At 73.7% G+C, this 56,020-nt stretch carries 49 protein-coding genes, 5 tRNA genes and 1 pseudogene (2 of these 55 only partly in view); 28 read left to right on the top strand and 27 right to left on the bottom strand.

From position 1 onward, the window contains the following. The 3 genes from ACTWLT_RS04205 to ACTWLT_RS04215 form a co-directional block, all read left to right on the top strand. Window positions 1-818, top strand: the 3' portion of a protein-coding gene (locus ACTWLT_RS04205; RefSeq protein ID WP_252416452.1) for a universal stress protein. The gene continues 28 nt to the left of window position 1, outside the view; 818 of the gene's 846 nt are visible here — the last part of the coding sequence; its start codon lies beyond the left edge, outside the window; its stop codon occupies window positions 816-818. Window positions 819-956: 138 nt separating this feature from the next. Then, window positions 957-1,952, top strand: coding sequence for an Acg family FMN-binding oxidoreductase (locus ACTWLT_RS04210; RefSeq protein WP_445317395.1), 996 nt, complete (start codon window positions 957-959; stop codon window positions 1,950-1,952). Between the two features lie 95 nt (window positions 1,953-2,047). Continuing rightward, window positions 2,048-3,724, top strand: coding sequence for a sensor histidine kinase (locus ACTWLT_RS04215; RefSeq protein ID WP_445317396.1), 1,677 nt, complete (start codon window positions 2,048-2,050; stop codon window positions 3,722-3,724). Between the two features lie 9 nt (window positions 3,725-3,733). Here the strand turns inward: ACTWLT_RS04215 and ACTWLT_RS04220 are convergent, their stop codons facing one another. Beyond that, window positions 3,734-4,372 carry a response regulator gene (locus tag ACTWLT_RS04220; protein ID WP_445317215.1) on the bottom strand — a complete coding sequence of 213 codons (639 nt, stop codon included), beginning with the start codon at window positions 4,370-4,372 and terminating at the stop codon, window positions 3,734-3,736. A gap of 221 nt (window positions 4,373-4,593) precedes the next feature. Between ACTWLT_RS04220 and ACTWLT_RS04225 the strand changes: the two genes are divergently transcribed. Next, window positions 4,594-5,568 carry an Acg family FMN-binding oxidoreductase gene (locus ACTWLT_RS04225; RefSeq protein WP_445317216.1) on the top strand — a complete coding sequence of 325 codons (975 nt, stop codon included), beginning with the start codon at window positions 4,594-4,596 and terminating at the stop codon, window positions 5,566-5,568. Between the two features lie 32 nt (window positions 5,569-5,600). On the opposite strand, the gene ACTWLT_RS04230 is transcribed toward ACTWLT_RS04225, so the two are convergent. The 4 genes from ACTWLT_RS04230 to ACTWLT_RS04245 form a co-directional block, all read right to left on the bottom strand. Continuing rightward, on the bottom strand, window positions 5,601-6,593 hold the full coding sequence (locus ACTWLT_RS04230; RefSeq protein WP_445317217.1) for an NAD-dependent epimerase/dehydratase family protein: 993 nt from the start codon (window positions 6,591-6,593) through the stop codon (window positions 5,601-5,603). Between the two features lie 79 nt (window positions 6,594-6,672). Continuing rightward, window positions 6,673-7,329: a TOPRIM nucleotidyl transferase/hydrolase domain-containing protein gene (locus ACTWLT_RS04235; RefSeq protein WP_445317218.1), complete on the bottom strand. Its 657-nt coding sequence runs from the start codon at window positions 7,327-7,329 to the stop codon at window positions 6,673-6,675. Between the two features lie 129 nt (window positions 7,330-7,458). After that, a tRNA-Val gene (locus ACTWLT_RS04240) sits at window positions 7,459-7,533 on the bottom strand. A 46-nt stretch (window positions 7,534-7,579) separates the two neighbouring features. Continuing rightward, window positions 7,580-7,652, bottom strand: a tRNA-Gly gene (locus tag ACTWLT_RS04245). A 147-nt stretch (window positions 7,653-7,799) separates the two neighbouring features. On the opposite strand from ACTWLT_RS04245, the gene ACTWLT_RS04250 reads away from it, so the two are divergent. Continuing rightward, complete coding sequence (locus ACTWLT_RS04250; RefSeq protein WP_445317219.1) at window positions 7,800-8,069, top strand: DUF6458 family protein; 270 nt, start codon at window positions 7,800-7,802, stop codon at window positions 8,067-8,069. Window positions 8,070-8,153: 84 nt separating this feature from the next. On the opposite strand, the gene ACTWLT_RS04255 is transcribed toward ACTWLT_RS04250, so the two are convergent. Beyond that, window positions 8,154-8,969, bottom strand: a complete 816-nt coding sequence (locus ACTWLT_RS04255) for an isocitrate lyase/PEP mutase family protein (protein WP_445317220.1) — start codon at window positions 8,967-8,969, stop codon at window positions 8,154-8,156. 70 nt (window positions 8,970-9,039) lie between these two features. Here ACTWLT_RS04255 and ACTWLT_RS04260 point away from each other — a divergent pair, with 70 nt between their 5' ends. Further along, window positions 9,040-10,020, top strand: a complete 981-nt coding sequence (locus ACTWLT_RS04260) for an ArsR/SmtB family transcription factor (RefSeq protein WP_445317221.1) — start codon at window positions 9,040-9,042, stop codon at window positions 10,018-10,020. Window positions 10,021-10,071: 51 nt separating this feature from the next. Here the strand turns inward: ACTWLT_RS04260 and ACTWLT_RS04265 are convergent, their stop codons facing one another. The 3 genes from ACTWLT_RS04265 to ACTWLT_RS04275 are packed head-to-tail and all read right to left on the bottom strand — an operon-like array spanning window position 10,072 to window position 12,776. Next, window positions 10,072-11,028, bottom strand: coding sequence for an NADP-dependent oxidoreductase (locus tag ACTWLT_RS04265; RefSeq protein ID WP_445317222.1), 957 nt, complete (start codon window positions 11,026-11,028; stop codon window positions 10,072-10,074). 23 nt (window positions 11,029-11,051) lie between these two features. Further along, a complete protein-coding gene (locus ACTWLT_RS04270) occupies window positions 11,052-12,149 on the bottom strand; it encodes a Gfo/Idh/MocA family protein (RefSeq protein WP_445317223.1) in 1,098 nt (365 codons plus the stop codon). Window positions 12,150-12,194: 45 nt separating this feature from the next. Continuing rightward, a complete protein-coding gene (locus ACTWLT_RS04275; protein ID WP_445317224.1) occupies window positions 12,195-12,776 on the bottom strand; it encodes a TetR/AcrR family transcriptional regulator in 582 nt (193 codons plus the stop codon). A gap of 198 nt (window positions 12,777-12,974) precedes the next feature. Here ACTWLT_RS04275 and ACTWLT_RS04280 point away from each other — a divergent pair, with 198 nt between their 5' ends. Then, window positions 12,975-13,709, top strand: coding sequence for a GNAT family N-acetyltransferase (locus ACTWLT_RS04280; RefSeq protein WP_445317225.1), 735 nt, complete (start codon window positions 12,975-12,977; stop codon window positions 13,707-13,709). A gap of 86 nt (window positions 13,710-13,795) precedes the next feature. Here ACTWLT_RS04280 and ACTWLT_RS04285 read toward each other — a convergent pair. The 3 genes from ACTWLT_RS04285 to ACTWLT_RS04295 all read right to left on the bottom strand — a co-directional run bounded on the left by ACTWLT_RS04285 (window position 13,796) and on the right by ACTWLT_RS04295 (window position 14,061). Beyond that, a tRNA-Val gene (locus ACTWLT_RS04285) sits at window positions 13,796-13,870 on the bottom strand. 13 nt (window positions 13,871-13,883) lie between these two features. Then, window positions 13,884-13,954: transfer RNA gene (locus ACTWLT_RS04290), tRNA-Cys, on the bottom strand. Window positions 13,955-13,988: 34 nt separating this feature from the next. Further along, window positions 13,989-14,061 (bottom strand) — tRNA-Gly (locus ACTWLT_RS04295). A 400-nt stretch (window positions 14,062-14,461) separates the two neighbouring features. Between ACTWLT_RS04295 and ACTWLT_RS04300 the strand changes: the two genes are divergently transcribed. The 3 genes from ACTWLT_RS04300 (at window position 14,462) to ACTWLT_RS04310 (ending at window position 18,816) form a co-directional block, all read left to right on the top strand. Then, entirely contained in the window at window positions 14,462-15,064 is a 603-nt protein-coding gene (locus ACTWLT_RS04300; RefSeq protein WP_252416459.1) for a TetR/AcrR family transcriptional regulator, read from the top strand. An 84-nt stretch (window positions 15,065-15,148) separates the two neighbouring features. Further along, complete coding sequence (locus tag ACTWLT_RS04305; RefSeq protein WP_445317226.1) at window positions 15,149-15,730, top strand: TIGR03086 family metal-binding protein; 582 nt, start codon at window positions 15,149-15,151, stop codon at window positions 15,728-15,730. 155 nt (window positions 15,731-15,885) lie between these two features. Then, window positions 15,886-18,816 (top strand): M36 family metallopeptidase, encoded by a 2,931-nt coding sequence (locus ACTWLT_RS04310; RefSeq protein ID WP_445317227.1) that lies wholly within the window; start codon window positions 15,886-15,888, stop codon window positions 18,814-18,816. A gap of 63 nt (window positions 18,817-18,879) precedes the next feature. Here the strand turns inward: ACTWLT_RS04310 and ACTWLT_RS04315 are convergent, their stop codons facing one another. Further along, window positions 18,880-19,722, bottom strand: a complete 843-nt coding sequence (locus ACTWLT_RS04315; RefSeq protein WP_445317397.1) for a hypothetical protein — start codon at window positions 19,720-19,722, stop codon at window positions 18,880-18,882. 180 nt (window positions 19,723-19,902) lie between these two features. Here ACTWLT_RS04315 and ACTWLT_RS04320 point away from each other — a divergent pair, with 180 nt between their 5' ends. From ACTWLT_RS04320 to ACTWLT_RS04335, 4 genes are all read left to right on the top strand, one after another. After that, on the top strand, window positions 19,903-20,571 hold the full coding sequence (locus tag ACTWLT_RS04320) for a class I SAM-dependent methyltransferase (protein WP_252416462.1): 669 nt from the start codon (window positions 19,903-19,905) through the stop codon (window positions 20,569-20,571). Between the two features lie 9 nt (window positions 20,572-20,580). Continuing rightward, a complete protein-coding gene (locus tag ACTWLT_RS04325) occupies window positions 20,581-21,744 on the top strand; it encodes a cytochrome P450 (protein ID WP_445317228.1) in 1,164 nt (387 codons plus the stop codon). Between the two features lie 100 nt (window positions 21,745-21,844). Next, window positions 21,845-22,777, top strand: a complete 933-nt coding sequence (locus ACTWLT_RS04330; RefSeq protein WP_252416463.1) for an ABC transporter ATP-binding protein — start codon at window positions 21,845-21,847, stop codon at window positions 22,775-22,777. Next, a complete protein-coding gene (locus tag ACTWLT_RS04335) occupies window positions 22,774-23,592 on the top strand; it encodes an ABC transporter permease (RefSeq protein WP_445317229.1) in 819 nt (272 codons plus the stop codon). Before ACTWLT_RS04330 ends, ACTWLT_RS04335 begins: the two co-directional genes overlap by 4 nt. A 29-nt stretch (window positions 23,593-23,621) precedes the next feature. Here the strand turns inward: ACTWLT_RS04335 and ACTWLT_RS04340 are convergent, their stop codons facing one another. From ACTWLT_RS04340 to ACTWLT_RS04355, 4 genes are read right to left on the bottom strand one after another with little or no spacing between them, the layout of a single operon-like run. Next, on the bottom strand, window positions 23,622-24,239 hold the full coding sequence (locus ACTWLT_RS04340; RefSeq protein WP_445317398.1) for a response regulator: 618 nt from the start codon (window positions 24,237-24,239) through the stop codon (window positions 23,622-23,624). 56 nt (window positions 24,240-24,295) lie between these two features. After that, window positions 24,296-25,897: a sensor histidine kinase gene (locus tag ACTWLT_RS04345; RefSeq protein ID WP_445317230.1), complete on the bottom strand. Its 1,602-nt coding sequence runs from the start codon at window positions 25,895-25,897 to the stop codon at window positions 24,296-24,298. Between the two features lie 54 nt (window positions 25,898-25,951). Then, on the bottom strand, window positions 25,952-26,698 hold the full coding sequence (bioD, locus tag ACTWLT_RS04350) for a dethiobiotin synthase (RefSeq protein ID WP_252416466.1): 747 nt from the start codon (window positions 26,696-26,698) through the stop codon (window positions 25,952-25,954). After that, complete coding sequence (locus tag ACTWLT_RS04355; protein WP_445317399.1) at window positions 26,686-27,822, bottom strand: 8-amino-7-oxononanoate synthase; 1,137 nt, start codon at window positions 27,820-27,822, stop codon at window positions 26,686-26,688. Before ACTWLT_RS04355 ends, bioD begins: the two co-directional genes overlap by 13 nt. A 186-nt stretch (window positions 27,823-28,008) precedes the next feature. Between ACTWLT_RS04355 and bioB the strand changes: the two genes are divergently transcribed. Genes bioB through ACTWLT_RS04370 form a run of 3 tightly spaced genes read left to right on the top strand, consistent with a single transcriptional unit; the run spans window position 28,009 to window position 29,715 of the window. Continuing rightward, window positions 28,009-29,004 carry a biotin synthase BioB gene (gene bioB / locus ACTWLT_RS04360; protein WP_252416467.1) on the top strand — a complete coding sequence of 332 codons (996 nt, stop codon included), beginning with the start codon at window positions 28,009-28,011 and terminating at the stop codon, window positions 29,002-29,004. A 5-nt stretch (window positions 29,005-29,009) separates the two neighbouring features. After that, window positions 29,010-29,204 (top strand): biotin synthase auxiliary protein BsaP, encoded by a 195-nt coding sequence (gene bsaP, locus ACTWLT_RS04365; protein WP_252416468.1) that lies wholly within the window; start codon window positions 29,010-29,012, stop codon window positions 29,202-29,204. A 4-nt stretch (window positions 29,205-29,208) separates the two neighbouring features. Beyond that, window positions 29,209-29,715 carry a GNAT family N-acetyltransferase gene (locus ACTWLT_RS04370; protein WP_252416469.1) on the top strand — a complete coding sequence of 169 codons (507 nt, stop codon included), beginning with the start codon at window positions 29,209-29,211 and terminating at the stop codon, window positions 29,713-29,715. Between the two features lie 36 nt (window positions 29,716-29,751). Here ACTWLT_RS04370 and ACTWLT_RS04375 read toward each other — a convergent pair whose 3' ends face one another. Further along, window positions 29,752-30,279 carry a DUF488 domain-containing protein gene (locus tag ACTWLT_RS04375; protein WP_445317231.1) on the bottom strand — a complete coding sequence of 176 codons (528 nt, stop codon included), beginning with the start codon at window positions 30,277-30,279 and terminating at the stop codon, window positions 29,752-29,754. Between the two features lie 110 nt (window positions 30,280-30,389). Next, window positions 30,390-33,278 (bottom strand): annotated as a pseudogene (locus ACTWLT_RS04380) (glycoside hydrolase family 9 protein). 286 nt (window positions 33,279-33,564) lie between these two features. Between ACTWLT_RS04380 and ACTWLT_RS04385 the strand changes: the two are divergent. Together ACTWLT_RS04385 and ACTWLT_RS04390 are read left to right on the top strand one after the other, a co-directional pair. Next, on the top strand, window positions 33,565-34,359 hold the full coding sequence (locus ACTWLT_RS04385) for an LPXTG cell wall anchor domain-containing protein (RefSeq protein ID WP_445317232.1): 795 nt from the start codon (window positions 33,565-33,567) through the stop codon (window positions 34,357-34,359). Between the two features lie 279 nt (window positions 34,360-34,638). After that, the gene (locus ACTWLT_RS04390) at window positions 34,639-36,204 is read left to right on the top strand and encodes an aldehyde dehydrogenase family protein (protein WP_445317233.1); all 1,566 of its coding nucleotides are present in this window, start codon (window positions 34,639-34,641) and stop codon (window positions 36,202-36,204) included. A gap of 61 nt (window positions 36,205-36,265) precedes the next feature. Here the strand turns inward: ACTWLT_RS04390 and ACTWLT_RS04395 are convergent, their stop codons facing one another. Together ACTWLT_RS04395 and ACTWLT_RS04400 are read right to left on the bottom strand one after the other, a co-directional pair. Then, window positions 36,266-37,324: a GNAT family N-acetyltransferase gene (locus tag ACTWLT_RS04395; RefSeq protein ID WP_445317234.1), complete on the bottom strand. Its 1,059-nt coding sequence runs from the start codon at window positions 37,322-37,324 to the stop codon at window positions 36,266-36,268. 91 nt (window positions 37,325-37,415) lie between these two features. Then, a complete protein-coding gene (locus tag ACTWLT_RS04400) occupies window positions 37,416-38,120 on the bottom strand; it encodes an ACT domain-containing protein (RefSeq protein WP_445317235.1) in 705 nt (234 codons plus the stop codon). Window positions 38,121-38,269: 149 nt separating this feature from the next. Here ACTWLT_RS04400 and ACTWLT_RS04405 point away from each other — a divergent pair, with 149 nt between their 5' ends. Continuing rightward, window positions 38,270-39,349 carry a phosphotransferase family protein gene (locus tag ACTWLT_RS04405; protein ID WP_445317236.1) on the top strand — a complete coding sequence of 360 codons (1,080 nt, stop codon included), beginning with the start codon at window positions 38,270-38,272 and terminating at the stop codon, window positions 39,347-39,349. After that, on the top strand, window positions 39,349-40,569 hold the full coding sequence (locus tag ACTWLT_RS04410; protein ID WP_445317237.1) for an acyl-CoA dehydrogenase family protein: 1,221 nt from the start codon (window positions 39,349-39,351) through the stop codon (window positions 40,567-40,569). The genes ACTWLT_RS04405 and ACTWLT_RS04410 overlap by 1 nt, the downstream gene beginning before the upstream one ends. Window positions 40,570-40,721: 152 nt before the next feature. Here the strand turns inward: ACTWLT_RS04410 and ACTWLT_RS04415 are convergent, their stop codons facing one another. The 6 genes from ACTWLT_RS04415 to ACTWLT_RS04440 form a co-directional block, all read right to left on the bottom strand. After that, a complete protein-coding gene (locus tag ACTWLT_RS04415) occupies window positions 40,722-41,768 on the bottom strand; it encodes a LacI family DNA-binding transcriptional regulator (protein ID WP_445317238.1) in 1,047 nt (348 codons plus the stop codon). A gap of 82 nt (window positions 41,769-41,850) precedes the next feature. Next, entirely contained in the window at window positions 41,851-43,284 is a 1,434-nt protein-coding gene (locus ACTWLT_RS04420; RefSeq protein ID WP_445317239.1) for a GH1 family beta-glucosidase, read from the bottom strand. After that, entirely contained in the window at window positions 43,281-44,123 is an 843-nt protein-coding gene (locus ACTWLT_RS04425) for a carbohydrate ABC transporter permease (protein WP_445317240.1), read from the bottom strand. The genes ACTWLT_RS04420 and ACTWLT_RS04425 overlap by 4 nt, the downstream gene beginning before the upstream one ends. 10 nt (window positions 44,124-44,133) lie before the next feature. Then, window positions 44,134-45,105 carry a carbohydrate ABC transporter permease gene (locus tag ACTWLT_RS04430; RefSeq protein ID WP_445317241.1) on the bottom strand — a complete coding sequence of 324 codons (972 nt, stop codon included), beginning with the start codon at window positions 45,103-45,105 and terminating at the stop codon, window positions 44,134-44,136. Window positions 45,106-45,214: 109 nt separating this feature from the next. After that, window positions 45,215-46,501: an ABC transporter substrate-binding protein gene (locus ACTWLT_RS04435; protein WP_445317242.1), complete on the bottom strand. Its 1,287-nt coding sequence runs from the start codon at window positions 46,499-46,501 to the stop codon at window positions 45,215-45,217. Window positions 46,502-46,758: 257 nt separating this feature from the next. After that, window positions 46,759-47,313, bottom strand: coding sequence for a plasmid pRiA4b ORF-3 family protein (locus tag ACTWLT_RS04440; RefSeq protein WP_445317243.1), 555 nt, complete (start codon window positions 47,311-47,313; stop codon window positions 46,759-46,761). Window positions 47,314-47,464: 151 nt separating this feature from the next. Between ACTWLT_RS04440 and ACTWLT_RS04445 the strand changes: the two genes are divergently transcribed. The 7 genes from ACTWLT_RS04445 to ACTWLT_RS04475 form a co-directional block, all read left to right on the top strand. Next, window positions 47,465-48,211: a pyrimidine reductase family protein gene (locus ACTWLT_RS04445; RefSeq protein WP_445317244.1), complete on the top strand. Its 747-nt coding sequence runs from the start codon at window positions 47,465-47,467 to the stop codon at window positions 48,209-48,211. A 155-nt stretch (window positions 48,212-48,366) separates the two neighbouring features. Next, on the top strand, window positions 48,367-50,118 hold the full coding sequence (locus tag ACTWLT_RS04450) for an ATP-binding protein (RefSeq protein ID WP_252416485.1): 1,752 nt from the start codon (window positions 48,367-48,369) through the stop codon (window positions 50,116-50,118). A 15-nt stretch (window positions 50,119-50,133) separates the two neighbouring features. After that, complete coding sequence (locus ACTWLT_RS04455; protein WP_445317245.1) at window positions 50,134-51,282, top strand: exonuclease SbcCD subunit D; 1,149 nt, start codon at window positions 50,134-50,136, stop codon at window positions 51,280-51,282. Continuing rightward, entirely contained in the window at window positions 51,282-53,756 is a 2,475-nt protein-coding gene (locus tag ACTWLT_RS04460) for an AAA family ATPase (RefSeq protein WP_445317246.1), read from the top strand. The genes ACTWLT_RS04455 and ACTWLT_RS04460 overlap by 1 nt, the downstream gene beginning before the upstream one ends. After that, window positions 53,753-54,712, top strand: coding sequence for a hypothetical protein (locus tag ACTWLT_RS04465; RefSeq protein ID WP_445317247.1), 960 nt, complete (start codon window positions 53,753-53,755; stop codon window positions 54,710-54,712). Before ACTWLT_RS04460 ends, ACTWLT_RS04465 begins: the two co-directional genes overlap by 4 nt. Window positions 54,713-54,730: 18 nt before the next feature. Further along, a complete protein-coding gene (locus tag ACTWLT_RS04470; RefSeq protein ID WP_445317248.1) occupies window positions 54,731-55,588 on the top strand; it encodes a spermidine synthase in 858 nt (285 codons plus the stop codon). Window positions 55,589-55,714: 126 nt separating this feature from the next. Next, a protein-coding gene (locus ACTWLT_RS04475) for a sigma-70 family RNA polymerase sigma factor (protein WP_252416490.1) crosses the window boundary here: on the top strand, window positions 55,715-56,020 show its 5' portion. It continues 387 nt past the right edge of the window; 306 of the gene's 693 nt are visible here — the first part of the coding sequence; its start codon is at window positions 55,715-55,717; its stop codon lies beyond the right edge, outside the window.

Consider the following 56,020-nt stretch of genomic DNA (forward strand, 5'->3'; position numbering starts at 1 on the left):
ACGACGGCTCCACCGACGCGTCCGTGGCCCTGGACTGGGCGCTGGACGAGGCCGAGCGCAGCGGCCAGCCGGTGCGGCTGGCGTACGTCTTCGAATGGCTGACCGTGGCCAGCTGGGTCGGCCCGGGTGTGGCGCCCGGCATCTGGCCCGACGACACCGCCCGGCGGCAGGTGGAGGAGCTGGTCCGCGACGCGGCGGCGCAGGCCGGCGCCGCGCACCCCGGGCTCACCGTCACCGGCGAGGTGTACGACGGGCCCCCGGCCCTGATCCTGCAGGAACGCTCGGCCGAGGCCGGGCTGCTGGTGCTCGGCAGCCGCGGCCACGGCGGGTTCGGTGGGCTTCTGGCCGGGTCGACGGCCGTGGCGGTCGCCGCGCACGCGCACTGCCCGGTCGTGGTGGTCCGGGACGGCGCGGGCAGCGCACCGGGCGGGCCGGTGGCGGTCGGGGTGGACGGGTCGGAGCCGTCGCTGGTGGCGCTCGGCTTCGCGGCGGAACGAGCGGCCCAGCGGCGGGTGCCGCTGCGCGTGCTGCACGCGTGGACCCAGGGTCCCGGCGGGGCGGCCGGTGTGCCGGACGAGCGGGCGGCGGTGGAGCAGGCGCTGGAGCCGTGGCGGCGGACGTTCCCGGAGCTGGCGGTGACCGTCGACCTGGTGGCGGGCAGCCCGGCGGCGACACTCGTCGACGCCAGCCAGCAGGCGGCACTGGTGGTGGTCGGCAGCCGGGGTCGGGGCGGGCTCGCGGGGATGCTGCTCGGCTCGGTCAGCCAGCAGGTCATCCAGCACGCGCACTGTCCGGTCGCCGTGGTCCGGGAACGCTGACCCCGGGCGTGACGTCCCGGTCGCCCGGGACCTACGACCCGTGCGGCACCGCCACGGATGCCACAGGATGGAGGCGGCACCAACGCGGAGCGCCGCCGCCCGGAGGCACGGGTGGGCAGAGACGGAGAGGTCGTGACCATGAGTCAGGAGAGCCAGCTGACCACCGCGCTGGCGGAGGCCGCCGCGACCGCAGGGCACGCCCCCTCGGTGCACAACACCCAGCCGTGGCGCTGGCGGGTGCTGCCCGACGCCCTGGAGCTGCGCACCGTCGCCGACCGGCAGCTCGCGGCCACCGACCCGGAGGGCCGGCTGCTCGCGATCAGCTGCGGCACCGCCCTGCACCACGCCCGGCTGGCTCTGGCCGCCGAGGGGTGGCGCGCCGTGGTGGAGCGGCTGCCCGACCCGAGCGACCGCGAACTGCTGGCCCGGCTGACCACCTCGGGCCGCGTGGCGCCCGAGCCGGACGCCATGCGGATGGTGCAGTGCATGCAGGTCCGACACACCGACCGGCGGCCGGTCAGCGACGAGCCGGTGCCCACCGCCGCGGTCGGCGAGATCACCCGGGCGGTCGCCGCCGAGGGCGCCCGGCTGCAGATCCTCGACGGCGAGCAGGTGCTGGAGCTGGCCGCCGCGGCCGGTCACGCCGACACGGTCGAGGCCGAGGACCCACGGCTGCGCGCCGAGCTGGCGTACTGGACCAGCCGTGCCGGCACGGGCACCGGGCTACCGCCGGAGGTGCTGCCCCAGCAGCGTCCGCAGACCACCGTGCCGGCCCGTGACTTCGGCCAACCGGGCGGCCTGCCGGTCGGGCCCGGCCACGACCGTGCCGCCGTGTACGCGCTGCTCTACGGCGACGAGGACGAGCGGGACAGCTGGCTGCGCGCCGGCGAGGCGCTCTCCGCCGCCTGGCTGACCGCCACCCGGCTCGGTGTCTCGGTGGTCCCGCTCAGCTCGGCCGTCGAGGTGGAGGGCACCCGGCAGACCCTGCGGCAGCTGCTCGCCGGGCTCGGCTTCCCGTACCTCGTGCTGCGCCTGGGTATCGCGGACCCGGAGCACGCGGGCCCGCCGCACACCCCACGGCTGACCACCGAGCAGGTGGTCGACACCACGGCGGTACGCGGCGAGCGGAGCTGACCGGTCCGGCCAGCGGCGGCCGGCGCTACCATCGCGCGGTGACCAGCAGCGTCCCACCACCTCGCCAGGAAACGCCGGTGACGCCGTCACTCGGGCTGAGCCCGCTGTCCCGCGTCCACCTCGACGAGTTGCTCCAGGAGATGCTGGACCGGGTCGGGGAGGTCGTCACCAGCCGGGAGCGGCTGCGTGCCCTGCTCGACGCGGTGGTCGGCATCGGCACCAACCTGGATCTGCGCAGCACCCTGCAACGGATCGTGCAGGCCGCGTGCGAGCTGGTCGGCGCCCGGTACGGCGCCCTGGGCGTGGTCGGCCCGGACCGGCTGCTGCACGACTTCATCGTCCACGGCATCTCCCCCGAGCTGCGCGCGCAGATCGGTGACCTGCCGCACGGGCGGGGGGTGCTCGGCCTGCTCATCGACGATCCCCGGCCGCTGCGGATGCCGGACATCACCCAGCACCCCCGCTCCTACGGCTTCCCCGCCAACCACCCGCCGATGCACAGCTTCCTGGGTGTGCCGGTGCGCATCCGCGACCAGGTGTTCGGCAATCTCTACCTGGCAGAGAAGCAGGGCGGGGCGCAGTTCACCGAGGACGACGAGGAGATCGTGGTCGCGCTCGCCGCCGCGGCCGGCGTGGCCATCGAGAACGCCCGACTGTACGCCCTGGCGCACCGGCGGGAACGCTGGCTCGCCGCGACCGCCGAGATCACCTCGGTGCTGCTCGGCGAGGTACGCCGCACGGACGCGCTGGCGCTGGTCGCCCGCCGCGCCCGGGAGGTCGCCGAGGCGGAACTGGCGCTGGTGCTGCTCTACGACCCCGACACCGCGCAGTTCACCGTCGAGGTGGTCGACGGCACCGACGAGCAGTCGCGGGCGCTGGTCGGCACGGTCGTGCCGGCCGCCGACACCAGCTTCGGCGCGGCGGTCGCGCAGGGCCGGCACGACGAGGTGGACGACCTCGCGCACGCCGCACCGTGGCCGGCGCTGCTGCACACCGGGCCGGCGGTGATCTCACCACTGGCCACCGCCGAGACCCTGCACGGCGTGCTGGTCGTGGCACACCGCCCGGAGCGCGGCGGGGGCGCCAGCGAGGACGACGTGGCCCTGCTGGGCAGCTTCGCCGGCCAGGCCGCGCTGGCCATGGAGCGGGCCCGCGGCCAGGAGGAGCGGGAGCTGCTCGTGGTCCTGGAGGACCGCGAGCGGATCGCCCGCGACCTGCACGACGTGGTGATCCAGCGACTCTTCGCCACCGGCCTGCAACTGCAGAGCGCCGCGCCGATGATGACCCGCCCGGAGGTGGCCAGGCGGATCAACGCGGCCGTCGACGATCTGGACGCCACCATCCGGGACATCCGCCGGACCATCTTCGAGCTGCGCACGCCGATGACCGCGGCGCTGCGGACCGAGATCCGCGAGGCGATCGAGGTGGCTGCCGAGTCACTGGGCCACAAGCCCCGCCTGGAGCTGACCGGGCCGGTGGACAGCGCCGTCCCGGACGCGGTGCGCCCGGACCTCACCGCCGTGCTGCGCGAGGCGCTGTCCAACACGGTCCGCCACGCGCAGGCCGACCACGTCGACGTCGCCGTACGCGTCGAGGCCGGCCACGTCACCGTCACGGTCGCCGACGACGGGGTGGGCTGCGACCCGGGTGCCGCCCGGGGCGGGCTGGTCAACCTCCGTGAACGCGCCGAACGCCACGGGGGTGGCTTCACGATCCGCCCGGTCGAGCCGCACGGCACCGAGGTGAGCTGGTCGGTGCCGCTGCGCGACTGACCGGCCGGGTCAGGGCGTCTTGCCGAGCAGCCGGGTGGCCAGCACCGCCGCCTGCGTGCGGCGCTCCAGGCCCAGCTTGGCCAGCACGCTGGAGACGTAGTTCTTCACCGTCTTCTCGGCCAGGAACATCTTCCCGGCGATCTCCCGGTTGGTCATCCCCTCCGCGACGTACTCCAGGATCCGCCGCTCCTGCTCGGTGAGCGACTTCAACTCGCGGGGCTGCTCGACGCCGTTGCGGATGCGTTCCAGCACCCGGGTGGTGATCGCCGGGTCGAGCAGCGACTGCCCGGCCGCCACCCGGCGCACCGCGTCGACGAGGTCGGTGCCGCGGATCTGCTTGAGCACGTACCCGGCGGCACCCGCCATGATTGCCGCGAACAGCGCCTCGTCGTCCTCGTACGAGGTGAGGATCAGGCCCTTGATGGACGAGTCGACGGCGCGTACGTCACGGCACACGTCGATGCCGTTGCCGTCGGGCAGGCGCGCGTCGAGGATCGCGACGTCCGGCCGCAACGCCGGAATGAGACGTGCCGCCTCCTGCGCGGAGCCGGACTCGCCGACCACCTCGATGTCGCCGCTGCTCTGCAACAGGTCGGCCAGGCCACGGCGGACGACCTCATGGTCGTCGAGGAGGAACACCCGGATCATGTCCCCTTTCTACCCGTGACCTCAGGTCGGATGCACGGGCCGAAGGTCCCGACAACGCGGTCCGGCCCCGCCGACGGTGGGCGGACCGGGCGGAGGGCGGTCGGACCCGACGGCTCGGGACGTCCGGCCCTGTCCGCCGCCCACCCGGCGGGCGGACGGTGGGGGTACGCCGGCCGTCGCGGCTGCAGCGGCGCCGGCTCCACCGGAGAGGAACAGCTGGCATGGACATCGGCTACACCGCGGCCCACCTGCGGGCCGCCGCCGTGGACGCGGTGCGGGCGCCATCCCTGCACAACACCCAGCCGTGGCGGTTGCGGCTGCGTGACGGCGGGATCGAGGTGCTGGCCGACCCGGCCCGCCGGCTGCCGGCGACCGACCCGAGCGGGTGGGGTGTGCGGATGGCCTGCGGCGCGGCGCTGTTCAACCTGCGGATCGCGCTGGCCGTGGCCGGCATACCGGCCCGGGTGCGGCTGCGTCCGGACCCGGCCGAGCCGGACCTGCTGGCCCGGCTGGTGCCGGACCTCCCGCGCCGACCCACCCCGTCGGAGCAGAGCCTGTACGCCGCCGTCGCACGCCGGTTCAGCAACCGGATGCCGTTCTGGCCGAACCCGGTGCCGGCGGACGCCCGGTGGCGGCTCGGCGAGGCGGCCCGCGCCGAGCAGTGCTGGCTGGAGATGCTGATCGGGGTGAGCGCGGTCGCCGCGTTCGGTGAGATCGCCCGCAGCGCGCACCGGGTGCTGGAGCGCGACCCCGCCTACCGGGCGGAGCGCGAGCGGTGGCTACGCCGGGAGCCCGCGCCCGACGGCGTACCCGTCTCGGCCGGCGGGCCGCAGAGCGAGCCGCAGGACGTGCTGCCGGCGCGCGGCTTCGGCGGCCGGGACCGGGCGCCGGGGCGGGACTTCGAGCCGGAACCGCTGGTGGCGGTGCTCGGCTCGGTGGGGAACACCGCCGTGGACCAGGTGATCGCCGGCCAGGCCCTGCAACGGGTGCTGCTGACGGCCACCGACGCCGGGCTCAGCGTGTCGATGCTCTCCCAGCCGATCGAGGTGCCCGGCGCGCGGGAGCAGCTGCGGCTGTCGCTGGGCCGGTTCGGCACACCGCAGATGGTGCTGCGGGTCGGCTACGGCCAGCCCGGCCGACCGACTCCGCGCCGCGGCGTCGACGAGGTGCTGGACCTGCCGGTGGTGCCGGTCTGAGCCGGCACCACCACCCCCGATCGACGCGCCGTTCAGGCGGCGAGCAGCGCCGCCTCCCGCGCGGGGTCGAGGCCCACCGGCGCGCGGGCCGGCCGGCCGGCGCGCGGCGGCACCGACCCCACCGCACGCAGCCAGCGCCAGGTGTCGGCGACGGTCTCGGCCACCGGGCGGCAGCTCAGCCCCGCCGCGTACGCCTTCTGCACGCCGCGCTCCTGCAACCACCGGAACTCGTGACCTTCCGGGATCCAGATGGGCAGGTCGTTCCAGGGGATCACGCCGGCGGCGAGGATCGACGCCGGGTCGGTCCAGCGCAGCCGGGCGTCGGAGCCGGTCACCGCGACGACCGCGTCGAGCAGTTCGCCCATCGTGGTGTGCCCCGGGTGGCTGATGACGTTGAAGGCACCGCCGACACCTTCGGCCGCCCGGTCCAGCGTCCACGCGGCCAGGTCGCGGACGTCGATGTACTGCACGGGCAGGTCCGCGGGGCCGGGCGCGAGCACGTCCCCGCCCCGGGCCACGCGCTGCAGCCACCAGGGCAGCCGGCCGATGTCCTCCCCCGGCCCGAGGATCAGCCCGGCCCGCACCAGCAGCGCCCGCTCCCCGTACACCTCCGTGGCGGCCAGCTCCCCGCCGGCCTTGCACTGCGCGTAGTCTCCCCCGTCGGCGTCGGCGGACGCCTCCACGGTGGGCGCGTCCTCGCCCACCTGCGCCGCCACGGGCACGGCGTAGACCGAGCCACTGGAGATGTAGGCGTAGTGCGGGACCGCACCGGCCAGCGCGCGGGCCGCGTCCCGTACCGCCCGTGGCGCGCTGTCCCAGGTGTCGACCACCAGGTCCCACTCGCCGCCCGCCAGCGCCGCCAGGCCGTCCGGCGCGGTCCGGTCACCCCGCAACCGGTGTACGCCCGGCGGGACCGCGCCGTGCACCCCCCGGTTGAACACCGTCACCGACCAGCCCCGGCGTACCGCTTCGGTCACCGTCGCCCCGCCCACGAAACCCGTCCCGCCCAGCACCAGCAGTCTCATGCGGTCCACCCTGCCGGGTCACAACGGCGGGCGGCACCCACGTTCACCGTCAGCGGATCTCCCCACAGCAGAACTCCGCCTACCCGGCGAGCAGGTGGTCCAGCGGTCGCGGGACGGACGCCGGGTCGAGGGCGCGCACGAGCGCGCGGGCGTACCGGGCCTTGCGGCCGCTCATCGTGCCCATGAAGCGCCGCAGTTGCCGCTCGACCGGCCGCCCCCGCTGCGCCGGCTGGTTCTGGAAGACCCGGAACCTGGTCAGGTCCCTCTCCGCCGCGAGGACCTGTTCGACGCCCGTGCTGCCGAGGGCGCGGATCAGCTCGTCCTCCAGGTCGGCGACGCACACGTAGAAGCCGAGCGCCTCCATCGCCGAGCGGGTCAGGCCACCGCCCAGGCCCGCCTGCTCGAGCCCGCGCCGGAAGTAGCTCTCCTCGGCCTCGTCGCAGAGCCCCCGCACACCCAGGGCGAGCCCCTGCGCGCCGAAGAGCCGCAGGAACCGACCGACGCTCATCGCGCCCCCCATCGACACGACGCACACGCCCTCGTCGATCAGGTCACGGTCGCGCCGCGCGGCCAGCGCCTCCACCGCGTACAGGTCGCTGACGCCCTCGACGAGCACGACGGTGGCCAGGCGACCGTCACGGGCCAACTCACGGGCGACCGTTGCCGCCGCCGGGGCATCCGTGCCGCCAGCCGCCCAGGCGGCGACGGCGGCTCGGAAACGGTCCGGCTCTCGCACAGGTCAGAGTCTGGCAACGGGTCGATGCGGACCGCCACCGGTTTGTCGGCCGGCGGGAACCTGACCGGGTACGAGGAACGGCCCGTCACCGGACGTCCGGTGACGAGCCGCCTGGGATGCTCATCGAACTGGTGGGCGATACTGGGTTTGAACCAGTGACCTCTTCCGTGTCAGGGAAGCGCGCTCCCACTGCGCCAATCGCCCGTGGTGACCGCCCGGCCCGGCAACCAGGCTCGTGGGGCGGATCGCGAGCGGACGACGGGATTCGAACCCGCGACCCTCACCTTGGCAAGGTGATGCGCTACCAGCTGCGCTACGTCCGCACGTCCCGGCAAGCGCCGGCGACGGGTGAACTCTACCCGACGCCAAGATCGCTGCACCCGGCGCCCTCGGGCCGGGGCGATTGCGCTGGTGGGCGACGGGGTACTGAAGAACCTCGACAGCGCACCACATCCCCTAAGGAGGCTGTCGTGGGTATCGGCACCAGCATCTTCCTCATCGCGCTCGGCGCGATCCTCACCTTCGCCCTGGACGCGAGCGTCGGCGGCATCAACCTCGACGTGGTCGGCTGGATCCTGATGGCGGCCGGTGTCCTCGGCCTGATCATGACCACGCTGGTCTGGGGTCGCCGCCGCGAGGTGGTCACCACCACCGAGCAGCCGGTCGAGTACCGGCGGGTCGAGGAGCCGGTGGAGTACCGCCGGGTCGAGGAGCGTCGGGACACCGCCCCGCCGCTGTGACACGACCGCCGGCCGTCGCCGGAGGAGCACGCGCCACGGCCGGCCGCCCCGATCGGGGTGGCCGGCCCGTGGCAACCCCGCCGCTCAGCGCATCAACGCGTTGAGCGTGCCGTAGTCGAGGGCATCGGCCAGCGCTCCGTACGTGCCCGCGCCGAACGCCTCGTCCGCCGCCCGGCGGGCCACCGCGTACGCGCCCTCCGCAACCGCCGAGCCGAGACTCACCCGGGCCACCCCCAGCTTGGCCAGCTCCCCCACCGTCGGCGCCCCCGGCCCGACGAGCACGTTCAGCGGCGCCGGAATCGCCTCGACCAACTGCCGGATGACGGCCGGGTCGACCACGCCGGGCACGAACACCCCGTCCGCCCCGGCGGCCAGGTAGGCCGACGCCCGGGCCACTGTCTCGCCGACGTCCCCACCGCCGCGCAGGAACGTGTCGATCCGGGCGTTCAGGTACAGGGGCACCCCGGCGCCGTGGCCAGCGGATCGGACCGCCGCGAGTCGCGCGCACTGCTCGTCCACCGGGCGCAGTGGCTCCCCGCCGTCGTACCGCGCGTCCTCGACGTTGACCCCGACGGCGCCGGCGGCCAGCACCGCGCGGACGGTGTCACCCACCTCCGCCGGGGTCCTTCCGTAGCCGGACTCGATGTCGGCGCTGACCGGCAGCGGCACCGCGGCGGCGACCCGCCGGATCAGCTCGACGGCGTCGTCGCGGTCGAGCGCGTCGCCGTCGGGAGAACCCAGGCTCCAGGCGACGCCGGCGCTGGTGGTGGCCACGGCGCTGGCTCCGGCGGCGGCCACGACCCGGGCGCTCGCCGCGTCCCAGGCGTTGACGAGGACGAGCGGCGAACCGGGGATGTGCAGGGAACGGAAGAGCTCTGCTCGGCTCTGGTGATCGGTCACCGGGCAAGTCTCGGCCGGCCCGGGCCCGGGCAGTAATGTTTCAGTCCCAGCTGAATCCACCGGGGGTGAAATGGTCGCCATCGGCCTGTCGGCGGCTGCCGTCGCCCGCATCCGGTTCGCGGTGTCGTGCCTGTGGGAGGTCGTCGCGAGCGTCCGGGTGCTGCGCGACCCGGGGGACCACGCGGTCCACCTGCCGTGGGTCCGGCGGGTCCGTCCGCCGCTGGTCGAGGCCGGGCTGGCCGGCCCGGACGGCGGGCTGCTCTGGCAGCTGGTGCCCGCCCCACCCGGCTACCTGGCCGACTTCCTCACCCCGCCGCCGGTCGGGCTCACCCCGGACCTGGCCGCCGAACTGGCCGCCCTGCGCGCCACCCCGGACGCCACCGTCCGCGCGCACCTGGACCTGTACCCGGGTGACCGCACCCCCGCGCTCGCCGCCCTGTACGCCGACCCGCCCGCCGGGTTGCGCCGGCTCACCGGGGAGATCGAGGCGTACTGGCGGATCGCCCTGGCCCCGCACTGGCCGCGACTGCGGTTGCTGCTCGACGCCGACGTCGCCGCCCGCGCCCGCCGGCTGGCCGAGGACGGGGCGGCCGAGCTCCTCAACGACCTGCACCAGCAGGTCCGGTGGGAGGACGACACCCTGCTCGTCGCGCAGCGACACTGCCTCGCCCCGGACATCGCGGACGGGCCGGGCCTGGTGCTGGTCCCGTCGGCCTTCGTCTGGCCGTCGGTGCTGAGCGTCTCCACAGCGGATGCTCCGCAGCTCGCCTATCCGGCCCGAGGGCTCGGCACGCTGTGGGAGCGCCCGGACGGCGTCCCGGACGCGCTGGCAGCGGTGGTCGGCCGCGGGCGGGCCCGCTTGCTCACCGAACTGGCCGCGCCGACGAGCACCACGGAGCTGGCCCGACGCACCGGGATGTCGGCCGGCGGGGTCTCCCAACACCTCACCGCGCTACGGGCGGCGGGCCTGGTGGTGACGCACCGCCGGGGTCGGACGCTGCTCAGCACCCGCACCGACCTCGCCGAGGCGCTGCTCTCCGCTGCCGCCTAGGGCGGCGGCCGCCCCGCCGGCAACGCCGCGTGCCGCCCCCGGTTGCCGGCGTCAGAACTCGATGATGAGCCGACCGCGCACCCCGCCGGCCTCAAGGAGCCGGTGCGCCCGGACGGACTCCTCGGGCGGGAACCGGCCGGCGACGCGCAGGGTCAGGCCGCCCCCCTCGGCGAGCCGCCGGAGCAGGTCGAGCTTGTCGCGGCGTCCGTCGTAGTCGTGCACGAACGTCGCCACCAGGGTGACGTCCGGACGGGCGGCCCGGGCCAGCTCCGCCGGGGCCGGCCCACCGCGGAGCAGGGCCACGGCGCCGCCGGCACGGATCGCCGGCAGCAGCGCGGGGCCGACCAGCGCGGCGTCGACGGCGGCGTCGACGCCGTCCGGGACGTGCTCACGGAAGCGCTCGGCGACGCCCGGGCCCCGGGTCACCGTCACGTCGGCGCCGAGCGCGGCGACCAACTCCGCGTCACCCGGCGCCGCGTCGGCCAGCACGTGGTGGCCGGCGGCCTTGCCGAGCTGTACGGCGTACCCGCCGACGCCGCCGGCGGCGCCGGTGACGGCGAGGGAGCTGCCGGGCGGTAGCCGTAGCTGGTCCAGGGCTCGCAGGGCGGTCAGCCCGTTCATCGGAAGGGTGGCCGCCTCGGCAGCCGACGATCCGACCGGCGCAGGTGCCACCCAGGACTCCGGGAGCACGACCCACTCGGCGTACCCGCCGCCCGCCGGGCGGGTCGGGTTGATCATCGCCATCACCAGGTCACCCGGGGCGAGTTCACCGCTGGTGCCGGGACCGACCTCGTCGATGGTGCCGGCGACGTCCAGCCCGGGGAGGAGCGGATCGGTGCCACGGAGCCGCACCGCCGTCGCACCCGCCCGGATCAGCGTGTCCGCCGGGTTGACGGCGGCCGCGCGTACCCGGATGCGTACCTCGCCGGGGCCGGCGTGGGGCGTGGGAACCTCGACCACCCGCAGCACCTCGGGCCCGCCGTGGCGCAACAGTCCGACCGCTCTCATTGTTGACTCCTCTGCGACAAGATTCAGACCAGGGACTGGGTCGTGCCGGTGGCGGAGGCCCGCTCGACCGCGTCGATGAGCCGGTGCCGACCCAGGGCGTGCGCGAAGTCGGGGACGGTCCGGATGTCGTCGGCCAGGTCCCGGGCGAGCTGCCGGTAGAGTCGCGCCACACCACCGGCGACGGAACGGCTCAGCTCGGCGGGCACGCCGTCCAGGTAGGACGCCGGGACCTCCAGCGGCCTGACCGCGCCGTCCGTGCCCCGACCGCCGGCGAGGGTGAGCTGCGCGACCTGCACGTTGCCCCAGTCGGCGGTCAGCACCAGGTCGCCCTCGGTGCCGTTGATCTCCCATCGGAAGTTGTCCCCACGGGACGCGCCACCCCGGTAGAAGACGGACGCGGCCGCGCCGCCGGTGAGGGTGCCGATCACCGCGACCTGGTCGGGCACGGTGACCGGGATGCTGCTGCCGTCGGCGAGCGTCGCCTGCTTCCGGCCGACGACGAGGTTCGCGGCCACCGAGTCGAACTCGCCGAGCACGACGTGCAGTGGGTCGAGGGCGTGCAGCGTGGCCGAGGTGAGCGGGGACGCGCCGTTGGCGTTGTCGAACCAGTACGCCTGGGCGGGGTCGGCCACCGCACCGCCCCAGGCCATTCCGGAGCCGACCATCGTGGTGCCGAGCACCGTGCCGACGTACCCGTCGCGGATCAGGTCCCGGGCGAGGCGAACCTCGGGGGCGTAGCGGCCCTGGAGCCCGACCACGGTGCGGACGCCGGCCTTCGCCGCCTGGTCGGCCAACTGCTGGGCCTCGGCCAGGCCGTTGCCCAGCGGCCACTCGCTGTAGACCATCTTGCCCGCGTCGAGGGCGGCGGAGATGAGCTTGAGGTGCTCGGTGACCTTCACCGACACGACGACGAGGTCGACGTCGGGATGGGCGATGAGCTGCCGGTGGTCGTGGTACGCGGGCACGCCGTACTTCGCCGCCGCGGCCTGCGCGCTGCTGGCGCGGGACGTGCTGACCGCGCGGAGCGCGAACTCGGGTGTCGCGGCGATGGCGGGCACGTGCGCGATGGAGGCCCATCCGCTGGTGCTCGCGCCGATGATGCCGACGCCGGTCGGGGTCATGACTGCATCTCCCTGGATCATGAAGAAGGTTGGTGACGGCCGCGCTCAGCTCAGACAACTGAGCGCGACCTCGGCGGAGCGCATCAGCGCCGCCCGGTCGGGGTTGATGGCACCCATCACCCGCAGGCCCTGGAGGCTGGTCACCAGGAAGCCGGCGAGGTCGCTGGCGCTGCGGTCGGTCGGGATCTGACCCCGCAGCTGTCCTTCGGCGAGCAGGTCGTAGAGCGCCAGCTCCAGGGACTGGGTGGTGGAGCGGAGCCGCTCGGCGACCCGCAGGTCGTGGTGGGCGCGTTCCATCGACGCGCCCACGATCAGGCAGGCCAGACGCCGCCCGTCGCCGGCGATGTCGTCGACCACGCCGACGAACACCTCACGGATGACCTCGCGGGCGTCGTTGCCGGAGCGCAGCATCTCGACCAGCGGCGCGGCGTAGCGCTGCCGGTAGAGGTCGAGCGCGGCCAGGTAGAGACCGTCCTTGCTGCCGAACGCGGCGTAGATCGAGCCGCTGCCCAGGCCGGTCGCCTCCCCGAGGTCACGGATGGAGGTGCCCTCGTAGCCCTTGCTGCGGAACACCTCCATGGCGGCGTCCACCGCGGCGTCGAGGTCGAACTCACGAGTGCGTGCCATGCCCTGACACTAGCGCTTTTCTGGAACGCTCGACAAAGTATTCTCCGTCACGACGAGTGAGCCCGACCATCCAATAGCGCCGTGAGCAGCGCAGAATGTCCCACGAGGTGCGAGACCGACACGTTCGGTACGCGCGAATAATTGGTCATTCGATCCAGATACGACCGGACGTCCGGTGCCCGCGTTAAGATCCGCCGCGTGGAGTCCCTCGACGCCGTGCTGGCCGCACACCGGGCGTACCTGCTCGGCTGGAACATCGGCGAGGCCGGGGGTTCCGACCTGGTCACCTATCGCAGCGACGTGCCGCACCCGCCGCTCAACGGCGTGCTGCGCGTGACCGGGCGTAGGCCCCAGGACGCCCTCACCGAGGCCCGGCGCCGTCTCGACGGCGTACCCCGGGTGTGGTGGGTCGGCCCGGACAGCGACGCCGACGCCGCCGACGGCCTGGTGTCCCTCGGCGGCGTGGAGGTCGCCCGTCTGCCGATCATGACCGCGGCGATCGCCGACACGGCGGACGCTGCGACGCCCGCCGGCCTGCACATCGCCGAGACCACCGACCTGGACACCTTCGTCCCGGCCTATGCCCGGGTGTCCGGAATCCCGGCGGAGGGCGTGGCGGCGGCGATCGACCGGGAGAAGGCGTTCGCCGGCGACGGCACCGTCATCAGGCTGGCCGGCCGCCTCGACGACGGCCGGATCGTCGGAACGGCGGTCGCCTGGCTCACCGACGGTCTTCTGACGCTGTACTTCGTCGGCACCCAGCCCGAGGAACGCCGTCGCGGCATCGGCGCGGCGATGACCAGGGCCGCGCTCGACCTCGCCGCCGGGCGGGGCGTCCACACGGCCGCCCTCACCTCGACCCCCATCGGGGAGCCGGTCTACCGCCGCCTCGGCTTCCGCACGGCGGGCACCTTCCGGCTGCTGACCTTCTGAGCCGGCCCCGGCCGCGGACCGACCGCCCGTCCGTACAGAAAGGCTCGCTACCGTTTCGGTAGCGAGCCTTTGACTGCTCATCCAGCTGGTGGGCGATACTGGGTTTGAACCAGTGACCTCTTCCGTGTCAAGGAAGCGCGCTCCCACTGCGCCAATCGCCCGTGCTTGTTGCCGAGGTGGGGACGGGATTTGAACCCGCGTACACGGCTTTGCAGGCCGTTGCCTCGCCTCTCGGCCACCCCACCGAGGTTGCCCCCGTCATGCGTGGCGGCAGCTCCGAGCGGACGACGGGATTCGAACCCGCGACCCTCACCTTGGCAAGGTGATGCGCTACCAGCTGCGCTACGTCCGCACGCCCCCGGCGTTCCCGGGTGACGGATGAGAACTTTAGCCGAGCCGGTGAACGACTGCCAACTCGGGGTCGGCCTCGGCGCGTCCGGCCCGGGTTGGTGGACGGCGGCATCAGCGCCGGCGGGACCCGAGCCACCACCAACCGGCTTCCTAGGGGGCTGGTCTGATGGCCTGACAGCCGTCACACTCCGGCACCCCCGGCGCGTGCCCGCCTCCCGCCCGTCGGATACCGCTCGGCCAGCATCGCGGCGTGCCGGCGAGGGCCGCCGGACCTCGACGAACGTCCCCAGAAGAACGACGAAAGGCCCCCTCAGGAAGTGTCCGGCTTCCGACTGTCGCATCGCGGATCGGACGGTGGCGGTAACTGTTCGTGTTCAGTCGGATGGGTTACGGTAACGGTCGTGACGAGACGTGCGGCCGAGATCCGCCTGGATGCCCTGCTGCGCACCGCCTGTGACGTGATTGTGGAGCGCGGTCTGGCCAACACCCGGACGGCTGACGTGGCGCAGGCCGCCGGCGTGAGTCAGGCGCTGGTCTTCTACCACTTCGCGACCAAGGAGCGGCTGCTCGCGCAGGCGTTCGCGTACGCGGTCGAGCAGGATCTGGCCCGCCTGGACGTGGTGACCCGCTCCTCCGCCCCGCCGCTGACCAAGCTCCGCCGGATCCTCAAGCTCTACACCCCGGCCGGGCGCGCCACCTCGTGGTCGATGTGGATCGACGGCTGGTCGGAGTCACTGCGCACCCCTGAACTGGAGAAGGTGTCCCGCCGGCTCGACCTGCGCTGGCGGCAGGACCTGGCCGCGGTGATCTCGGCCGGGGTCGCCGACGGCACCTTCCAGTGCGCCGACCCGGAAGGGGCCGCCTGGCGGATCAGCGCGGTGATGGACGGCCTGGCCGTACAACTCGCCGTGCACGACCGGGTGATCTCCCGCCGGCAGTTCGGCGAGTGGGTCCGGCTGGTCACCGCCCGGGAACTCGGCCTGGACCCGAGCGACCTGGACTGAACCGGGAGCGGCCGGCCCCGCCTGCCGGGGGCAGAGCCGGGCAAAACGGCTCGGCCCGCCGCGCCGGCCGGAACAATCGTCACCATGGACCTGCTCGAGGCGTACCGCCGGAGCCTGGCCGAGTTCATCGACCGGGTGGACCAGGTCGGGCCGGGCCAGTGGTCCGACCCGACGCCCTGCCCCGGCTGGGACGTCCGCACGCTGGTCAACCACGTGGTGGGCGAGGACCGGTGGAGCGTGCCACTGCTCGCCGGCCGGACCATCGACGAGGTCGGCAGCCGGTTCGACGGCGACCTGCTCGGCACCGACCCGGCCGTGGCGGCACGCGAGGCCGCCGCGCAGGCCGAGATCGCCGCCGTCCATCCCGGTGCCGTCGACCGCACCGTGCACCTCTCCGCCGGTGACACTCCGGCCGAGGAGTACCTGAGCCAACTCCTCGCCGAGCACCTGGTGCACGGCTGGGACCTGGCGGTGGCGATCGGGGCCGAGCCGCGGATGGACCCGGAGGCGGTGCGCGTCTGCGCCCGGTGGTTCGCCGGCCGGGTCGACGACTACCGGCGCGGCGACCTGGTGCGGCCCGAAGTGCCGCTGCCCGCCGGCGCCGACGAGCAGGACCACCTGCTGTCGGCCTTCGGCCGCGACCCCGACTGGGTGCCCGGCAGCTGAGCACCCGGCACCGTCGACCAAATCCGATCTGTCGGCGCGTCTCGGGCCTGGGGCCTTGCCGCCACCCCCGGCGGCTGATATCCACAAATGCGCATGCGTCACCGCGCTGCGTCGGTCGGCGGCCGCCGGCCATCCCGCTCCCACGAGGAGGTCCCGTGCCACAACCGGAGTGGTCACCCCCGATGAGCCGGCGTCGACGCCGGCTCATCGCCGTCCTGGCGACAACCGCGACAGTCGCCGCGCTGCTCCCCACCGGCGCGAGCACCGCGGCCCCCGCCGGCGGCGCGCCATCCGCCGAGCGCCGGTCCGGCCCGTTCGCCGAGGGGCACCAGCACGCCGACGTCGACAACCGCACCGGTACGGCGGCACCCGACGCCCGCCAGCGCGGGCTGGCCCGCGCCGCCGACCCCGACGTCCGGTGGAACCGGCTCGGCACACCGCAGGCGCTCGGCCCCGGCCGTACCCCGCTCGCCACCGGGCTGCCCACCGACCCGGAGGCCACGGCCCGCGCCTACCTGGCCGCCAACCGCGATCTGTTCGGAATGGACACCGACACGGTGGCCAAGCTGGAGCGGGTGCTGGTCCGCCCCATCGGCAGCGGCGCCGTGGTCACCCTGCGGCAGCGCTTCGGCGACCTGCCGGCCGGGCCGGACGGCCTGGTCACCATCGCGGTCGCCGGCGGCGCGGTGCTGTCGGTCAGCTCCTCGCTCGCCCGCGACACCGGCGCGCCCGCGCCGGCCACCCGCACCGAGGAGCAGGCGTACGCCGCAGCGCTCGCCGACGCCAAGCTGGACGCCACCGCGGTGGCCAGCCACACCGTGCGCGCGGTGGCCGTGCCCACCCCGACCGACGGCCCCCGGGCCGCCTACGAGGTGACCCTGATCGGCGCGGACACCGACCACCCGGCCGCGTTCACCACCTACGTGGACGGGATCACCGGGCAGGTGCTGGTCCGCGAGGACCTCGTCGACTACGACTCGGACAACCCGAGCTGGGCGGTCTTCCCGGCCACGCCGCCGCGCGACCTCGCCCCCGGGCAGGACCCCCGGGTGCGCTGGTGCGGCGACCCCGCGCCCGGCTGCCAGGCCGCCTTCCGCGACCCGGCGACCGGCCAGCCGTGGGACGTCGACGCGGCCACCGGCACGCCCACCTTCACCTCGCGCGGCAACTCGGCCAACACGGTGCTCTCCTGGGGCGCCGGCACCCCGGTCGTCCCGGCCACTCCCAGCCCGGACCGCCGCTACGAGTACCCGTTCACCGACCAGTGGCACCAGGCGAAGTGCAACCCGGAGGTGTTCACGTCCGCGCAGCGCAACGACGCGGACGCGGCGATCAGCAACCTCTTCGCCATGCACAACCGGATGCACGACTGGGCGTACCAGCTGGGCTTCACCGAGTCGGCGTGGAACCTCCAGGCGGTCAACCTGAAGCCCGGCGGCCTGGGCGGCGACGCCGAGCAGGGCCGCGCACAGCAGGGCGCGCTGACCGGCAACCGGAACAACGCCAACCAGGGCACCCCGCGCGACGGGCTGCCGCCGACGACCAACATGTACCTGTGGCAGCCGCAGGCCGGCGGGCCGTACCCGCCGTGCGTGGACGGCGACTACGACATGACGGTGATCGGCCACGAGTACACCCACGCGATCAGCAACCGGATGATCGCCGGCCCGGACAGCGGCATCGGCGGCCACCAGGGCGGGTCGATGGGCGAGTCGTGGAGCGACCTGCTCGCCGCCGAGTACCTCTTCCAGCACGGGCTGCGCGCCCCCGGCGAGACGCCCTTCGTCACGGGCGGCTACGTCACCGGCAACCTGGTCAGCGGCATCCGTAACTACGACCTCAGCCGCAGCCCGCTGAACTACTCCGACATCGGCTACAACACCGGCGGTCCGGCCGTGCACGCGGACGGCGAGATCTGGGGGGCCACCAACTTCCGGGTCCGGTCCGCCATGGTGAAGCGGTACGGCCTGGGCACCCCCCAGCGGCAACTGGAGTGCGCGCAGGGCAAGGTCGCCGCCGACCAGTGCCCGGGTAACCGGCGCTGGTCGCAGCTCGTCTTCGACTCGTTCCTGCTCCAGGCCGCCAGCCAGGTCAGCATGCTCGACATGCGGGACAACATGCTCACCGCCGACCTACTCCGCTTCGGCGGCGCCAACCAGGACCTGATCTGGGCCGAGTTCGCCCGCTCCGGGATGGGCCGGGACGCCGCCACCAACGGCGCCGCCGACACCGACCCGACGCCGAGCTTCGCCTCGCCGCGCGGCGGCAACGCGACGCTCACCCTGCGCCCGCGTGGGGACAGCGCCGAGGCGCCGATCCGGGTGTACGTCGGGGCGTACGAGGCACGGGCGACGCCGATCGCGGACACCGACCCGGCCACGCCGATCCCGGACACCGTGGAGATGGTGGCCGGCACGTACGACCTGCTCGCCGTGGCGCCCGGCTTCGGGCACCAGCGGCTCAGCGTCGTCGCCAAGGCCGGTCAGGACGGGTACGTGGACCTGCGGATGAGCCGCAACCTCGCGTCCACCGCGTCCGGCGCCACGATCAGCGGCGACGGGGTCAACCTGGACCGCGTCGCCGACGACACCGAGGCGACGAACTGGGCCTCCCTGGACGGGGTGGCCGGCCGACAGCTCACCGTGGCGCTGCCCGGCGACGCACCCCAGGTGGTCAAGCGGGTGAACGTCAGCGCCATGCTGCGGCCCGCCATCGCCGGGGACGCCGACACCGGCAGTCAGAACGCGCTCAGCGCGCTGCGCTCGTTCGCGGTGTCGGCCTGCAACGCGAAGACCACCGACTGCGCCGACCCGGCCCGCTGGCAACGGATCTACACCAGTGCCGGCGACGCGTTCCCCGGTGGGGCGTACCGGGCGTACAGCCGGGACATCAACCTCCGGACGTTCGCGGTGCCCACCACGCTCGCCACCCACCTGCGACTGGAGGTGCTGGCCAGCCAGTGCACCGGCGGCCCGAACTACGCCGGTGAACAGGACGACGACCCGGCCACGACGACGGACTGCGCGACCGCCAGCCCGGCCCGGGACCAGGTCAGGATCGCCGAGTTCCAGGCGTTCTCGAAGTGACACCGTCGGGGCCGGCGGACCTCCGCCGGCCCCGACGCCTCCCGACCTCGGCGGCCCGCGCGATCAGCGGCGGGCCGGTCGCCAGCGGCCCGCGGGGGGCGGTCGCTCCCAGAGCCGGTCCACCGGTGGCTCGTCGGCCTCGGCGGTCGCGACGCGGGTGAGGTGGCGCAGCCGCAGCAGCAGCCCCAACCCGAGCGAGAGCAGCAGCCCGCCGAGCAGGAACGCCGCCTGCGTCACGCCGAAGCCGCCGGACTGCGACACCGGGCGGCCGGGCGCCGGCGGCGCGGCAGCGACCTCCTGGTCACCGATCGGCTCCGTGCTCTCCTGCTCGCCCGGCACGCTCGCCGGGTCGCTGGGCTCCGCCGGTGTGCCGGTCGGCTCCGCCGAGCTGCTCGGTGTGCCGCCCGCCCCCACCACCGAACGGGTGGCCGTCTGGCGGGCAAGCAGGCGCAGGTTGGCGTCGTACGCCTCCGCGGCGAGGGTGACCCGTCCCCGGGTGACGTCCTCGGCGAAGGCCACCCGGTAGCGGGCGGTGACCGTGCGGTCCGGGCAGAGCGTGCCCGGGTCGAGCTGCCGGTCGGTCAGCCGGGCCACGTCACCCTCGGTCCGGATTTCCAGCGGAAAGTCGCCGGTCTCCTCCACCCGATCCATTTTCACCTGGTCGAGCCGGATGCCCTGCACGCTGAGCACCATCGACCAGCGCACCTTCACGCACCCGCCGCGCCGGTCGGTCTGCGACACCACGGCGGAGACCGTCCGGACCTGGTCGCCGGCGGTGAACCGGGCCGGCAGGCCACTCAGCTCGGTGGCGAACGCCGCCTGCGCCGGAGCGGCCAGCACCAGCTCCACCCCACTCAGACAGGCCAGCACCACCCCGAGCCGCAGCGCGTACCGCCACACCGTCATCACCGCCGTCTCCGTTCGGTTGCCTCCACCCCGCAACGCTAGGAGCGGTGCGTCGAGGCGAACAGACGGGTGTGTTCGCACCGGGCGGCAAGGACGGGGCGGGTTTTCACCGACCGTGGTGAACCGGTCACGGGTCCCCCGCGACACGCCGCGCGCCGGGCCGCTGGGAGAATCGCCACCGTGTCCGAACTCTCCGCCACTTTCGTCCGGCTGCACGCCCGGCTCGCCCCGGTGGCCTTCGTCCCCGAGGTGCGGCTGCACCAGGCGGACGAGCCGATCGGGCTCTGGGAGCTGACCGAGGGTGAGTTCAGCAGCGACCGGCCGCCGCCGTTCTGGGCCTTCGCCTGGGCCGGTGGTCAGGCCCTCGCCCGTCACGTGACCGACCACCCGGAGCTGGTCGCCGGCCGCCGGGTGCTCGACCTCGCCTCCGGCTCCGGCCTGGTGGCCATCGCCGCCGCCCGCGCCGGCGCGGCCACCGTCCGGGCCGTCGAGGTCGACGAGCTGGCGGTGGCGGCGGTCGCGCTGAACGCCGAGGCCAACGGGGTACGCGTCGACGCCGAGTTCGGCGACATCCTCGACGGCGACGCCGGAGACGCGGAGGTGGTGCTCGCCGGGGACGTCTTCTACAGCGAGGCGATGGCCCGGCGGGTGCTGCGGTTCCTGCTCCGCGCCACCCGGGCGGGTGCCCTGGCGCTGGTCGGCGACCCCGGCCGCGCGTTCCTGCCCCGGGAACGCTTCGACGAGCTGGCCCACTACGACGTGCCGGTGACGGAGGCCCTGGAGAGCGTGCGGGTGAAGCGCACCACCGTCTGGCAGTTGCGGGCCGGGCTGCCGGGAGCCGCCGGCTAGCGTGTCGGCGTGCTGTTCCGGAGCTGGGCGTCCGAGGTCGGGGCACCCTGGCCGGACGTGGCCACGGTGGCCGACCACGTCGGCGTACCCCATCTGGTCGTGACCCGGCACGCGCTGGTCCGCCAGGTCCTCGCCGACCCGGTCGCCTACCGGCCGGACAACGCGCTGGACGCGGTGACCCCGATGCCGGTGACGGCGCTGCGGGTGCTCGCCGGGCACCGGTTCCGGCTGCCGCCGACCCTGGCGAACAACTCCGGCGCCAGCCATCCGGCGATCCGGTCGATCGTCGCCGACGCGCTGCACCCCGCCCGGGTCGCCGCGCAGCGTCCCTGGCTCACCGCGCTGGTCCGGGAACGGGTCGCCCGGCTGGCCGCCAGCCTCGACGCCGGTGCGGCGGTCGACCTCTACGCGGAGCTCGCCGCCGACCTGCCACTGCTGGTGCTGGCCCGGCTGGTCGAGCTGCCGGACGCGCCGGTCGGCGCGGTCAAGCAGTTCGCCCGGGCCGCCCTGGAGCTGTTCTGGGCACCGCTGGACCCCGACCGGCAGGTGGCGCTCGCTGCCGAGGTGGGCCGTTTCCACGGTGTGCTGCGCGACTTCGCGGCCACCGGCGGCGGGCTGGCCGCCGAGCTGCGCAAGGCCGGGCACGCCCCGGACGTGGTGGTCGGCGCGCTCTTCTTCCTGCTGGTCGCCGGGCAGGAGACCACCTCGCAGTTCCTCACCCTGCTGCTGCACCGGCTGGCCGGCGAGCCCTCGGTGCTGACCGGGCTCCGCACCGGTGGGGTCGCGGTGGCCGACGTGGTCGAGGAGGGGCTGCGGCTGGAACCGCCGATCGTCACCTGGCGCCGGGTCGCCGCCGCGGACAGCATGCTGGGCGGGACCGCCGTGCCGGCGGGTACGAGCCTCGTGCTCTGGCTGGCCCGCGCCGGTCGGGACCCGGCGGTCGTCGAGGCGCCCGACGAGTTCCGGCCCGGCCAGCGCGGATCGCGCCGGCATGTGGCGTTCGGTGCCGGCGCGCACCGCTGCGTCGGTGACGTGCTGGCCCGGATGGAGGCGGCCGTGGTGGTGACCGAGGCCGCACCGCTGCTGGACGGGGTGACCGTGGTCCGCGCACCGTGGTGCCCGGACAACCTCACCTTCCGGATGCCCGACGCCTTCGTCGTCCGCCGCGGCTGACCGGCGGCCCGCTGCCGGGGCTGAGGACTGACGAAAGTCAGGTGCGGTGGTCGCCGTTCGGGCGCGGCGCCGCTCCCCCTCGCGCGCCTAGCGTCAGCGCATGATCACATTACGTGGGTTGACGAAACGGTTCGGGGCGACCGTCGCGGTCGACTCCCTGACCGTCGACGTCGCGCCCGGCCGGGTCACCGGCTTCCTCGGCCCGAACGGCGCCGGCAAGTCCACCACCATGCGGATGATCCTCGGCCTGGACCGGCCCACCGCCGGGCAGGCGCTGGTCGGCGGCCGGGCGTACCGGGAGCTGCGGCGGCCCCTGCACGAGGTGGGCGCGCTGCTCGACGCCCGGGCCATCCACCCGGCCCGGTCCGGCCGTGCGCACCTGCTGGCCATGGCCCGCAGCAACGGCATTCCCGGTCGCCGGGTGGACGAGGTGCTCGACACCGTCGGCCTGGACGGGCGCGCCGCGGCCAAGCCGGGCCGCACCCTCTCCCTCGGGATGGGGCAGCGGCTCGGCATCGCCGGCGCGCTGCTCGGCGACCCGCCGGTGCTGATGTTCGACGAGCCGGTCAACGGCCTCGACCCGGACGGGGTGCGCTGGGTCCGGCAGCTGATGCGCTCCCTCGCCGACCAGGGACGGACCGTCTTCGTCTCCAGCCACCTGATGAGCGAGATGCAGCTCACCGCCGACCAGCTCGTGGTCATCGGGCGCGGACGGCTGCTCGCCGACGCCCCGATCGACGACGTGATCGCCGGCAGCGCCGTCGCCGTCCGGGTCCGCAGTCCGCACGCGGACGGGCTGGCCACCCTGGCCGCGCGCCTCACCGCGGCCGGCGCGACCGTCGAGCCGGCCGGCGCCGACGAGCTGACCGTCACCGGGAGCACCGTGGACCGGGTCGGTGACCTGGCGTACGAGCTGGGGGTCCGGTTGCACGAGCTGAGCCCGCACGGCGCATCGCTGGAGCAGGCGTTCATGGAGCTGACCGCCGACAGCGTCGAGTACGCCGGCGGCCCGACCGGAAGCGGGGCACGATGAGCACCAGCACCATCGCGGACACCGTCACCAGCCCGGACACCCGTCCCGCCCCGGGCGCCTTCCGCGGCGCGGTGGCCGCCGAGTGGACCAAGCTGTTCTCGGTGCGGACCACCTGGTGGACCGCGATGGCGGCGCTGCTGCTGATGGCCGCGAGCGCCGGCCAGTTGGCCATCTACGCGGCCAACGCCAACACCAACGACGACCCGGCCGACGACCCGGGCATCGTCACCGCCGGCAGCGTGGTGGTCAGCGCCGTCGAGCTGACCCAGTACGCCGTGCTGGCGCTGGGCCTCCTGGCGATCACCGCCGAGTTCACCAGCGGCACCATCCGGACGACGTTGCAGTGCACCCCGGCACGCGGTCGGGTGCTGCTGGCCAAGGCCGTGGTGGCCGGCACGGTCACCTTCGTCCTCGGCCTGCTGCTCGGCGGCGTCGGCGCCCTGGTCGCGCGGCCGGTGCTCGGCCGGTGGGGCAGCGCGCCCATGACCAGCACCATCGGCGACATTCTGGCGGTGGCGACCTACCTGGCGCTGGTCAGCGTGCTGGCGCTGGGCCTCGGCGCGGCGCTACGCAGCGCGGTGCTCACCCTCACGGTGCTCTTCGCCACCCTGATGATCGTGCCGCTGTCGCTCCAGGAGCCGGACATCGCCGTGCTGAACCGGATCGCCGACGTGTTCCCCGGCGTTGCCGGTGGGCACTTCCTGGCCGGCGACGCCGAGCCGTATCCCGGCGCGGTCGGGCTGCTGCTGCTCGCCGGCTGGGCCGGCGCGGCGCTGCTGCTGGGCCGGGCCGTGCTGCGCCGCCGCGACGCCTGACCGGTGGGCGGGGGCCGACCGGCCCCCGCTCACCCGTCGACCAGCCCCGCCTCGTAGGCGATGATCGCCGCCTGCACCCGGTTGCGTACGTCCAACCGGGTGAAGATGCTGGTCAGGTAGCTCTTCACGGTGCCCTCGACCAGGTGCAGCCGGCGGGCGATCTCGGCGTTGGACAGCCCCGCCCCGACCAGCGCCAGCACCTCCCGTTCCCGTTCGGTCAGCGCCGCCGTCCGGTCCCGCGCGACGGGCCGGCGGGCCAACCGCCCGGCGCCCAGCTCGATCACCCGGCGGGCCACCCGCGGCGACAGGTACGCCCCACCGTCGGCGACCGCGTGCACCCCGGCGATCAGCTCGCGCGGGTCGCCGGCCTTGAGCAGGAACCCGCTGGCGCCGTGGCCGAGCGCCCGGGCCACGTGGTCGTCCTCGCCGAAGGTGGTCAGCATGACCGTCGCCGTCGCCGGCGCCACCCGGCGGATCTCGGCGGCGGCGGCCAACCCGTCCAGGCGCGGCATCCGGATGTCCAGCAACGCCACCCGGGGTCGGTGCGCCCGGACCAGCTCCACCGCCGCCCGCCCGTCGCCGGCCTCGGCGACCACCTCGATGCCCGGGTCGGCGGCGAGGATGGCCCGAACGCCGGCCCGGATCATCGCCTCGTCGTCGGCGAGGACCACCCGGACCGGCGAGACTGCGGTGTCCGTGTTCACTACGCGATCCGCTCCTTGTCGACCAGCCGGCCGTCGGTGAAGCACAGCCGCCAGGTCGGCTGGGCGAGGGGGAAGTTGCCGTCGGTGTAGAACTCGCAGCCGGGCTCCTCGCCGCCGGACGGCGGTGTGACCTGCCGGCGGGGCAACCCCGCCAGGTCGGCGCGCGCGGTGCCGGGCCGCATCCGGTCGTACGTCGCCTCGTCCAGCACCGTGCCGGCCGTGGCGAACGGGTAGTACACCAGCGACAGGGCCAGCGCGAGCCCGGCCGGGGCGGCGAGCGCGGTCAGCAGACTGCGCCGTACCCGACGACGGGCCGCCTGCAGCCGCCGCTCGGCGTCCGCCGGCCACTCCACCCCGCCGCCGGCCGACCCGGCACCGGTCACCGCACCGGGCTCGGCGGGCCACAGCCCGGCGGGAACGCCGACGGCCGGGTCGGCGGGAACGCCATCGGCGGGCATCGGCAACCGGGCCCGTACCTCGAAGCCGCCGTCCGGGCGCGGGCCGGTGTCGAGGACGCCGCCGGCCAGGCGGACCCGCTCGGCGAGGGCCAGCAGGCCACTGCCCGAGGACGGCGGCGTGGGCAACGGACCGGCCGGTGGTGGCCCGTTGAGCACCCGTACCTCGATCTCGTTCGCCTCGGGGGCGAGGGTGACGGTGACCGGGGCGCCGGGGGCGTACCGGGCCGCGTTGGTGAGCGCCTCCCGGACCACCCGGTGGGCGGCGAGTCCGGTTATCCCGGGCAGCTCGACCACGGTGGGCGGGGCGTCCAAGAGGACCGTCATGCCGGCCTCCCGGGCACCGTCCACCACATCGGTGACGGTCTCCCCGGCCGGTCGGAGCCCGGCGCTCCCGCCCTCCTCGCGGAGCACACCGATGATGCCGTGCAGCCGTTCCGTGGCGGCGGCGACGCTGGCTCGCAGCTCCCCCACCGCCGCCCGATGCCGCGGGTCGAGGTCGTCGGCCAGCTCCAGCGCTGCGGCGCGCAACGCGATCAGACTGAGGTCGTGGCCGAGAGAGTCGTGCATCTCCTCGGCGATCCGGGCCCGCTCCCGCAGCCGGATCCGGTCGCCGGCGCCGCGCTGCTCCCGCGCCAGCGCGTCGGCGTGCCGGCGATCGGCGTCGGCCAGCTCCCGCTGCTGCCGGCGGTACCGGCCGACCAACCACGGGAACACCCCGGCGAACAGCAGCACCGAGGCGAGCAGGAACCAGGTGGCCGCTTCGGTGCCGAGCAGCCCCAGGTTCAGCACCGTGCCACCGACCGCGATCACACCGAACAGCACGGCCGCCGGAGTCGCCCCGGCGCTGCGCCGCCCGGTGAGATAGCTGAACACCGGGATGGCGAACACGAAGTTGCCGTCGACCAGCGACCCCAGCACCACCAACGACAGGCCCACCAAAGGACGACGCCGGCCCAGCGCCACCGCCACGGCCAGCAGCACCAGCCCGCCGAGCAGCAACGCCAGACTCCGTCGCGAGTACGGCGGCGTCAGCCTCGCGAACCCCATCGGCGCGGCCAGCACCGCCCAGAGCAGCGCGTCCGCCAGCACCGCCGGCCGCAGCACGCCCCACGCCCCGCCCGCCGGCCACCTCGGGATCCTCACGGCCGCCAGGCTACCCACGCCCGACCTGGGCGGACACTGACGAAAGTCAGGTGGTCAGCCGATCTCCTCGGCCCAGGCCCGCCAGTCGTCGAGCACACCGTGCAGCGCCGGGGTGAGCCAGCCGGGGGCCGAGCGCCGGAACACGCCCGGGTCCATGGCGCCCGCACCGTCCGGCACCACACCGAGCAGGTTCGGCACCAGATCCGTGAGGTTGGTCCAGTGCACCAGTTCCGGCGTCGACGGCCAGGCGCCGATCACCACACCGGCCGGCACCGCCCGCCGGTCCAGCGCCTCCAGGGTCAACGCCGTGTGGTTGAGCGTGCCCAGCCCGGCGCGGGCGACCACCACCGCCGGCGCACCGAGCGACACCGCCAGGTCGGCCAACGTCCACGGCTCACCGGAGGGCCGCAGCCCCATCGGGACCAGCAGCCCACCGGCGCCCTCGACCAGGACCAGATCATGCTTGTCGGTCTCGTCGCGGACGGCGTCCACGGCGGTGTACAGCTCCAACGGCGGCAGGTCGGCGACCCGGGCGGCGGCCAGCGGGGCGAGCGGGTCGGGATAACTCGCCAGGGTGCGGCCGGTGAGCGGCGCGGCCAACCTGTTGATCGCGTCCACGTCGCCGGGTTCGCCGCTGGCCGTACCCGTCTGGCCGGGTTTGACCACGGCCACCCGCAGGCCGGCGGCCTGCGCGGCGGCGGCGATCGCGGCGGTCACCACCGTCTTGCCGACCTCGGTGTCGGTGCCGGTGACGAGCACCGGCCCGCGCCACGCCCCGGGCACCGCGCTCACGGGGCGCACTCCACGACGACGTCCAGCGCCCGCTCGAAATCCGTCCGGGGCACCCCGGCGCTGATGGTGAGTCGCAGCCGGGAGCGGCTGTCCGGGGTGGAGGGCGGCCGGAAGCAGCCCACCGCGACGCCCCGGTCCCGGCAGTCGGCGGCCCACGTCGTCGCCGCCTCCGGCCCGGGGGCGGTCACCGAGATCACCGCCGCGTCCGGTGCGGAGACGGTCAACCCGGCGGCGCGCAGCCGCGCGACCGCCAGCGCCACCCGGTCGGCCAGCTCGGCGCGCAGGCCCTCGCCGTCGCGGGCCAGCCGCAACGCGGCGTGTACGCCGGCGGCGACCGCCGGGGGCAGCGCGGTGTCGAAGATGAACGTGCGCCCGGTCTCGACCAGGTGTCGGACGAACTCGGCCGGGCCGGCGACGACCCCGCCCGCTCCTCCGAGCGCCTTGGAGAGCGTGGCGGTGACCACGACGTCCGGTGCGCCGGCCAGTCCGGCGGCGGCGACCGCGCCGGCACCGGCGGGACCGGTCACGCCGAGCGCGTGCGCGTCGTCGACCAGCAGGAGTGCGCCGTAGCGGCGGGCCACCGCGTGCAGCTCGGCCAGCGGGGCGAGGTCGCCGTCGACCGAGAAGACCGACTCGGTGACCACGACCGCCGGGCGGCCCGGTGCGACGGCCAGGGCGGCGGCCACCGCCGTCACGTCCGCGTGCGGGGTCACCACGGTCTCGGCGCCGGAGATGCGGCAGCCGTCGATGAGGGACGCGTGGTTGTGCGCGTCGGAGACGAGCAGCGTCCGGGGTTGGACGAGGGCCCGCAGCGCGCCGAGATTGGCCAGGTAGCCGGAGGAGAAGACGAGGGATCCGTCGGTGCCCAGCCACCGCGCCAGCTCGACCTCCAGCGCCTGGTGCGCGTCGGTGGAGCCGCGTACCAGCCGCGACCCGGTCGCCCCCAGCCCGTACGCCGACAGCGCCGCCGCGGCCGCGCCGACGACCTCCGGGTGGGTGGCCAGGCCCAGGTAGTCGTTGCCGGCCAGGTCGGTCATCCCGTCCCCGGCGGGACGCGGGTGCAGCCGCCGGGTCAGCCCGGCCTTCGCCCGCAGCTCCGCACGGCGGTCGAGCGCCGCCAGCCAGTCCGCCACCGTCACCCCTTCGCCGCCGTCCGCGCCGGTCACCCCGACACCCGCCGGGCGAAATTACCACCCACCACCACCGGCCCGGCGGATCCACCCGCCGCCCACCCGACGCGGCCCCGCCCGGCGAGCGGGCGGGATCGACCGGCCAGCAGGCCGTTCCCGCTGACCGGGGGGCCTTGTAGGGTACGAGCCATGCCAGAGATCCTCGACCAGGCCCGGACCCAGGTCCTGGGTGACGGTGTCGGCCTCGACGAGGCCGGCGTCCTCGCCGTGCTGAACCTGCCCGACGAGCACCTGCCCGCCGCCCTCCAGCTCGCCCACGACGTGCGGATGCGCTGGTGCGGCCCGGAGGTCGAGGTCGAGGGGATCGTCTCGCTGAAGACGGGCGGCTGCCCGGAGGACTGCCACTTCTGCTCCCAGTCCGGCCTGTTCACCTCACCGGTGCGCTCGGTCTGGCTGGACATCCCGTCGCTCGTCGAGGCCGCGAAGCAGACCGCGAAGACCGGGGCGACCGAGTTCTGCATCGTGGCCGCGGTCCGTGGCCCGGACGACCGGCTCATGAAGCAGATGCGTGAGGGCGTCGCCGCCATCAGGGCCGAGGTCGACATCCAGGTCGCCGCGTCGCTGGGCATGCTCTCCCAGGAGCAGGTCGACGACCTGGTCGACATGGGCGTGCACCGCTACAACCACAACCTGGAGACCTGCCGGTCGTACTTCCCCAACGTGGTCACCACGCACTCCTGGGAGGAGCGCTGGGAGACGCTGCGGATGGTCCGCGACTCCGGCATGGAGGTGTGCTGCGGCGGCATCCTGGGCCTGGGCGAGACCGTGGAACAGCGGGCGGAGTTCGCGGCGCAGCTCGCCGAGCTGAACCCGCACGAGGTGCCACTGAACTTCCTCAACCCGCGTCCCGGCACGCCGCTCGGCGACCGCCCGGTCGTGGAGGGCAAGGACGCGCTGCGGGCCATCGCCGCGTTCCGGCTGGCCATGCCGCGCACGATCCTGCGGTACGCGGGCGGCAGGGAGATCACCCTCGGTGACCTGGGCACCCGCGACGGTCTGCTCGGTGGCATCAACGCCGTGATCGTCGGCAACTACCTGACCACGCTGGGTCGACCGGCGACCGCCGACCTGGACCTGCTGGACGAGCTGAAGATGCCGGTCAAGGCCCTCTCCGCCACGCTGTGACCGCCATGACGACAACGGAGCTGTGGTGCGACCGGTGCGGCGAACCGGTGACGGACGGCGCCGCCCACCCGGGCTGCTCGTCGGCGCGGCAGTTGGAGCCGCCCCGGTACTGCCACCGCTGTCGCCGTCGGATGAAGGTGCAGGTGCTGCCGGTCGGCTGGTCGGCGGTCTGCGTCGAGCACGGCGAGATCCGGGGCTGAGCGGATGCTGCGAGGGCGGGCGGTGACTCTGCGACCGGCGACGGTCGCGGACGTGCCGGCCCTCGCCGCGATCCGGGCCGACCCGGAGGTACGCCGCTGGTGGCGGGGCGGCGGCGACCTGACCGACGCCGTCCGCGCCGACCTGGACGACGACGATCTGACCCTGTACGCCATCGAGCACGACGGCCGGGTGATCGGCGCGATCCAGTGGTACGCCGAACCGGACCCGGACTACCGGCACGCCAGCCTCGACATCTTCCTCGACCCGGCGGTACGCGGCGCCGGGCTGGGCGTGGACGCCATCCGCACCCTGGCCCGGCACCTGATCGACGAGTACGGCCACCACCGGTTCACGATCGACCCGGCGGCGGCCAACAGCGCCGCCATCCGGGCGTACGCCAAGGCCGGCTTCCGGCCGGTGGGGGTGCTACGCCGCTACGAGCGCGGCGAGGACGGTCGCTGGCACGACGGCCTGCTGATGGATCTGCTCGCCGACGACCTCGTGGAGTGAGCCGACCGGCGGCGAAGCCCGCCAACCCGCGACGCCTCAACCGTCCCAGCACACGTGCCCGTCCGGTAGCGGGCGGGCGCCCTCGGCGGCCTGGTGCGGGCTGAGCCGACCGTCCGACATGAGGTGGGCCACCGGCGTCCCGCGACCGAGAACGGCGACGTCGGCGATCAGCCGGCGGTGGCAGCGCCACCAGAGCACCTCGCTGCACATCACCGCGGTGGTCCGCCGGGCCGCGTCGGCCAGCACCCCGGTCAGCGCCGCGTCGAAGTCCGACGTGCGGGTGTGCGCGGCGTACGCCCGGAACGCCGCGACCGTCCACCAGGTGTCCGGCTCCGGTGTCCCGGCGGGGACGTGTCGGCGTCCGCCCAGCCGCGGCTCCCAGCGGTAGTCGAGCCCGTACTCGGGCAGCCACCGCTCAAGCTCCTCCCGCCGGACGTCCGGGTTGGTGCGGCTGGCCGGGTACCGCCGCACGTCCACCACCAGGGCCACCCCGGCCTCGGTCAGCAACTCTCCCAGCCGCACCCGGTCGGCTGTGCCGTGCCCGACGGTCAGCAACTCCCCCACGACACTGGCTTGCCCGGAATCCCGCGGTCTTATCCCGGCAGGCGGCGAGATCGTGGACAGTTGCCGTTCCCCGGCAACGGCAACTGTCCACGACCTCTGGGTGGATCGGGTCAGGCGAGGGTGCAGGCGGAGCCGTTGAGGGTGAAGGCGGCGGGTTTCGGGTTGCTGCCGGAGTGGGTGCCGTTGAAGCCGAAGCTCGTTGACGCCCCCGGGGCCAGGGTGCCGTTGTAGGAGAGGTTCGTGGCGGTCACCGCCGCGCCGCTCTGGCTGACCGTCGCCGACCAGCCCTGGCTGACGGTCTGCCCGGCGGGGAAGCTGAACCGCAGGGACCAGCCGTTGATCGCGCTGGTGCCCGTGTTGGTGATCGTCACCGTGGCGGTGAAGCCGGTGCTCCAGTCGCTGGTGACGTACCCCACCGAGCAGGCGCCGCCGACGGGCGGGGGCGCGGTGGTGACGGCGACCGGCGCGGACGCCGCGGAGGTGTTGCCGGCCGCGTCCACGGCCACCACGAAGAACTGGTACGCCGTGGAGGCGGTCAGCCCGGACACCGCCAGCGTGGTGCCGGTCGGCGAGCCGACCAGCGCGTCGGTCGCACCGGCCTCGCGGTAGACGCGGTACCCGGTGACGCCGACGTTGTCGGTGGACGCCGCCCAGCTCAGGGTGAGCCCGGTGGCGGTGACCGCCGAGGCGACCGGGGTGCCGGGCGCGGTGGGCGCGGTGGTGTCGGCGGTGCCGGCCGGTGGCGTGGTCACGCTGAGCGTCGGCGAGGCGGCCGACGTGTTGCCGGCGCCGTCGCGGGCCACGACCGTGAACTGGTACGTCCGCTCCGGCAGCAGCGTCGAGATGGTCAGCGAGGTGCCGGTGACCGGCCGGATGACGACCACGTCGTTGCCGACCAGGAATTCGCGGACCTCGTAGCCGGCCAGGCCGCTGCCGCCGGTGTCGGTGGAAGCTGGCCAGGTCAGGGTGACCGACCGTGGGGTCAGGTTGGACGGGACCGGGGTGCCGGGCGCGGTCGGCGCGGTGGTGTCCGGCACGGCCGGTCCCGGCTCGTCGCCCCAGACCCGGGTGCTGCCGGAGTAGAGCGGCACCTTCCGGTTGGGCCCGGCGGTGGCCTGGTACGACGGGTCGTTGGTCGGGTCCCAGGTGCCGCCCTCCGGCACCCCGATCTTGAACTGGACCTCCATCCGGTGCTGCGACTGCCCGGCCGGGGCGATGGTGTGCCCGGCGCAGTCCACCTCGACGTACCAGATGTCCCCGCTGAACTGCTTGGCCGTGGTCGGGGACGGGCAGCCCTGGGTGTAGCCGGCGGTGACCTGCACCGGCCCGGTGCCCTCGGGGCGGAAGTAGTACCGGAACCGGCCGTCGGTCAGCGCACGGGCCGGGAACGCCGACTTGTTGTAGATGATGGCCTTGAGCCCGGTGGCCCGCGGCTCGGCCTGCATCACCGTGGTCTCCACGGTCAGCTCGTCGATGTCCGGCGTCTCGGCGACCGGAAAGTTCGCCAGCGGAGTGCCGCCGTACTCGGAGGTCAGCCGGACCAGCGCGGACGTGAAGCCGGCGTTGTAGTCGGTGGCCACCTCGTTCATCACGTAGTCCGACCGGCTGTCGCTGTACGCGTCGTTGGCCGAGGACGGACCGCCGACCAGCGCGCCGTACAGGGTGTGCCGGGTCTCCACCGGCACGGTCTGGCTGTCCCACCAGGAGCCGTGCGCGGTGCGGTGGTGCGGGTTGCGCGGTGCGTTGGCGCCGAACCCGATGACGTAGCTGGAGTTTCGCGGGTTGTCGCCGAGCGCGTAGTTGATCTGCCGGACGGCGAAGTCGTGGTAGCGGGCCTTGCGGGTCGCGTCGGTGGTCTTGTCGCTGTAGACCAGCGCGGCGAAGGAGGTGTTGGCCGCGTAGCGCAGGGCTCCCCAGGAGTCGAGCACCGCCATGCCGCCCGGTGAGTAGGGCACCCGCTGCCCGTTCACGCCGACGGTCCAGTAGTCCAGCCACCGGTTGGCGTCGTCGACGTACTTCTGCTTGCCGGTCAGGTTGGCCAGCAGCACGTACGCGCCGAACTGCTTGTTGTCTCAGGCGATCGTCCACTTGTAGGAGCGGGTGGTGGACTGGTTCTCGGTGCCGAGCTTGTCGTACTCGCTCTCCGCCTTGGCGAGATAGCTGGCCTCGCCGGTGGCCCGGTGCAGCCAGATCGCGCCCCACACCAGCTCGTCCTGCCAGCCGCTCCAGGAGCGGTAGAAGCTGGTCGCGTCGGTGATGCACTCGTGGTACGACTTCCGCACCGTGTCGGCGAAGGTGTAGAGCTGCCGGGCGTGCCCGAGCAGCCGGTCGGCGTAGGCGGCGTCGGTGGGCCGGAACACCATCGAGGAGGCGGCCATCGCGGCCGCCGTCTCCCCCGCCAAGTCCGCGCCGCCACAGCTCGCATCGATCTTGTACGCGGGCCGCGCCATCGGCATCACCTCGGCCGGGCCCCACCACTTGTGGTCGTCGTCGCCCTTGCCGACCTGTCCGTAGAGGACGTTCGGCGCGGGGTGCGCCTTGATGAAGTAGTCGTTGACGAAGCGCAGGTTGTTCAGCAGGTGGGGCAACTGCCCGGAGGCGGTGTAGCCGCCGCGGTACTCGACCGCGCCCCAGGCGAGCATGGTGGCGCTGAACGCCATGGGGAATCCGAACTTGACGTGGTCGCCGGCGTCGTACCAGCCGCCGGTGAGGTCCAGGCCGGCGTCGGCGCCGTCGGTGAGCGCGCTGTCGCCGCGCCAGGAGACCCGGTTCCAGTCGGGCAGCCGGCCGGACTGCTGCGCCTCGTAGAAGAGCAGCGACTTCTGCAACGCCTCGGCGTAGTTGAAGGCCGGCGCGGCCGACGCCGGCCCGGCCGCGGGTGCGGTGACGGCGAGGGCCAGGCCGGTGAGCAGGGCGACGCCGGCGGCCACCAGCCGCCGGGGCCAGGGCTGGTCGGTCACCGGTGACCGGCCGGGGAACGGCCGGGTGGGTTGGCGCATGGCGGACTCCTGTCGGTGGCGGAGTGACCACAGGCTATGGAAGCGCTCCCATGGATAAGCGACAATGTAATGTGGACGGCCGAGAATGGGAAGGTCGGTGGGCGCCGGCAGCGTCGAAACGACCGCACGCGTTACAGCGACACGCGGTCGCGGCACGAAAAAGTCGCCCGGATTCCGCATCCTGCCCGGCACGTCGTCGCAGCTCAGGCCGATTGACCGATGTCGTACGAAGATCCCGCGCATGGGATCATGTGCCGTCCCCTCGGCCAATCTCGGAGGAATCCTCATGCCACTGCGTCGGCGCCTGGCGCGCGCGGCCGTCTGCACGGCCGCCGCCACGGCCGGTCTCGCCATCGCCACCCCGGCGTTCGCGTCGCCCAACGTCACCCATCCCGCCCTGCGCCAGGACGGCGAGCACATCGTGGCGACGAACAACAACTTCAACCAGGGCTTCGGCACGTGCGCCCCCGGCCAGCAGACCGGCCAGGACATCTGGGTGTTCATCTGGCCCGGCAACGGTGTCGACAGCGTCGACGCGGTGCGGATCGGCTGGGACACCGACAACAACGGCACCGCCGACACCTACAAGACCCTCGCCGACGGTCACTTCACCACGGACAACGGCGCCAAGAAGGTCTGGTTCGCCACGCCGTCCGGATGGAAGCTGGAGACCGGCGAGTCCACCATCCACGGACAGGTTCCGCAGAACCTCTTCAACCTGACCCACACCTGCGCGGGCACCGGCAGCAGCCAGTCGCCGAGCCCGAGCCCGTCGAACACCGGATCGCCGACGCCGTCGACCTCCGTCTCGCCGTCGGGCTCCACCTCTCCGTCGACCTCCGTCTCGCCGTCGGGGTCCACCTCCCCGTCGACGTCCGTCTCGCCGTCGGAGTCGACCGCGCCGTCGGGCTCGGTCTCGCCGTCGGAGGGCACGGGGTCCGGCGGTGACACCGGAGGCGGCCTGCCGCTGACCGGTGTGGCCGTGACCGGCTTCGCGCTGAGCGGCGTCGCCCTCATCGTCGGTGGCGCCCTGCTGCTGATGCTGCGTCGCCGCCGGGACCGGATCACCTTCACCAGCTGATCCCAGCGCACACCGCGACCGGCCGTCGGAGCACTCCGGCGGCCGGTCGCCGTACGTCGCCCGGAGGTACGTCACATCATCGACGCTTATTGATTTAACAACTGGCGTTCCCGCAGCTCGCGCCGGATACCTCAGGGCGGTTCGGCGGGATGCACGGGCAGCGCGCGGCCAGCCAGACAAACGTACTGTTGCTGACCCGCTACCCGGCGCGAGACAGTACCGATCACCAGTGGTGCCATCGACGCCGCCGCTCCCCCGGACAACCCTGAGGAGAACGCGATGGCACTACGACTCGCCGAGGGCACCGCATGGTCCGACGTCCTCGCCCGCGCGGTGGCCGCCACCCCGGAGGCGTTCGGCGCCGAGGTCGACGGCGTCACCACCCTGCACAACCTGGTCGAAGGCGACTGGCGGGCCGTCGGCAGCCCCGCCCCGGTCCGCACCCCGGTGGACAACACCGTCGTGATCAACCTGGCCCGCCTCGACGCCGACACCGCCCGCGCCGCCGTCACGCACGCCGCCGCCGCGCACCGGACCTGGGCACAGACCCCGCTCGCCGAGCGCAAGGCCCGGGTCACCGACGCACTCGACGCGCTCACCGCCCACCGCGACCTGCTCGCGCTGCTGCTGGTCTGGGAGATCGGCAAGCCGTGGCGGCTGGCCTGCGCCGACGTGGACCGCGCACTGGACGGCGTCCGCTGGTACGCGGGCGAGATCGACCGGATGCTCGCCGACGGCCGCGAGCCGCTGGCCGGCCCGGTCAGCAACATCGCGTCGTGGAACTACCCGATGAGCGTCCTCGTGCACGCCGAACTGGTCCAACTGCTCGCCGGCAACGCCGTCATCGCCAAGACCCCGTCGCAGGGCGGCGCCGTCTGTCTCACCGTCGCGCACGCGCTGATGCGCCGGGCCGGCCTGCCCGCCACGCTGGTCTCCGGCGGCGGCGAGGAACTGTCCGAAGTGCTGGTCCGGGCACCGGAGATCGGGGCGGTGGCGTTCGTCGGCGGGCGCTCCAACGGGGGCAAGGTGGCCGCCGCGCTGCTCGACAGCGACAAGCGACACTTCATCGAGCAGGAGGGCCTCAACGCCTGGGGCATCTGGAACTTCTCCCAGTGGGACCTGCTCGCCGCGCACCTCAAGAAGGGCTTCGAGTACGGCAAGCAGCGCTGCACCGCGTACCCCCGGTTCGTGGTGCAGCGCGACCTGGTCGACGAGTTCCTCGACATGTACCTGCCGGTGGTCCGCTCCGTCCGGTTCGGACACCCGCTCGCCGTGGACGAGACCTGGCAGGCCGGCGACCCGCTGCCCGAGCTGGACTTCGGGCCGCTGATCAGCGCCGCCAAGGCCGACGAGCTGCGCCGCAAGGTCGACGAGGCGGTCCGCGGCGGTGCGGTGCCGCTGCACCGGGGCAAGCTGACCGGCGCACCGTTCCTGCCGGGGCAGGACACCTCGGCGTACGTGGCGCCGTCGGTGCTGCTCGCCCCGCCCGGCCGGTCCCGCCTGATGCACGCCGAGCCGTTCGGGCCGGTCGACACGATCGTCGTGGTCGACACCACCGACGAGTTGCTGGCCGCCATGAACGCCTCCAACGGCGCGCTGGTCGCCTCGCTGGCCTGCGACGACACCGACGAGGCCGGCAAGCTCGCCGTGGATCTCCAGGCGTTCAAGGTGGGCATCAACAAGCCGCGCTCCCGGGGCGACCGGGACGAGGCGTTCGGCGGTCGGGGCGCGTCCTGGAAGGGCGCGTTCGTCGGCGGTGACCTGCTGGTGCAGGCGGTGACCGTCGGCGGCGACAGCCGGCTCTACGGCAACTTCCCCGACTACAGCAGCTATCCCGCCACCTGACCGACCGGGCACCGGCCCCCTGGCGTGCCCGCCAGGGGGCCGGTGTCAGCAGGGACCGCTGCTACGCACCGGGCGTCAGGAAGGTGCCCTTCCTCGCCACCGCGACGGTGAGGGTGAGAAGCGCGCCGTCGCGTTCGGCGACGCTCGGCCGGTGCAGCCGGCGCAGGGTACGCAGCATCGGGGCGTTCTCGGCCCCGACGTGCAGCAGCAGCGCCGCGAACCCGACCCGCTCGGCGTGCCCGGCCAGCCGGCGCAGCAGTGCCGAGCCGAGCCCCCGCCGCTGCCAGTCGTCACGCACCAGCAGCGCCACCTCGGCCTCGTCGCCCTCGCCGAGCAGGTTCGCCATCGCGACCACGGACTCCGCCGCGCCGTCGTACGCCGTGGTCGTGGCGATCAGGGTCAACCCCCGCCTCGGCTCCAGCAACCGGCGCAACCGGTCCGGCGACGGCAGCGACGCCCCGCCCAGGTAGCGCCGCTGCCGGCTGCGCGGAGAGCACCCCTCGTGCAGCTCCAGCACGCCGGACAGGTCGTCGGCGCAGGCCGGCCGGACGGTCAGCTCGGCGCCGTCGGGCAGCACCAGGGTGACCTGTTCCGTGGCCCGGCGCGCCGCGGTGGCGGCCAGCTCGACCAGGGCCTGCGCCCGGGCGTACTCCGCCGGGGTGAAGGCGGGTGCCGCCCGCCGCAGCGCGAACGAGCCACCGGCCGGGTCGGCCAGCAGCATGGTGGCGCCCACGATCCCCCGGTCGACGCTGGTCAACGCCGGCCGCCAGGTGACCGAGTCCGCGCCGAGCAGTGTCCGCAGTGCCTCGCCCGTCGCGTCCGGGTCACGCACCAGCCGGTTCGCCAGCCCCAGCACCCGGGTGGGCTGGTCGACCAGGCCGCGCGCCTCGCTGCGCGCCACCCAGCAGTCCCTGCCCCGGCCCCGCTCGACGGCGGCGACCAGACCGGCCTCGTCGAGCGCGTCCGGCGCGTCGACCAGGAAGTCGTCCACCGCGCCCTGCTCGGTGGGCTGCACCTGCACGGTGAGGATGTTGACCCCGCGCAACGCGAGGCTCGCCGTGAGGACCGACAGGTAACCCGGCCGGTCGTCCACGGTGGCTCGGATCCGCCACAACGTCATGGTTGGCTCCCTTCCCCCGGGTACGAGCCTCGCCCCCGGCTGTTGCCGCCCGGTTGCTCACCGGTGACGGCCCGGGAACTCCTCGGTCCGTTCAGGGACCGGCGACCACCGGAGGCGCGCCGACCAGGTCCAGCCGGTCACCGAGGATCACCGCGCTGGCCCGGACGAGCTGGGTGAGCCGGTCCACCTCCGTGCTGTGGAACGCGGCGGCGGAGAGGGTGTCGCTGCGCTCGCGGGCCACCACCAGCACCAGGCCGGCCCGGCCGAAGGGCGCGATCGCGTGGTGGGTGCCGTCGGGCGTGGTCATCGACCGGCCGCGCAGCGGGGTCACCTCCGGCAGTCGCAGCGGTACGGGAGCCCGCCAGCTCGCGCACCCGACGGTCGCCCCGCCGGTGCCGCCGGCCCGCGAGGCCCAGTCCAGCGGCACCACGGCGGCAACGGCCCAGTCGGCCGCCAGCAGCCCCGGTACCGCGTCGACCAGGGTGGCCAGCCCGTCGGCCGGGTTCGCCGCGACCTGGGCCAGCAGCTCCGCGTCCTGGCCGGTGGTGGTGGGCGCGCCGATCGCCCGCCACACCCCGTCCACCCGGACGCCCGGAATCGCCGCGAGACCGGCCAGCAGCCGCTCCACCCGGGCCGCGCCCGGCCAGACCACCGTGAAGTCGTCGACCGCGCGCCCGCCGAGCCGCTCCAGGACCACCACCTGGACGATGTCCGCACCGGACACGCCCAGCGTGCGGGCGACCTGGCCGAGCGTGCCCGGACGGTCCGGCAGGGTGACCCGAACTCGCAGCAACATCTCTGTCCCTCCGCTCGGCGGGCCGGCTTGGGCGGCCGGCAGGCTGGGCACCAGCCTGGTCGTTGACCATTTCGTCCCTGTTGCAGAGGCATGTCCCGAGGGCAAAATCTGACCTTGACAACATGGCCGACCTGCCATCAACTATTCGGATGACCGATCCGGCCGTCGACGCGCTCCGGCCGGAGGCCAACCCGGCCTCCCCCGCGGGCCTGGACCTGGACCGGCTCGCCGGTTACCTCACCACGCACCGGCCCGACCTCGCCGGTGGGCCGCTGCGGGCCCGGCTGATCGCCGGCGGCAAGTCCAACCTCACCTACTCGCTGCACCTCGGCGACCGCGAGGTGGTGCTGCGCCGCCCGCCGCTGGGGCACGTGCTGGCGACCGCGCACGACATGGCCCGCGAGTTCCGGGTCATCTCGGCGCTGGCGTCGACCGACGTGCCGGTACCCGGGGCGCTGCTGCTCTGCACCGACCCGGAGGTGCTCGGGGCGCCGTTCTACCTCATGGAGCGGATGCCCGGCGAGGTGTTCCGCACCCGCGCACAGACCGACCCCCTGGGCGACGAACGACGCCGGGCCCTCGCGATGGCGATGATGGACACCCTCGCGGCACTGCACAGCGTCGAGCCGTCCACGGTGGGGCTGAGCGACTTCGGCCGCCCGGAGGGCTACCTGGCCCGGCAGGTCCGCCGCTGGGGCGGGCAGCTCGACCGCTCGCGCAGCCGAGACCTGCCCGGCATCGACGAGCTGCGTGACCTGCTGGCGGCGACCGCCCCGGAGGGCGCGAACGCCGGCCGGATCGTGCACGGCGACTACCGGCTGGACAATCTCCTCGCCTCAGCCGACCCGGTGGCCGTGCACGCCGTCCTCGACTGGGAGATGGCCACCCTCGGCGACCCCCTCGCCGACCTGGGGCTGCTCCTGACGTACTGGGACGTGCTGGGCGGCAGCGAGACGGCCGAGGGCAACCCGGTCGCCGACGGGCTCGGGCCGCGCGCCGGCTTCCCCACCGGCGCCGAGCTGATCGACCGGTACGCCGGACGCAGCGACGTCGACGTCGGGCCGCTGCACTGGCACGTGGCACTCGGCTGTTTCAAGCTCGCGGTGATCTGCGAGGGCATCCACTACCGCCACACGCTCGGGCAGACGCTCGGCGAGGGCTTCGACCGGATCGGCGAGATGGTGGCACCGCTGGTCGCGCACGGGCTGACCGCCGCCAGGGAGCGGTGATGGACTTCTCGTACGACACCCGGACCGAGGAGCTGCGCGACGAGCTGACCCGGTTCCTGACCGAACACGTCTACCCGGCCGAGGCGGTGCACGCCGAGCAGGCGGCCGCCGGTGATCCGTGGTCGCGTACCCCGGTGCTGGCGGAGCTGAAGGCGGAGGCCCGCAAGCGCGGCCTGTGGAACCTGTTCCTGCCCGACCCGCGCTACGGCGCCGGCCTGACCAACCTCCAGTACGCCCCGCTCGCCGAACTGACCGGCCGCAGCCCGCACCTGGCGCCCGAGGCGGTCAACTGCGCCGCGCCGGACACCGGCAACATGGAGCTGCTGGCCGAGTTCGGCTCGGACGCACAGCGCGAGCGCTGGCTCACGCCGCTGCTGGAGGGCGAGATCCGGTCGGCGTTCTGCATGACCGAACCGGACGTCGCCTCGTCCGACGCCACCAACATCGCCACCCGGATCACCCGCGACGGCGACGAGTACGTGATCAACGGCCGCAAGTGGTGGTCGTCCGGTGCGATGGACCCACGCTGCGAGATCTTCATCGTGATGGGCAAGACCGACCCGGACGCGGACCGGCACCGCCAGCAGAGCATGGTGCTGGTCCCCCGGGACACGCCGGGGGTGACCATCCGCCGGGGCATGACCGTCTTCGGCTACACCGACGGCACCCACGGCGGGCATGCCGAGATCGACTTCACCGACGTCCGGGTGCCGGCGGAGAACCTGATCGGCGCCGAGGGCGCGGGCTTCGCCATCGCCCAGGCCCGGCTGGGCCCGGGCCGCATCCACCACTGCATGCGGCTCATCGGGATGGCCGAGCGTGCGCTGGAGCTGCTCTGCCGGCGCGTCAGCGAGCGGGTGGCGTTCGGTCGGCCGCTGGCCGAACAGGGCGTGGTCCGCGAGTGGATCGCCGAGTCACGGGTGCGCATCGAGCAGGCCCGGCTGCTGGTGCTCAAGACGGCCTGGCTGATGGACACCGTCGGCAACAAGGGCGCGCACACCGAGATCCAGGCCATCAAGATCGGCACGCCGGCGATGGCGGAGTGGGTGATCGACAAGGCCATCCAGGGGTACGGCGGCGCCGGCGTCAGCCAGGACACCCCGCTGGCCGCCCTGTGGGCGCAGACCCGCACCCTGCGCCTGGCCGACGGCCCCGACGAGGTCCACCGATCCTCCCTCGCCAAACGCGAACTCCGCCGCTGGACCCCCACCCCCGCCTAACCCACAGCGCACCGCCGCGCGCGCGGCCCGCAAGATCGCGCTCGATCCACGATGCAGTGCCCTCACACCCGCCCACCACCACTACATCCAGGATCGAGCGCGATCCTGCACGCACGGGGGCCGGCGGGCGGGGGTGGGGGCCGGTGGGGGCGTCAGGCGGAGGCGCGGTGGATCAGTTGGGTGTCCAGGAGGATGTGGGGGGCGGGGAGGTCGTCGCCGCGGATCCGGGCGACCAGCAGCCGGGCCATCTGCCGGCCCATCTCCTCCACCGGCTGGAAGACCGTGGTCAGCGGCGGGTCCGCCTGCCGGGCGATCGGCGCGTCGTCGAAGCCGATCACGGCGACGTCGTCGGGGACCCGCCGACCGGCCTCCCGCAGGGTACGCAGCGCGCCGAACGCCATCAGGTCGGACGCGACGAAGACCGCGTCCAGGTCCGGACAGGCGTCCAGCAGCCGGCGCATACCGACCGCGCCGCTGCCCTCGCTGAAGTCGCCGTACGCGATCAGGTCGGGGTTGACGCCGGCTCCGGTGGCCTTGACGGCCTCGGTGTAGCCGGCCAACCGGGCCAGGCCGGCGCCCATGTCCTGCGGCCCGGCGATGGTGGCGATGCGACGCCGCCCCCGGCCGGCCAGGTACTCCACGGCCTGCCGGGCGCCGCCAACGTTGTCCACGTCGACGAACCAGGCCGGCTGGGCGCCGGGTTGCAGCATCCGGGCGGGCCGGCCGCCGAGCACGGCGGGCAGGCCGCGTTCCTCCAGCAGGGTCGGCAGCGGGTCGGAGTCGTGCAACGACAGCAGGAGTACGCCGTCGACGTGCTGGTTGGTCAGGTGGTGCTCGACGCGCTCCCGCTCCACGGGCGACTGGGCCATCGCCAGCCAGAGCTGCATCGGTGTCTCCAGCAGCCCGGAGCTGATGCCCCGCACGATGCCGGCGAAGAACGGCTCGGTGAAGACCCGTTCACCGGATTCGGACACGACCAGCGCGACGGAGTCGGTCCGCTGGGTGACGAGGGCGCGGGCCGCCCGGTTCGGCACGTACCCCAGCTCGGCGATGGCCTGTTGGACCGCGGCCCGGGCCTCCGGGCTGACCTGGGGCGAGCCGTTGACCACGCGGGAGACCGTGCCCCGGCCCACGCCGGCGCGGGCCGCGACCGCATCGAGGGTCGGGCGCCCGAGCGACCGGGTGCGCTGCGTTGTCATCGTCTGCTCCTCCGACGGCGGGCGGGCCCGGTGCCACCTTCTGGAGGTGGACACCAGGACCGCCCTGATGGCTGGCCCGAGCCTATTGTGCGGCCAGACCGTTGCGTCGGATCACCGAGGCGTACCACCTGGCGCTGGACTTGGGGATGCGGACCTGGGTGTCGTAGTCGACGTGGATCATGCCGAAACGCTTGGTGTAACCCCAGGCCCACTCGAAATTATCCATCAGCGACCAGGCGAAGTATCCCCGCAGGGGCACCCCGGCGTTGATCGCCTCGTGCGCGGCACGCAGGTGGGCGTCGAAGTAGGCGAGCCGGTCGACGTCGTCGACCTGCCCGTCGACGACCGTGTCGACGAACGCGGAACCGTTCTCGGTGACGTAGAGCGGCAGGTCCGTGTACTCCTCGTGCACCCGGCGCAGCGTCTCGACCAGGCCCGGGGCGTCGATCTCCCAGTTCATGTCGGTGACCGGGACGCCCCGGGTGACGAACCGGACGTCCTCGCTGCCCGGCCAGCACGACGGTGCCCGCCAGTACGGCTCCGGCTCGGCGCCCTCGACCGGGCCGCCGACAACGTGCCGGCTGTAGTAGTTGATCCCGACCAGGTCCAGCGGCGTGGAGATGGTCGCCAGGTCGCCGTCGCGCACGTGGCCGAAGTCGGTCACGGCGCTCAGGTCGGCCACCAGGTCGGCCGGGTACGACCCGCGCAGCAGCGGGTCGAGGAAGAACCGGTTCGCCAGCGCGTCGATCCGCCGTGCGGCGTCCACGTCACCGGGAGCGTCGCTGGCCGGGTCGACCGGGTACAGGTTGACGGTCACGCCCACCTCGGCGTCGGGCCGCGCGGCCCGCAGCGCCTGTACGGCCAGGCCGTGCCCGAGCATCAGGTGGTGCCCGGCACGGACCGCGTCCGCCCCGTCGGACCGGCCGGGGGCGTGCACGCCGGAGCCGTAGCCGAGGAACGCCGAGCACCAGGGCTCGTTCAGCGTGGTCCAGTAGCGCACCCGGTCGCCGAGCGCGTCGGCGACCAGCGCCGTGTAGTCGGCGAAGCGGGCCGCGGTCTCCCGGGCGGGCCAGCCGCCCGCGTCCTCCAGCGGCTGTGGCAGGTCCCAGTGGTAGAGGGTGAGCCACGGCTCGATGCCGTGCCCCAGCAGCTCGTCCACGAGCCGGCGGTAGAAGTCCAGGCCGCGCGGGTTGGCCGCGCCGGTGCCGCCGGGCTGCACCCGGGGCCAGGAGACCGAGAAACGGTACGACTTCAGGCCCAGCTCCGCCATCAGGGCGACGTCGTCGCCGAGTCGGTGGTAGTGGTCGCAGGCCACGTCGCCGGTGTGCCCGGCGACCACCCGGCCGTCGGTGTGGCTGAAGGTGTCCCAGATCGACGGGGTACGGCCGTCCTCGGCCGCTGCCCCCTCGATCTGGTACGCGGCGGTCGCGGCCCCCCACAGGAAGCCGGGCGGGAAGGTCAGCCCGGGGCGCTCGTCGAGGACGCCGACGGCGGGCGGGCTGGCGGGGTTGCTCACGACTTGACGGCACCTTCCATGATCCCGCCGATGATCTGGCGGCCGAACACGAGAAAGACGAGCACGAGGGGGATGGTGCCGATCGCCGTGGCGGCGAACACCTGCGAGTAGTCGGTGTAGTAGGCGTACGAGAGGAAGGAGAGCGAGACCTGAAGGGTCGGGTTCTCCGGGGTGAGGACGGCGTACGGCCAGAGGAACGAGTTCCAGGTCTCCATGAAGGTCAGCAGGCCGAGGACGCCGGCGGCGGGGCGCAGCGCCGGCAGCACGATGCTCCAGTAGATCCGGAACGTGCTCGCGCCGTCGACGCGGCCGGCCTCGATCAGCTCGTCGGAGATCGCCTGACTGGCGTACTGCCGCATCATGAACACGCCGAAGGCGCTGACCAGGAACGGCACGGTGACCGCGTAGAGGGTGTCGTACCACCCCAGATCCTGCATCATGCCCCAGAGCGGGATGAGGCCCATCTGGGTCGGGATCATCATGGTGATGATGATCGCCAGCAGGAGAGCGTTGCTGCCCCGGAACTTCAGTTTGGCGAAGGCGAACCCGGCCAGCGAACCGGTGAGCACCACCGACAGGGTGACCACCGAGGAGACGATGATCGAGTTCATCATGCCGGTGAGGAAGTTGGCGGCGTCGTTGTCGAGCACCCGTCCGAAGTTGTCCCCGAACGCTCCGCCGGGGGTCAGCGGCGGCGGCACGTCGTTGATGGAGTCCAGGCTGCGACTGCCGATCACCATCATGTAGTAGAACGGGTAGATCGACAGCAGCGCCGCCAGGACGAGCGCCACGTAGGTCAGCGGGCTGGCGCGCCACAGGCGCTGGGAAGCCGAGATCATTGATCTCTCCTCACTTCGCCGAGCGGCGGACGAGTAGGAAGTTGAACAGCGACACCACGACAATGATCATGAAGATCGCCCAGGCGACCGCGGCTCCGTAGCCTGCGGTGTTCAGGTTCTGGATGCCCATCTCGTACATGTACATGGCCAGCGTCTGGAACTGCCGCTGGTTGCCGCCGAGGATGTTGCCGTTGGCGAAGAGCAGCGGCTCGGTGAAGAGCTGCATGCCACCGATCGTGGACAGGATGACCACGAAGATGAAGGTGGGCTTGAGCATGGGCAGGGTGATCTGCCAGAACTGCCGCCACTGGCTGGCGCCGTCGATCGCCGCTGCCTCGTAGAGGTCCTTCGGGATCGCCTGCATGCCGGCGAGCAGGATCAGGGTGTTGTACCCGGTCCACCGCCAGTTGACCATGGAGGAGATGGCCATCCAGGAGCTCCACCGCTGCCCGTCCCAGTCGACCGCGTCGACGCCGACGAAGCTGAGCATCCAGTTGAACAGGCCGAACTCCCGCTGGAAGAGCATCCCGAAGACGATCGCGACGGCGGCCACCGAGACCACGTTCGGCATGAAGATGGCCATCCGGAAGAAGGTCTTGGCGCGCAGGAAGGTCCGGTTGAGCAGGTTCGCCAGGAAGAGGGCGAGCAACAGCTGCGGGATGGTCGACAGGGCGAAGATGCCGAGCGTGTTGACCAGCGCGTTCCAGAAGTACTCGTCGGAGAACAGCCGGGTGTAGTTGTCGAAGCCGATGAACGAGTGCTCGCCGATCATGTCCCAGTCGTGCAGCGACATCCAGGCGGTACGCACCATCGGGTACAGCCCGAACGCGCCGAAGATCAGGAAGAACGGGGCGATGTAGAGGTACGGCGAGTACTTGACGTCGAGACGGTTGAGGAGCCTTCCCCGGCGGAGTCGGGAAGGGACGTCGGGAGAAGGCGGTGCTGCTGGCGACGGCGGTGCCGTCGTGGCCGACAGGCTCATGCGAATTTCCTTTTCCGGCGAGGCCCGGGGGCCCTCGCGCAGGGCGCTACGCGGAGGGGACCGGCCGGTGGCGTCCGGGAAGCCCCGAACGCCACCGGCAGGGAATCACTCAGAAGGCACCCTGAGTCTTGGCGTCCTTCGTGAACTGCTCCCAGGCCTTCGCCTTGTCGGCCTGCCCGCTCTCGAACGCCCGCAGGGCCGGCTCGAGCGCGTTCTCCTTGACCGCCTGGTGCTTCGGGCCCAGGTGGGTCGGCTGGATCTTGGCGACGCTCTCCCCGAAGATCTTGCCGGTCGGCGCGTTGCTGAAGTACTCGTTGGTGTAGCTGATGAACGCGTCGTTCTTCAGCGCCTCCAGGTTGGTGGGCAGCGGGCCCTTGGCCTTGAAGGCCTCCACCTGGCTCTTCGCGTTGGTCAGGTACTCGGCGAGCTTCGCCGCCTCCTTCGGGTACTTGCTCTGCTCCGGAACCGCGAGCCACGAGCCGCCCCAGTTACCGCCGCCGCCCGGAACGGACGCCACGTCCCACTTGCCCTTGTTGGCCGCACCGGAGTTCTCCGAGACGATGCCGAGCATCCAGGACGGGCAGAAGGTGGCCGCGAAGGTGCCCTGCTTGAAGCCACCCGACCACTCCGGCGACCAGGTCTGCGCCTTGGCGGAGATGTCCGCCATCGAGGTGGCGGTCTCCCAGGCGTTCTTCACCGCGGGGCTGGTGTCCGCGATGATGTTGTTCTCCTTGTCGTAGAACAGGTCACCGTTGCCCTGGAACATCACGCCGTTGGAGACGGCGGTGATCGAGTCGATGAACGCCTTGCCGCCGCTGCCCTGCTTGTACTTCAGACCGGCGTCGTGGAAGCCCTTCCAGTCCGGCCAGAGCGCCGACACCTGGTCGCGCTCGGTGGGCAGACCGGCAGCCTGGAACAGGTCCTTGCGGTAGCAGACGGCGAGGCTGCCGACGTCGGTCGGCAGACCGAGCAGCCGGCCGTCCGGCGCCTTGCCCAGCTCCCACTTCCAGGGCAGGTACTCCGTGGAGTGGTCGGAGACCAACGGGTTGAGGTCGGCCCAGTTGCGCGGGTTGGCCTTGAACTCGTTGAGGATGCCCTCTTCCAGGGCGGTGACGTCCGCCGCGCCCTTGCCGGTGGCGAGGTAGCGGACCAGCTTCGGCCGGTACTCAGCGAGCTGTGCGGTCTTGCGCAGCTCGACCTTGATGCCGGTGTCCTTCTCGTACTGCTTGACAAGCTCTTCGTAACCGAATTCGCCGAAGGTGTCGACGACCAGCTTGGCCGGCTTCTCGCCGGCCGCCGGCTCGTCGTCCTTGCCACAGGCCGCGAGACCGCCGATTGCGGTGATCGCGGCCAGGGCAGCGGCCGCCAGGCGGGTACGCCGCGTGGTGACACTCATTCGCTGACCCCTCTTTCCGGTGGTGAGGCTGGGTGTGTGTGGTGGGGGGTGCCTGCCGCGCCGGTCCGGGGAGCGTGGGTGACCCACGCCACCCTCGGGAGCGCTCCCATGAGATTGCCGGCGGGTAACGGGGGTGTCAATAGGACGATGGGAGCGTTCCCAGATCGTTACCACGCTCGCCCACCCTGTTGATCACCGCCAGCGGCGGTGGGGCCCGGTGGGGGTGCGGCGGTGGGTGGTGGGTGGGTGGGTGGCGGTCAGCAGAAGCGGCGTAGGAGGGTGCCGGTGCGGCCGACGTCGAAGTGGGCCGGGTCGAACGTGGAACCCGCCCAGTCGCGCAGCAGCGCCTGCTGCGGGTCGGCGAGGTCCGCCGGCTCGGCCAGCGCGGCCAGCAGTGCCCGGTAGCCCAGAGGCCCACCGATGCCCTCCGGCGGGCAGGCCCGTTCGCCGTCCAGGCAGACCGGGTAGCGCTCGTCGGGGTCGGCGGTCAACGCGTCCTCGACGACCAGGTCGTGCTCCCACCAGTCGCCGAAGTCGTAGGTGTAGGAGAACCGGCTACCCTTGCCGAGCACGGCGTCCAACCGGACGTCCAGCTCGTCGTGCAACGCCAGCTCCCCGTCCGGGTCGGGCTCCCCGTACTGCACGGCGTCGATCTCGAACGAGTGCAGGTGGCAGTCCCGCCAGCCCATCGCGTGCTGCACCACCCGGTGCAGTCGGTCCAACGTGTAGCCGGCGGGGACGAGCACCCGGCGCCACACCGGCGGGCGTACCCCGGCGAGGGACATCTTCAGCTGGAAGATCTGACGCGGCATGCTGTCCCTGTCCTCCCACGGCTTAGGCTGCCAGCATGATCTGCCGAGCGTGCCGGGCCCGCCGACACGACGACTGCCCGGGCCGGAACTGGTGCGACTGCCAGCACCGTACCGCCCGACCGACCCCTCCGGTCACTGGTCCGGCCAGCGAATGACCGTCGGAATTCCGATCCGGCGGCTCTGGCCCGAGCCGTCTGAGCTGCCGCTGGACGACGACGCGCTGACCACGCTCTACGGCCGCGCCGACCGTCCCCGACTGCGGGTCAACTTCGTGGCCAGCCTCGACGGGGCGGTCACCGTGGACGGCTATTCCGCCGGGCTGTCCGGCGAGCCGGACAAGCGGGTCTTCGGCCTGCTGCGGATGCTCTGCGACGCGCTGGTGGTGGCCGCCGGCACGCTGCGCCACGAGGGCTACCGGGCGGTCCGGCTCGACGAACGCCGCCGGGCCTGGCGCCGCGCGAACGGGCTGGCCGAGTACCCCACGCTGGTGGTCGTCTCCGGCTCGCTCGATCTGGACCCGGCGCAGGCCGCTCTCGCCGACGCGCCGGTCCGGCCGGTGGTGCTCACCCACGCCACCGCCGAGGCGCCGCCGGGGCTGACCGACGTCGCCGACGTGCTGCGCCGCGGCACCGACCGGGTCGACCTGGCCGCCGGCCTCGACGAGCTGCGCCGGCGCGGGCTGACCCAACTGCTCTGCGAGGGCGGCCCGCACCTGTTCGGCGCGCTCACCGCCGCCGACCTGGTCGACGAGCTGTGCCTGACGGTGTCGCCGCTGCTCGCCGGCCCCGGACCGGGCCGGATCACCGCCGGCGACCCCACGCCGCCACGGCAGCTACCGCTGCGGCACGTGCTCGCCGCCGACGACGGCGTGCTCATGCTCCGCCACGCCCGCCCGTAACCCGCGACCGAGCGTCGCCGGTTCCACACCCAGCGTCGTGAGGCCGGCGGCGGCATGGTGTCGTCCGCCGCGTCGCGTGGCGACCTGTCGTACTCCTCGGGCAGGATGCAGGTCATGCGCCTCGACCGTGATGCCCGACCGACCCGAGTCGCCCGATGACCGACGCCGGCCTCGACGGCCCGGGCGAGCCGGTCGGCCGGGTGCTGGGCACCGCCGACGCCACCCCGTTGCAGTTCTGGACGGCCGTGGCGCCCGGCAGTTACCTCCAGCTCGACGACGTGGTGGTCACCCGGCGTGAGCTGCCCGACCGGGAGCCGGTGACGATCGCCGGGGTGGTCACCCAGGTCCGGGCCCGACACGAGGGTGCCCAGTTCGACTCCGACGTCTTCGCCATCGCCGACGGCACACTGCCGGCGCAGGTGCAGGAGGCGGCCGAGGTGACCACGACCCGGGTCGACCCGGAGTTCTACGTGCCGCCGACGCCCGGCGCGGTGGTGCACCGGGCCGAGGGTGACGCGCGGGCCCGGGCGCTGCACTTCGACCGCATGGAGCGGCGCATCCCGATGGGCATGGGTCGTGACGGGGTGCCGGTCTATCTCAACGCCGACTTCCTCGACGGCAGCAGGGGCGCGCACGTCTCCATCTCCGGCATCTCCGGGGTGGCCACCAAGACGAGCTTCGCCACCTTCCTGCTCTACTCGGTCTTCCGCTCCGGGGTGCTGGGCGGCGACGCGGTCAACGCCAAGGCGCTGATCTTCAACGTCAAGGGCGAGGACCTGCTCTTCCTCGACCACCCCAACACCCGGCTCGACGAGCCCACCCGTGCGGCCTACGCGAAGCTCGGGCTGAGCGCCGGCGCCTTCCCCGACGTCCGGGTGTACGCGCCGCCCCGGGTCGGCGACTCCGCCGGCACCCCCGACGTGAGCAGCCGCCTCACCGGCGTGGACTCCTTCTACTGGACGTTGAGCGAGTTCTGCGCCGACCGACTGCTGCCCTACGTCTTCGCCGACGCCGACGACGAGCGCCAGCAGTACACGATGGTCGTCCACTCGGTCACCGCGCACCTGGCCCGGTACGCCCAGCCCGCCGACGGCGGGGTCAGCATCGACGGGGTCCGGCTCGGCTCCTACGGCGACCTGGTCGACCACATCGTCGACCAGCTCAACGACGACGAGACCCGCTCCGACTGGGCGGGCAGCGCGGTCGGCCTGGGCACCGTCAACGCGTTCGCCCGCCGGTTGATCGGCAGCAAGAAGGACCTGGCCCGGCTGATCCGCGGCGACCTCGCCACCCGCCGCCCGCACTCGATCAACACGAGCGAGTCCGCCCAGGTCACCGTGGTCGACCTGCACAACCTTCCGGACCGCGCCCAGCGGTTCGTGGTCGGCGTGACGCTCAAGAGCGAGTTCGAGCGCAAGGAGAAGTCCGGCACCGCCAAGCCGCTGCTCTTCGTCGTCCTCGACGAGCTCAACAAGTACGCCCCCCGGGAGGGCTCCTCACCGATCAAGGAGGTGCTGCTGGACATCGCCGAGCGAGGTCGTTCACTCGGGGTGATCCTGATCGGTGCCCAGCAGACGGCGAGCGAGGTGGAGCGGCGGATCGTCACCAACTCGGCGATCCGGGTGGTCGGCCGGCTCGACCCGGCCGAGGCGTCCCGCCCGGAGTACGGTTTCCTGCCGCCGGCGCAGCGCCAACGGGCGCTGCTGGCCAAGCCGGGCACCATGTTCGTCAACCAGCCGGACATCCCGGTGCCGCTCTGCCTGGAGTTCCCGTTCCCGGCCTGGGCCACCCGGGTGTCCGAGGCGGGTCCCGCTCCATCGGAGACACTGCGCTCGATCACGCAGTCCGCCGACCCGTTCGCCGTGGTGGGCTCCGGCGGCGGCACCGACGACGACATCCCGTTCTAGGGGGCCGGCACAGCCATGAAGATCCTGCACACCTCGGACTGGCACGTCGGCAAGGTGCTCAAGGGGCAGTCCCGGGCCGAGGAACACAAGGCCGTGCTGGCCGGCGTGATCGACATCGCCCGCGCCGAGCAGCCGGATCTGGTGATCGTCGCCGGTGACCTCTACGACACCGCCGCCCCCACCTCGGAGGCGACCCGGCTGGTCACCAGGGCGTTGACCGCGCTGCGCCGTACCGGCGCGGACGTGGTGGCGATCGGCGGCAACCACGACAACGGCCCGGCACTGGACGCGCTACGGCCGTGGGCGGAGGCCGCCGGCATCACGCTGCGCGGCGGCGTACGGGAAAATCCGGACGAGCACGTGATCGACGGCACCACCGCCGGCGGCGAGCGGTGGCAGCTGGCCGCGCTGCCGTTCCTGTCCCAGCGGTACGCGGTGCGCGCCCTGGAGATGTACGAGCTGACGGCCGCGGAGGCCAACCAGACGTACGCCGATCACCTGGGCCGGGTGCTGGGCCGACTCACCGAGGGCTTCACCGAGCCGGACCGGGTGCACCTGGTCACCGCGCACGTGACCGTGACCGGCGCCTCCACCGGGGGCGGCGAGCGGGACGCGCACACCGTGCTCGGCTACGCCGTGCCGGCCACCGTCTTCCCGGCCACCGCGCACTACGTGGCGCTCGGTCACCTGCACCGGGCGCAGCGGGTCATCGGCCCCTGCCCGGTGCGCTACAGCGGGAGCCCGCTCGCGGTCGACTTCGGCGAGCAGGAGAACGTCCCCTCGGTGACGCTGGTCGAGGTGACCGCCAGCACCGCCGCCAAGGTCCGCGAGGTGCCCGTGACCGCGGCGAGCGCGCTGCGCACCGTGCGGGGCACCCTGGCCCAGCTCGCCGAGATCGAGGCGCCGGACGCCTGGCTGCGCGTGTACGTGCGGGAGCAACCCCGCGCCGGCCTGCGCGAGGAGGTCCAGGAGCTGCTCCCCCGGGCGCTGGAGATCCGGATCGACCCGGAGCTGCTCGCCGCGCCGGGCAGCGGCGCCCGCATCGCGCAACGCTCCGGGCGTTCGCCGCGGGAGTTGTTCGCCGACTACCTCGACAGCCGGGGGCACGCCGACGAGGGCGTCCGGGAACTCTTCGACGAGCTCTTCGAGGAGGTCGATCACTGATGCGTCCCATGCGGTTGGACATGGCCGGTTTCACGGTCTTCCGGGACGAGACCACCGTCGACTTCACCGACGCCGACTTCTTCGCGTTGATCGGCCCGACCGGCTCGGGTAAGTCCACTGTGCTGGACGCCATCTGCTTCGCCCTCTACGGCATGGTGCCCCGCTGGGGTGGCCCCCGGGGCCCGGCCAACGCTCTGGCGCCGTCGGCGACCGAGGCCCGGGTGCGGCTTGTCTTCGAGTCCGGCGGCGCGCGGTACGTGGCCACCCGGGTGGTCCGCCGCGACGGCCGGGGCAACGTCAAGACCGCGAACGCCGGGTTGCAGCTGATGCCGGCCGGGTTCGACGTGACCAAGCTGGACACCGGGTTGAGCCCCGACGACCTCGGTGAGGTGGTGGCCGGCACCCCTGCCGAGATGGAACAGGCGGTGCTGGAGGCGGTCGGGCTGCCGTACGAGCAGTTCACCAGCTGTGTGGTGCTGCCGCAGGGGCAGTTCGCCGACTTCCTGCACGCCAAGCCGGCGACCCGGCAGCAGATCCTGGTCAACCTGTTGGGCCTGGGCGTCTACGAGGACGTGCAGAAGCGGGCGACGGCGCGGGCCGCGCAGGCGGAGGCCCGACTGGACGCGGTGGACCAGCTACTGGCCGGGCTCACCGGCGTGGACGACGAGGCGCTGGCCGAGGCCGACGCCCGGGTCGACCGGATGGCCGAGCTGGCCGCCGCGGTGACCGCGGCCGTGCCGGAGCTGGCGACGGCCCGGGTCACGGCGCGGCAGGCGGCGGAGGCGTTGACCGCCCTCGACGACGAGCTGACGGTGCTGACCGGGGTGCGCGCGCCGCGCGGCGTGGCCGAGGTGGCCCGTGCGGTGGCCGCGGCGCGGGCCGAGGCCGAGGCCGCCTCCGCCGGCGTCTCGCTGGCCGAGGAGCGGGAGGAGAAGCTACGCGGCGAGCTGGCCGGCGCCGGGGACGAGAGCGCGCTGCGGCTGCTGCTGCGGGCGTACGACGATCGGGACCGGCTGACCGCCGAGGCCGAGACGGTCCGCGCGACGGTGGGTGCGGCGAACGACGAGCACAGCGCGGCGGTTGCCGCGCTGGCCGCCGCCCGCGCGGACGCCGAACGGGCCGAGGCCGAGCTGGAGGCGGCCTTCCGGGCGCACGAGGAGGCGAAGGCCACCGACCTGGCGGTCAGCCTGCGGGTGCACCTGCACCCGGGCGCGCCCTGCCCGGTCTGCGAGCAGCCCGTGGCCGAGGTGCCGGCGGTGCCGGCCGACTCGGCGGTGGCGGCGGCAACGGCGGCCGGCAAGGCGGCACGGGCCGCCACCAAGGCCGCCCAGGCGACGGTGCAGCAGCGGGACGCGGCGGCACGGGACCTCGAACGGTTGCTGGTGCAGGCCCGTGCCCGGCAGGAGCAGGTGGACGCCCGGCTCGCCGACCTCGACGGGCAGCTCGCCGGCGCGGCGGAGCCGGCCGTGCTGCGCCGGGAGCTGGCCGAGCACGCCCGGTTGCGGCGCGCTCTGGAGGAGGCGGCGACCGCCGTCCGGGCTGGCCGGGACAACGCCCGCCAGGCCCGCGCCGGGGTGGACGCGGCCGAGGAGCGACTGCGCGCCGCCTGGCGGGGCTTCGACACCGCACGCGACGGGCTGGCCCGGTTCGGCCCGCCCGCGACGGACCGGGACGACGTGGCCGCCGCGTGGACGGCGCTGACCGGCTGGGCGAGCGCCGAGGCGGAACGCCGCCGCGCCGACCGGGCCGCCCGGGCCTCCGTCGTCGCCGAGGCCGAGGCCGCTGCCGATGCCGTGCAGCAGCGCATCGCCGGCATCTTCGCCGCCGCCGACGTGCCGGTCGGGGACGACCCGGTGCATGCCGCGACGGTGGCGGTGGAGCGGGCCGAGGCGGACCGGCGCCGGCTGCGGGAGCGCCGCGAGCAGGCCGGGACGCTGCGCGAGCAGCGTGCCGTCCACGAGCGGGAGGCGCAGGTGGCCCGCGCGCTCGCCGGGCACCTGCGGGCCAACAACTTCGAGCGGTGGCTGCTGGCCGAGGCGTTGGACCTGCTGGTGGACGGCGCGTCGGGGATCCTGCGGGAGCTGTCCTCCGGGCAGTACGAGCTGGTGCACGACAAGGGCGAGTTCTTCGTCATCGACCAGCACGACGCCGGGCTGCGCCGGGGCGTGCGCACCCTCTCCGGCGGCGAGACGTTCCAGGCGTCGCTGGCGTTGGCGCTGGCGCTCTCCGAGCAGCTGGCCGGGATGTCGACCACGGCGGCGAGCCTGGAGTCGATCGTCCTGGACGAGGGCTTCGGCACGCTGGACGCGGCCACCCTGGACACGGTGGCGGCCACCCTGGAGAACCTGGCCGCCCGGGGTGACCGGATGGTCGGCGTCGTGACGCACGTGCCGGCGTTGGCCGAGCGGATCCCGGTCCGGTTCGAGGTGCGCAAGGACGCCCGTTCGGCGCGCGTGGAACGGACCGGCCGGTGAGCGACGCCGCGTTCTTCGTCGACTCGTGGGATCCGTCGTACGGGGCGTCGTTCGAGGCGTCCGCCGCCGGGCCGGCCGCGCCGAGCAGCGCGCAGGTCGACGCGGACGTGGAGCTGCCCGCGGTGGACTGGCGGGCGGTCGGGGTGCGGCCGGGGGTGCGGGCACCGGACGTGGTGCTGCTGGTCGACGGGGTACGCCGGATCGACGCGAGCATCTGGACGGCCGAGGCCGACGGCGTGTCGTTCCCCGGGCTGGCCGCGTCGTACGCGGCCGGGGTGGTGCGCTGCGACCTGGGCCGGGGTGCCGCGCAGTTGGCCGGTACCCGGGTCGGTCGGGGTCTGTTCACCGCGAGCCCGTCGGCGCAGGACGTGGTGGCGGGGGCCATCCGCTACCCGGTGCACCGGGTGGGCGGCACGGGTGAGCTGGCGAAGCTGCCGGCGGCCGTGCAGGGCCCGCTGACCGCGTTGGAGGTGGCGGTCTCCGACGCGGCCCGGGTCGACGGTGACCTGCTGGTGGTGGACGGGCCGTTGCGCAGCCGGCGGCAGTTGCCGCGCACGCTCGGCTACATCAAGACCCAGCACAGCCAGTACCTGGACGCGCGGTTGACCGCGGTGGTGACCGGCCTGGCGTCCGGTGAGCGCTCGCCGGTGTTCCGGCTCGGCACGGCGTGGGGCGGCTGGTCGTGGTATCTGCGGCTGCCGGTGGCCCTCGGCGCACCGTGGGCGGGGATCGTGCGGGTGGAGTGCTCCGCCGACCTGCCCGTCGAGGCGGCGATCGAGTTGGCCGACCTGTCGCTGGTCACGCTGCCGCGGTTCGCGTCCACCCCGTACAAGGATCCCCGTGCCCCGCAGAACCTGATCCCGATCGCCGGCCTGGAGCGCCGCCTGCGGGCGCTGCTCGGCGACTCCCGGTTGCTGCACCGCGCGCTGACCGCCGCGGCCCGCGCGGCCCGCTGAGCGCGGAGACTGGTGGCGATGGGACGTAAACGGGCGGGTGACCGGGTGGTCGAGCAGGTGGACACCGGGCAGGCCGAGCTGTTGCCGGACCCGGGCCGGGCCGGCTCGTGGACGCTGCTGCTGGACGGTGCGCCGCAGTCACACGTCGACCTGACCGACCCGACCCATCTGGAGTTCGAGTACGTCCGGCGGCTGGCCGCCGCGCTGGACCTGATCGCGCCGGCCGGCGAGCCGCTGCGGGTGCTGCATCTCGGCGGTGGCGCGCTGACCCTGCCCCGGTACGTGTCGGCCACCCGGCCGGGCTCCACGCAGCGGGTGTCCGAGGTGGACGGCGCGTTGGTGGAGCTGGTCCGTCGGGCGCTGCCCTGGCCCGCCGACGCCCGGCTGCGGGTCCGGGTCGAGGACGCCCGGGCCGTGCTGGCCGCCACCCGCGACGCCAGCTACGACGTGGTGGTCGCCGACGTCTTCGCCGGAGCGCGCACCCCGGCTCATCTCACGTCGGTGGAGTACGCCGCCGAGGTGGCCCGGGTTCTCCGTCCGGCGGGCTGGTATCTCGCGAACCTGGCCGACGGCCCGCCGCTGCGGCACGCGCGCGGGCAGGTGGCGACGGTCCGTTCGGTGCTGCCGGAGGCCTGCCTGGTGGGGGACGCGGCGGTGCTGCGGGGCCGGCGGTACGGCAATCTGGTGCTGGTCGCGGGGCGGATCCCGCCTCCGGTGCCCGAGCTGACGCGGCGGGCGGCGGGCGACTGGTTTCCCGGTCGGGTGGTGGCCGGCGACGAGCTGGATCGCTTCGCCGGGGGCGCACCGGTGGTGCGGGACGCCGACGCCACGGGCTCCGATCCGCCGCCGCCGGGCCTGTTCTCCGTCCGCCGCTGACCCGGCCGTCCGAGGGTGCCGCGGAACTTTTTTCGCGGTTTGTTGATCCGCTCGGGGTGCCGGTGCGTACCACCGGGCGGCCCGCCTCGTGGGCCGGCGTTGGTGACGGACACCCCGGAGGTCTGCATGCATGCGGTGGCGGCCGGTTGGCACGGCGATGCGGTTCGCGCGGACTGGTTGTCCTCGCGGTCATCGTCGCGGCCGACGACGTCTGCCCGGGGGGTCGACGCGAGGGCGACGTCTCGCCAGAATGATCCGGTGACGCCGCGACCGGCGCCCGGGCGCCATCAGGCGACGTCAACCGAGGCGAGCCACTCCGACCAGTTGATCCGGCTGCTCTACGCGGAGCACGCCGGCCCGTTGCTGATGTTCGTCATGCGGCTCACCGGGGGGGACCGGCAGCGTGCGGAGGACATCGTCCAGGAGACGCTT

The sequence above is a fragment of the Micromonospora yongxingensis genome (assembly GCF_052601155.1).

Excerpts from the sequence above, each read along its gene's own strand:
- ACTWLT_RS04210 (WP_445317395.1), top strand. The coding sequence starts at position 957 with ATGAGTCAGGAGAGCCAGCTGACCACCGCGCTGGCGGAGGCCGCCGCG.
- ACTWLT_RS04220 (WP_445317215.1), bottom strand. The coding sequence starts at position 4,372 with ATGATCCGGGTGTTCCTCCTCGACGACCATGAGGTCGTCCGCCGTGGC.
- ACTWLT_RS04225 (WP_445317216.1), top strand. The coding sequence starts at position 4,594 with ATGGACATCGGCTACACCGCGGCCCACCTGCGGGCCGCCGCCGTGGAC.
- ACTWLT_RS04230 (WP_445317217.1), bottom strand. The coding sequence starts at position 6,593 with ATGAGACTGCTGGTGCTGGGCGGGACGGGTTTCGTGGGCGGGGCGACG.
- ACTWLT_RS04260 (WP_445317221.1), top strand. The coding sequence starts at position 9,040 with ATGGTCGCCATCGGCCTGTCGGCGGCTGCCGTCGCCCGCATCCGGTTC.
- ACTWLT_RS04265 (WP_445317222.1), bottom strand. The coding sequence starts at position 11,028 with ATGAGAGCGGTCGGACTGTTGCGCCACGGCGGGCCCGAGGTGCTGCGG.
- ACTWLT_RS04270 (WP_445317223.1), bottom strand. The coding sequence starts at position 12,149 with ATGACCCCGACCGGCGTCGGCATCATCGGCGCGAGCACCAGCGGATGG.
- ACTWLT_RS04275 (WP_445317224.1), bottom strand. The coding sequence starts at position 12,776 with ATGGCACGCACTCGTGAGTTCGACCTCGACGCCGCGGTGGACGCCGCC.
- ACTWLT_RS04305 (WP_445317226.1), top strand. The coding sequence starts at position 15,149 with ATGGACCTGCTCGAGGCGTACCGCCGGAGCCTGGCCGAGTTCATCGAC.
- ACTWLT_RS04315 (WP_445317397.1), bottom strand. The coding sequence starts at position 19,722 with ATGACGGTGTGGCGGTACGCGCTGCGGCTCGGGGTGGTGCTGGCCTGT.
- ACTWLT_RS04330 (WP_252416463.1), top strand. The coding sequence starts at position 21,845 with ATGATCACATTACGTGGGTTGACGAAACGGTTCGGGGCGACCGTCGCG.
- ACTWLT_RS04335 (WP_445317229.1), top strand. The coding sequence starts at position 22,774 with ATGAGCACCAGCACCATCGCGGACACCGTCACCAGCCCGGACACCCGT.
- ACTWLT_RS04340 (WP_445317398.1), bottom strand. The coding sequence starts at position 24,239 with ATGATCCGGGCCGGCGTTCGGGCCATCCTCGCCGCCGACCCGGGCATC.
- bioB (WP_252416467.1), top strand. The coding sequence starts at position 28,009 with ATGCCAGAGATCCTCGACCAGGCCCGGACCCAGGTCCTGGGTGACGGT.
- bsaP (WP_252416468.1), top strand. The coding sequence starts at position 29,010 with ATGACGACAACGGAGCTGTGGTGCGACCGGTGCGGCGAACCGGTGACG.
- ACTWLT_RS04370 (WP_252416469.1), top strand. The coding sequence starts at position 29,209 with ATGCTGCGAGGGCGGGCGGTGACTCTGCGACCGGCGACGGTCGCGGAC.
- ACTWLT_RS04385 (WP_445317232.1), top strand. The coding sequence starts at position 33,565 with ATGCCACTGCGTCGGCGCCTGGCGCGCGCGGCCGTCTGCACGGCCGCC.
- ACTWLT_RS04390 (WP_445317233.1), top strand. The coding sequence starts at position 34,639 with ATGGCACTACGACTCGCCGAGGGCACCGCATGGTCCGACGTCCTCGCC.
- ACTWLT_RS04395 (WP_445317234.1), bottom strand. The coding sequence starts at position 37,324 with ATGACGTTGTGGCGGATCCGAGCCACCGTGGACGACCGGCCGGGTTAC.
- ACTWLT_RS04400 (WP_445317235.1), bottom strand. The coding sequence starts at position 38,120 with ATGTTGCTGCGAGTTCGGGTCACCCTGCCGGACCGTCCGGGCACGCTC.
- ACTWLT_RS04405 (WP_445317236.1), top strand. The coding sequence starts at position 38,270 with ATGACCGATCCGGCCGTCGACGCGCTCCGGCCGGAGGCCAACCCGGCC.
- ACTWLT_RS04410 (WP_445317237.1), top strand. The coding sequence starts at position 39,349 with ATGGACTTCTCGTACGACACCCGGACCGAGGAGCTGCGCGACGAGCTG.
- ACTWLT_RS04415 (WP_445317238.1), bottom strand. The coding sequence starts at position 41,768 with ATGACAACGCAGCGCACCCGGTCGCTCGGGCGCCCGACCCTCGATGCG.
- ACTWLT_RS04425 (WP_445317240.1), bottom strand. The coding sequence starts at position 44,123 with ATGATCTCGGCTTCCCAGCGCCTGTGGCGCGCCAGCCCGCTGACCTAC.
- ACTWLT_RS04430 (WP_445317241.1), bottom strand. The coding sequence starts at position 45,105 with ATGAGCCTGTCGGCCACGACGGCACCGCCGTCGCCAGCAGCACCGCCT.
- ACTWLT_RS04435 (WP_445317242.1), bottom strand. The coding sequence starts at position 46,501 with ATGAGTGTCACCACGCGGCGTACCCGCCTGGCGGCCGCTGCCCTGGCC.
- ACTWLT_RS04440 (WP_445317243.1), bottom strand. The coding sequence starts at position 47,313 with ATGCCGCGTCAGATCTTCCAGCTGAAGATGTCCCTCGCCGGGGTACGC.
- ACTWLT_RS04445 (WP_445317244.1), top strand. The coding sequence starts at position 47,465 with ATGACCGTCGGAATTCCGATCCGGCGGCTCTGGCCCGAGCCGTCTGAG.
- ACTWLT_RS04450 (WP_252416485.1), top strand. The coding sequence starts at position 48,367 with ATGACCGACGCCGGCCTCGACGGCCCGGGCGAGCCGGTCGGCCGGGTG.
- ACTWLT_RS04455 (WP_445317245.1), top strand. The coding sequence starts at position 50,134 with ATGAAGATCCTGCACACCTCGGACTGGCACGTCGGCAAGGTGCTCAAG.
- ACTWLT_RS04460 (WP_445317246.1), top strand. The coding sequence starts at position 51,282 with ATGCGTCCCATGCGGTTGGACATGGCCGGTTTCACGGTCTTCCGGGAC.
- ACTWLT_RS04470 (WP_445317248.1), top strand. The coding sequence starts at position 54,731 with ATGGGACGTAAACGGGCGGGTGACCGGGTGGTCGAGCAGGTGGACACC.